The 55043-nt window shown below is 69.1% G+C and carries 58 protein-coding genes and 1 riboswitch (2 of these 59 only partly in view); of the genes, 32 read left to right on the top strand and 26 right to left on the bottom strand.

Annotated features, from left to right (window positions below; genetic code table 11):
• On the top strand, positions 1 to 66 hold the 3' portion of the coding sequence (locus tag IWX63_RS10005; RefSeq protein WP_199278015.1) for a hypothetical protein. It extends 342 nt beyond the left edge of the window; only the last 66 of its 408 coding nucleotides appear in the window; its start codon lies beyond the left edge, outside the window; the stop codon is at positions 64 to 66.
• Positions 63 to 581 (top strand): mycothiol transferase, encoded by a 519-nt coding sequence (locus tag IWX63_RS10010; protein WP_199278016.1) that lies wholly within the window; start codon positions 63 to 65, stop codon positions 579 to 581. The genes IWX63_RS10005 and IWX63_RS10010 overlap by 4 nt, the downstream gene beginning before the upstream one ends.
• Here IWX63_RS10010 and IWX63_RS10015 read toward each other — a convergent pair.
• Positions 578 to 1240, bottom strand: coding sequence for an alpha-ketoglutarate-dependent dioxygenase AlkB family protein (locus IWX63_RS10015; RefSeq protein WP_199278017.1), 663 nt, complete (start codon positions 1238 to 1240; stop codon positions 578 to 580). The two genes, IWX63_RS10010 and IWX63_RS10015, sit on opposite strands and share 4 nt — an antisense overlap.
• A gap of 189 nt (positions 1241 to 1429) precedes the next feature.
• On the opposite strand from IWX63_RS10015, the gene IWX63_RS10020 reads away from it, so the two are divergent.
• Both IWX63_RS10020 and IWX63_RS10025 read left to right on the top strand, forming a co-directional pair.
• The gene (locus IWX63_RS10020) at positions 1430 to 2995 is read left to right on the top strand and encodes a glycosyltransferase (protein WP_334685779.1); all 1566 of its coding nucleotides are present in this window, start codon (positions 1430 to 1432) and stop codon (positions 2993 to 2995) included.
• Entirely contained in the window at positions 2996 to 3226 is a 231-nt protein-coding gene (locus IWX63_RS10025) for a hypothetical protein (RefSeq protein WP_334685780.1), read from the top strand.
• Here the strand turns inward: IWX63_RS10025 and IWX63_RS10030 are convergent.
• On the bottom strand, positions 3205 to 4071 hold the full coding sequence (locus tag IWX63_RS10030) for a DUF1684 domain-containing protein (RefSeq protein WP_334685781.1): 867 nt from the start codon (positions 4069 to 4071) through the stop codon (positions 3205 to 3207). The two genes, IWX63_RS10025 and IWX63_RS10030, sit on opposite strands and share 22 nt — an antisense overlap.
• Before the next feature lie 139 nt (positions 4072 to 4210).
• Here IWX63_RS10030 and ppk2 point away from each other — a divergent pair, with 139 nt between their 5' ends.
• Positions 4211 to 5161 carry a polyphosphate kinase 2 gene (ppk2, locus tag IWX63_RS10035; protein WP_199278019.1) on the top strand — a complete coding sequence of 317 codons (951 nt, stop codon included), beginning with the start codon at positions 4211 to 4213 and terminating at the stop codon, positions 5159 to 5161.
• A 30-nt stretch (positions 5162 to 5191) separates the two neighbouring features.
• On the opposite strand, the gene IWX63_RS10040 is transcribed toward ppk2, so the two are convergent.
• From IWX63_RS10040 to IWX63_RS10060, 5 genes are all read right to left on the bottom strand, one after another.
• Positions 5192 to 5614, bottom strand: a complete 423-nt coding sequence (locus IWX63_RS10040; RefSeq protein ID WP_199278020.1) for a DUF4190 domain-containing protein — start codon at positions 5612 to 5614, stop codon at positions 5192 to 5194.
• Between the two features lie 85 nt (positions 5615 to 5699).
• Positions 5700 to 7199 (bottom strand): APC family permease, encoded by a 1500-nt coding sequence (locus IWX63_RS10045; RefSeq protein ID WP_199278021.1) that lies wholly within the window; start codon positions 7197 to 7199, stop codon positions 5700 to 5702.
• 138 nt (positions 7200 to 7337) lie between these two features.
• A complete protein-coding gene (locus IWX63_RS10050) occupies positions 7338 to 8798 on the bottom strand; it encodes an amino acid permease (RefSeq protein WP_199278022.1) in 1461 nt (486 codons plus the stop codon).
• 103 nt (positions 8799 to 8901) lie between these two features.
• Entirely contained in the window at positions 8902 to 9528 is a 627-nt protein-coding gene (locus tag IWX63_RS10055) for a TetR/AcrR family transcriptional regulator (RefSeq protein WP_199278023.1), read from the bottom strand.
• Positions 9512 to 10306, bottom strand: a complete 795-nt coding sequence (locus tag IWX63_RS10060; RefSeq protein WP_199278024.1) for a phosphatase PAP2 family protein — start codon at positions 10304 to 10306, stop codon at positions 9512 to 9514. The genes IWX63_RS10055 and IWX63_RS10060 overlap by 17 nt, the downstream gene beginning before the upstream one ends.
• Positions 10307 to 10420: 114 nt before the next feature.
• Between IWX63_RS10060 and IWX63_RS10065 the strand changes: the two genes are divergently transcribed.
• Positions 10421 to 11083, top strand: a complete 663-nt coding sequence (locus IWX63_RS10065; RefSeq protein WP_334685782.1) for a pyridoxine/pyridoxamine 5'-phosphate oxidase — start codon at positions 10421 to 10423, stop codon at positions 11081 to 11083.
• Positions 11084 to 11104: 21 nt separating this feature from the next.
• On the opposite strand, the gene IWX63_RS10070 is transcribed toward IWX63_RS10065, so the two are convergent.
• Together IWX63_RS10070 and IWX63_RS10075 are read right to left on the bottom strand one after the other, a co-directional pair.
• Positions 11105 to 11881: a sulfite exporter TauE/SafE family protein gene (locus IWX63_RS10070; protein WP_334685783.1), complete on the bottom strand. Its 777-nt coding sequence runs from the start codon at positions 11879 to 11881 to the stop codon at positions 11105 to 11107.
• 57 nt (positions 11882 to 11938) lie between these two features.
• The gene (locus IWX63_RS10075) at positions 11939 to 12694 is read right to left on the bottom strand and encodes an aldo/keto reductase (protein WP_199278025.1); all 756 of its coding nucleotides are present in this window, start codon (positions 12692 to 12694) and stop codon (positions 11939 to 11941) included.
• A gap of 218 nt (positions 12695 to 12912) precedes the next feature.
• Between IWX63_RS10075 and IWX63_RS10080 the strand changes: the two genes are divergently transcribed.
• A complete protein-coding gene (locus IWX63_RS10080) occupies positions 12913 to 13830 on the top strand; it encodes an alpha/beta hydrolase (protein ID WP_199278026.1) in 918 nt (305 codons plus the stop codon).
• A 49-nt stretch (positions 13831 to 13879) separates the two neighbouring features.
• On the opposite strand, the gene IWX63_RS10085 is transcribed toward IWX63_RS10080, so the two are convergent.
• Positions 13880 to 14209, bottom strand: coding sequence for a hypothetical protein (locus IWX63_RS10085; RefSeq protein ID WP_199278027.1), 330 nt, complete (start codon positions 14207 to 14209; stop codon positions 13880 to 13882).
• Positions 14210 to 14606: 397 nt separating this feature from the next.
• Between IWX63_RS10085 and IWX63_RS10090 the strand changes: the two genes are divergently transcribed.
• Positions 14607 to 15077: a GNAT family N-acetyltransferase gene (locus IWX63_RS10090; protein ID WP_199278028.1), complete on the top strand. Its 471-nt coding sequence runs from the start codon at positions 14607 to 14609 to the stop codon at positions 15075 to 15077.
• 165 nt (positions 15078 to 15242) lie between these two features.
• Here the strand turns inward: IWX63_RS10090 and IWX63_RS10095 are convergent, their stop codons facing one another.
• On the bottom strand, positions 15243 to 16244 hold the full coding sequence (locus tag IWX63_RS10095; RefSeq protein ID WP_199278029.1) for an NADP-dependent oxidoreductase: 1002 nt from the start codon (positions 16242 to 16244) through the stop codon (positions 15243 to 15245).
• 65 nt (positions 16245 to 16309) lie between these two features.
• Complete coding sequence (locus IWX63_RS10100; RefSeq protein ID WP_199278030.1) at positions 16310 to 17050, bottom strand: maleylpyruvate isomerase family mycothiol-dependent enzyme; 741 nt, start codon at positions 17048 to 17050, stop codon at positions 16310 to 16312.
• 61 nt (positions 17051 to 17111) lie between these two features.
• Here IWX63_RS10100 and IWX63_RS10105 point away from each other — a divergent pair, with 61 nt between their 5' ends.
• The gene (locus tag IWX63_RS10105) at positions 17112 to 17654 is read left to right on the top strand and encodes an acyl-CoA thioesterase (protein WP_199278031.1); all 543 of its coding nucleotides are present in this window, start codon (positions 17112 to 17114) and stop codon (positions 17652 to 17654) included.
• A 78-nt stretch (positions 17655 to 17732) separates the two neighbouring features.
• Here IWX63_RS10105 and IWX63_RS10110 read toward each other — a convergent pair whose 3' ends face one another.
• A complete protein-coding gene (locus tag IWX63_RS10110) occupies positions 17733 to 19061 on the bottom strand; it encodes an APC family permease (protein WP_199278032.1) in 1329 nt (442 codons plus the stop codon).
• 178 nt (positions 19062 to 19239) lie between these two features.
• Here IWX63_RS10110 and IWX63_RS10115 point away from each other — a divergent pair, with 178 nt between their 5' ends.
• The 4 genes from IWX63_RS10115 to IWX63_RS10125 all read left to right on the top strand — a co-directional run bounded on the left by IWX63_RS10115 (position 19240) and on the right by IWX63_RS10125 (position 23830).
• The gene (locus tag IWX63_RS10115; protein WP_199278033.1) at positions 19240 to 20628 is read left to right on the top strand and encodes an OFA family MFS transporter; all 1389 of its coding nucleotides are present in this window, start codon (positions 19240 to 19242) and stop codon (positions 20626 to 20628) included.
• 1 nt (position 20629) lies between these two features.
• Positions 20630 to 20734: an MFS transporter small subunit gene (locus IWX63_RS16935; RefSeq protein WP_442859118.1), complete on the top strand. Its 105-nt coding sequence runs from the start codon at positions 20630 to 20632 to the stop codon at positions 20732 to 20734.
• A 312-nt stretch (positions 20735 to 21046) separates the two neighbouring features.
• The gene (locus IWX63_RS10120) at positions 21047 to 22393 is read left to right on the top strand and encodes a BTAD domain-containing putative transcriptional regulator (protein WP_334685784.1); all 1347 of its coding nucleotides are present in this window, start codon (positions 21047 to 21049) and stop codon (positions 22391 to 22393) included.
• A 111-nt stretch (positions 22394 to 22504) separates the two neighbouring features.
• The gene (locus tag IWX63_RS10125; protein WP_199278034.1) at positions 22505 to 23830 is read left to right on the top strand and encodes a sensor histidine kinase; all 1326 of its coding nucleotides are present in this window, start codon (positions 22505 to 22507) and stop codon (positions 23828 to 23830) included.
• A gap of 375 nt (positions 23831 to 24205) precedes the next feature.
• Here the strand turns inward: IWX63_RS10125 and IWX63_RS10130 are convergent, their stop codons facing one another.
• A complete protein-coding gene (locus tag IWX63_RS10130; protein WP_199278035.1) occupies positions 24206 to 26494 on the bottom strand; it encodes a fibronectin type III domain-containing protein in 2289 nt (762 codons plus the stop codon).
• 229 nt (positions 26495 to 26723) lie between these two features.
• Between IWX63_RS10130 and IWX63_RS10135 the strand changes: the two genes are divergently transcribed.
• The 7 genes from IWX63_RS10135 (at position 26724) to IWX63_RS10165 (ending at position 34260) form a co-directional block, all read left to right on the top strand.
• Positions 26724 to 27236, top strand: coding sequence for a hypothetical protein (locus IWX63_RS10135; protein ID WP_199278036.1), 513 nt, complete (start codon positions 26724 to 26726; stop codon positions 27234 to 27236).
• 361 nt (positions 27237 to 27597) lie between these two features.
• Positions 27598 to 28968: a multicopper oxidase family protein gene (locus tag IWX63_RS10140; RefSeq protein WP_334685785.1), complete on the top strand. Its 1371-nt coding sequence runs from the start codon at positions 27598 to 27600 to the stop codon at positions 28966 to 28968.
• 89 nt (positions 28969 to 29057) lie between these two features.
• Positions 29058 to 29510, top strand: coding sequence for a signal peptidase I (gene lepB / locus IWX63_RS10145; RefSeq protein WP_199278106.1), 453 nt, complete (start codon positions 29058 to 29060; stop codon positions 29508 to 29510).
• Between the two features lie 83 nt (positions 29511 to 29593).
• Entirely contained in the window at positions 29594 to 30628 is a 1035-nt protein-coding gene (locus tag IWX63_RS10150; protein WP_199278038.1) for an MBL fold metallo-hydrolase, read from the top strand.
• A gap of 39 nt (positions 30629 to 30667) precedes the next feature.
• A complete protein-coding gene (locus IWX63_RS10155; protein WP_199278039.1) occupies positions 30668 to 31141 on the top strand; it encodes a MarR family winged helix-turn-helix transcriptional regulator in 474 nt (157 codons plus the stop codon).
• 124 nt (positions 31142 to 31265) lie between these two features.
• On the top strand, positions 31266 to 33455 hold the full coding sequence (gene malQ, locus IWX63_RS10160; protein ID WP_199278040.1) for a 4-alpha-glucanotransferase: 2190 nt from the start codon (positions 31266 to 31268) through the stop codon (positions 33453 to 33455).
• Between the two features lie 55 nt (positions 33456 to 33510).
• Entirely contained in the window at positions 33511 to 34260 is a 750-nt protein-coding gene (locus IWX63_RS10165) for an FAD-dependent oxidoreductase (RefSeq protein WP_199278041.1), read from the top strand.
• Between the two features lie 72 nt (positions 34261 to 34332).
• Here IWX63_RS10165 and IWX63_RS10170 read toward each other — a convergent pair whose 3' ends face one another.
• A complete protein-coding gene (locus IWX63_RS10170) occupies positions 34333 to 34731 on the bottom strand; it encodes a YtxH domain-containing protein (RefSeq protein ID WP_199278042.1) in 399 nt (132 codons plus the stop codon).
• A gap of 180 nt (positions 34732 to 34911) precedes the next feature.
• Here IWX63_RS10170 and IWX63_RS10175 point away from each other — a divergent pair, with 180 nt between their 5' ends.
• Positions 34912 to 35721 carry an Fpg/Nei family DNA glycosylase gene (locus IWX63_RS10175; protein ID WP_199278043.1) on the top strand — a complete coding sequence of 270 codons (810 nt, stop codon included), beginning with the start codon at positions 34912 to 34914 and terminating at the stop codon, positions 35719 to 35721.
• 5 nt (positions 35722 to 35726) lie between these two features.
• Here IWX63_RS10175 and IWX63_RS10180 read toward each other — a convergent pair whose 3' ends face one another.
• Positions 35727 to 36968: a glycoside hydrolase family 26 protein gene (locus IWX63_RS10180; protein WP_199278044.1), complete on the bottom strand. Its 1242-nt coding sequence runs from the start codon at positions 36966 to 36968 to the stop codon at positions 35727 to 35729.
• Between the two features lie 17 nt (positions 36969 to 36985).
• A riboswitch (cyclic di-GMP riboswitch) is annotated at positions 36986 to 37060 on the bottom strand.
• A gap of 296 nt (positions 37061 to 37356) precedes the next feature.
• Between IWX63_RS10180 and IWX63_RS10185 the strand changes: the two genes are divergently transcribed.
• Positions 37357 to 38028 carry a peroxiredoxin-like family protein gene (locus IWX63_RS10185; RefSeq protein ID WP_199278045.1) on the top strand — a complete coding sequence of 224 codons (672 nt, stop codon included), beginning with the start codon at positions 37357 to 37359 and terminating at the stop codon, positions 38026 to 38028.
• Between the two features lie 58 nt (positions 38029 to 38086).
• Here the strand turns inward: IWX63_RS10185 and IWX63_RS10190 are convergent, their stop codons facing one another.
• From IWX63_RS10190 to IWX63_RS10210, 5 genes are all read right to left on the bottom strand, one after another.
• Positions 38087 to 38350: a hypothetical protein gene (locus IWX63_RS10190; RefSeq protein WP_199278046.1), complete on the bottom strand. Its 264-nt coding sequence runs from the start codon at positions 38348 to 38350 to the stop codon at positions 38087 to 38089.
• Between the two features lie 132 nt (positions 38351 to 38482).
• Positions 38483 to 40123 (bottom strand): GAF domain-containing sensor histidine kinase, encoded by a 1641-nt coding sequence (locus tag IWX63_RS10195; protein ID WP_199278047.1) that lies wholly within the window; start codon positions 40121 to 40123, stop codon positions 38483 to 38485.
• A gap of 540 nt (positions 40124 to 40663) precedes the next feature.
• The gene (locus IWX63_RS10200; protein ID WP_199278048.1) at positions 40664 to 41419 is read right to left on the bottom strand and encodes an ANTAR domain-containing protein; all 756 of its coding nucleotides are present in this window, start codon (positions 41417 to 41419) and stop codon (positions 40664 to 40666) included.
• A gap of 178 nt (positions 41420 to 41597) precedes the next feature.
• Positions 41598 to 42146, bottom strand: coding sequence for a sigma-70 family RNA polymerase sigma factor (locus IWX63_RS10205; RefSeq protein WP_334685786.1), 549 nt, complete (start codon positions 42144 to 42146; stop codon positions 41598 to 41600).
• A gap of 282 nt (positions 42147 to 42428) precedes the next feature.
• On the bottom strand, positions 42429 to 43445 hold the full coding sequence (locus tag IWX63_RS10210; RefSeq protein WP_199278050.1) for a LacI family DNA-binding transcriptional regulator: 1017 nt from the start codon (positions 43443 to 43445) through the stop codon (positions 42429 to 42431).
• A 110-nt stretch (positions 43446 to 43555) separates the two neighbouring features.
• Here IWX63_RS10210 and IWX63_RS10215 point away from each other — a divergent pair, with 110 nt between their 5' ends.
• The 4 genes from IWX63_RS10215 (at position 43556) to IWX63_RS10230 (ending at position 46591) form a co-directional block, all read left to right on the top strand.
• The gene (locus tag IWX63_RS10215) at positions 43556 to 44290 is read left to right on the top strand and encodes a sugar phosphate isomerase/epimerase family protein (RefSeq protein WP_199278051.1); all 735 of its coding nucleotides are present in this window, start codon (positions 43556 to 43558) and stop codon (positions 44288 to 44290) included.
• Positions 44287 to 45408, top strand: a complete 1122-nt coding sequence (locus tag IWX63_RS10220; protein ID WP_199278052.1) for a Gfo/Idh/MocA family protein — start codon at positions 44287 to 44289, stop codon at positions 45406 to 45408. The genes IWX63_RS10215 and IWX63_RS10220 overlap by 4 nt, the downstream gene beginning before the upstream one ends.
• A 323-nt stretch (positions 45409 to 45731) precedes the next feature.
• Entirely contained in the window at positions 45732 to 46364 is a 633-nt protein-coding gene (locus IWX63_RS10225; RefSeq protein WP_104167874.1) for a uracil-DNA glycosylase, read from the top strand.
• Between the two features lie 50 nt (positions 46365 to 46414).
• Complete coding sequence (locus IWX63_RS10230; protein WP_199278053.1) at positions 46415 to 46591, top strand: hypothetical protein; 177 nt, start codon at positions 46415 to 46417, stop codon at positions 46589 to 46591.
• On the opposite strand, the gene IWX63_RS10235 is transcribed toward IWX63_RS10230, so the two are convergent.
• The 3 genes from IWX63_RS10235 to IWX63_RS10245 all read right to left on the bottom strand — a co-directional run bounded on the left by IWX63_RS10235 (position 46588) and on the right by IWX63_RS10245 (position 47849).
• Complete coding sequence (locus IWX63_RS10235) at positions 46588 to 46896, bottom strand: hypothetical protein (protein ID WP_199278054.1); 309 nt, start codon at positions 46894 to 46896, stop codon at positions 46588 to 46590. The two genes, IWX63_RS10230 and IWX63_RS10235, sit on opposite strands and share 4 nt — an antisense overlap.
• A 168-nt stretch (positions 46897 to 47064) precedes the next feature.
• Positions 47065 to 47277 carry a hypothetical protein gene (locus IWX63_RS10240; protein WP_199278055.1) on the bottom strand — a complete coding sequence of 71 codons (213 nt, stop codon included), beginning with the start codon at positions 47275 to 47277 and terminating at the stop codon, positions 47065 to 47067.
• A 152-nt stretch (positions 47278 to 47429) separates the two neighbouring features.
• Positions 47430 to 47849, bottom strand: coding sequence for a DUF1801 domain-containing protein (locus IWX63_RS10245; protein ID WP_199278056.1), 420 nt, complete (start codon positions 47847 to 47849; stop codon positions 47430 to 47432).
• A gap of 132 nt (positions 47850 to 47981) precedes the next feature.
• Here IWX63_RS10245 and IWX63_RS10250 point away from each other — a divergent pair, with 132 nt between their 5' ends.
• The 3 genes from IWX63_RS10250 (at position 47982) to IWX63_RS10260 (ending at position 51022) form a co-directional block, all read left to right on the top strand.
• Entirely contained in the window at positions 47982 to 49049 is a 1068-nt protein-coding gene (locus tag IWX63_RS10250) for a spore photoproduct lyase family protein (protein ID WP_199278057.1), read from the top strand.
• Positions 49050 to 49112: 63 nt separating this feature from the next.
• Positions 49113 to 50276, top strand: a complete 1164-nt coding sequence (locus IWX63_RS10255; protein ID WP_334685787.1) for a glycoside hydrolase family 26 protein — start codon at positions 49113 to 49115, stop codon at positions 50274 to 50276.
• Positions 50273 to 51022, top strand: coding sequence for a YqjF family protein (locus tag IWX63_RS10260; protein WP_334685788.1), 750 nt, complete (start codon positions 50273 to 50275; stop codon positions 51020 to 51022). Before IWX63_RS10255 ends, IWX63_RS10260 begins: the two co-directional genes overlap by 4 nt.
• A 66-nt stretch (positions 51023 to 51088) precedes the next feature.
• Here the strand turns inward: IWX63_RS10260 and IWX63_RS10265 are convergent, their stop codons facing one another.
• Entirely contained in the window at positions 51089 to 51787 is a 699-nt protein-coding gene (locus IWX63_RS10265) for an SDR family oxidoreductase (RefSeq protein WP_199278058.1), read from the bottom strand.
• 144 nt (positions 51788 to 51931) lie between these two features.
• Here IWX63_RS10265 and IWX63_RS10270 point away from each other — a divergent pair, with 144 nt between their 5' ends.
• From IWX63_RS10270 to IWX63_RS10280, 3 genes are read left to right on the top strand one after another with little or no spacing between them, the layout of a single operon-like run.
• Positions 51932 to 52369, top strand: a complete 438-nt coding sequence (locus IWX63_RS10270; protein ID WP_199278059.1) for a YybH family protein — start codon at positions 51932 to 51934, stop codon at positions 52367 to 52369.
• Complete coding sequence (locus tag IWX63_RS10275; RefSeq protein ID WP_199278060.1) at positions 52366 to 53781, top strand: purine-cytosine permease family protein; 1416 nt, start codon at positions 52366 to 52368, stop codon at positions 53779 to 53781. The genes IWX63_RS10270 and IWX63_RS10275 overlap by 4 nt, the downstream gene beginning before the upstream one ends.
• On the top strand, positions 53768 to 54418 hold the full coding sequence (locus IWX63_RS10280; RefSeq protein WP_199278061.1) for a cyclase family protein: 651 nt from the start codon (positions 53768 to 53770) through the stop codon (positions 54416 to 54418). The genes IWX63_RS10275 and IWX63_RS10280 overlap by 14 nt, the downstream gene beginning before the upstream one ends.
• 101 nt (positions 54419 to 54519) lie before the next feature.
• On the opposite strand, the gene IWX63_RS10285 is transcribed toward IWX63_RS10280, so the two are convergent.
• A protein-coding gene (locus tag IWX63_RS10285; RefSeq protein ID WP_199278062.1) for an aldo/keto reductase crosses the window boundary here: on the bottom strand, positions 54520 to 55043 show its 3' portion. It continues 340 nt past the right edge of the window; only the last 524 of its 864 coding nucleotides appear in the window; its start codon lies beyond the right edge, outside the window; it ends in the stop codon at positions 54520 to 54522.

Below are 55043 nucleotides of genomic sequence, written 5' to 3' on the forward strand. Positions count from 1 at the left end.
GCCCGGCTGCGCCGACGGCTCCGCCTGCCCGGGACCGCCCACGCGGCAGGGCAGGATCGCCGGTGACGTCCGTCGAGGTCCTCACCGAAGCCTTCGGCCGGCTGCCGGATCTCGTGCGTGGCGCCGTGCGCGGCCTCGATGCCGGCCAGCTGGGCCTCCGCCCGGGCGGGTCCGCGAACTCGATCGCCTGGCTGGTCTGGCACCTCACACGCGTCGAGGACAGCCACTTCGCCGAGGCGTTCGGCCACGACCAGGTGTGGCTGGCGGACGGTTTCGCCGACCGCTGGGACCTGGCGCTGGACCGTGGAGACACCGGCTACGGGCATTCAGGAGAGCAGGTCGACGCTGTGCGCGTGGCGTCGGCGCAGCACCTGCTGGACTACTTCGACGCGGTCCACCAGCTCTCCCGGAGCCTCGTGGCGGACCTCGCCGAGGAGGACCTGCACCGGGTGGTCGACGAGCGGTGGGATCCGCCGGTCACTCTGCTCGTCCGGCTCGTCAGCGTGCTGGACGACGCCGTGCAGCATGCCGGGCAGGCCGCGTACGCGCGGGGGATGATCCTCGCCGACCGGCGGCCCTAGCCCAGGCCCGTCTGCCGCAGGGTGATGTTGAGCCGCCCCTCGAAGCCGATACCGGCCGGTGCGGTCCCGGGAAGGGTCCGCAGGACGCCGTGATAGGCGAAGCGCGAGGGTCCGCCGAAGACGAAGAGATCGCCGGAGTCGAGCTGCACGTCCTGCCATGGGCGGTTCCGGCTCTCCGTGTTGCCGAACCGGAACACACACGCCGCTCCGAGGCTGAGGGAGACGACCGGCGCGCTGATCCGCTCCTCGCGGTCCTGGTGCATGCCCATCCGGGCCGTGTCGTCGTAGTAATTCACCAGGGCGGCGTCGGGCTCGTAGGAGGACCCCGCCTCCTCGCCGTAGGCGGCCGCCACGGCGTCGCGCCCCAGCGTGCGTAGCACCTCCGGAAAGGGAGCGACGGCGGCGCCCCCGACGTCGTCCGCCGTGCGGCTGTAACGGTACGGCAGCCAGTGCCAGCCGAGGCTCACGCTCTTCACGGACATCACGCCGCCGTTCGGCATGGTCACCGCGCGCATCGGGACGGGCCCGCTCGCCCAGGTGCGGCAGAGCTCCACCAGGCGGCGCTGCCGGTCGGGGTCCAGCCAGTCGGGGACGTGCACGGCGCCGGGCGCGAGCTGCCGCCGCGGGCGCGGAATCAGGGCGTCGAACGGATCGGTCACCCCACCATTGTGCTCCGGCCCGCGTCGGGTGCCCCGCGGCCGTCCTCGGGGTGCCCGGGGAAGCCACGCCGTTTGTTGAACCAATCTTCGGTCCCCGCTCAGGCCTGCAACGAGGACGGGGCGACAGACTCGGACCCGGAAGCCGGCACCGTGCGGCGCCGCGCCGAGTCCTCGAGGAGAACGACACAGATGACGACTGCATCATGCCCGCCCGCGGGTGACGCGACGGGGGACGCCGGCCACGCGACGGCGGCGACGGGGGCGACGGGGGGTCCGGGAGACGCCGGGACCACGGGGCCCGGGGCCGAGTACGCGCGGCGTGGCCGGTTCGACCGCGTGGTGGGCCTGGTCATCGCGGGCATCGTGAGCGTCGCGGCGGCGCTCCTGTGGCTCGCCGTCGCGGCGAACGGCCAGGATTCGACGATCGCCGACTCCCAGGACGTCGTGATCGGCATCTGGCGCGTCCTCTACAACGCCGATGCGCCGGACACCAGCATCATCCTCGCGGCCATCGCCCTCGCTCTGCTGGCGGCCGCCGGGCTGGCCCTGCTGGAGCAGCGCATCGTCACCACGTCGCGCCGCTCGATGAACCCGCACCACCAGCCGTTGGCGCCCAAGGTCATCATGGAGGCCACCCGCGGTGAGTTCGCCGGCCCCGTCACCGTGACGGTGCTGATCCCCGCGCACAACGAGGAAGCCTCCCTCCCGCACACCATCGCCTCGCTGCAGGGCCAGTCGCACCGGCCCGAGCGGATCATCGTCGTCGCCGACAATTGCACCGACGCCACCGTCCGCCTGGCACGTGAGGCGGGGGTGGAGGTTATCGAATCCGTGGACAACACGGACAAGAAGGCCGGCGCGCTGAACCAGGCCCTCACGGTCGTCCTGCCGGGGCAGCGCGACAACGACGTCGTCATGGTCATGGATGCCGATACGCAGCTCGACGACGGTTTCCTCGCCAACGCGGTGCAGCGGTTCGTCGCGGACCGCGCGCTCATGGCCGTGGGCGGGCTGTTCTACGGCGAACAGGGCCACGGACTGATCGGCCAGTTCCAGCGCAACGAGTACATCCGGTACGCCCGCCAGATGCGGCGTCGCCGGGGCCGCGTGTTCGTGCTCACCGGCACCGCGTCACTCTTCCGGCCCGTCGCTCTCCGCACCGTCGCCGCCAGCCGCAACCGCACGATCCCCGGCGCCTCCGGCGACGTCTACGACACGGCGGCCCTGACCGAGGACAACGAGCTGACGATCGCGCTGAAGTCACTGGGCGGACTCATGATCTCCCCGCAGGAGTGCACGGTGGTCACGGAACTCATGCCGTCCTGGCGGACGCTCTGGAACCAGCGCCTCCGCTGGCAGCGCGGCGCCCTCGAGAACATCGGGGCCTACGGCATCACCCCCACCACCATGCGTTACTGGGCGCAGCAACTCGGCATCGGCTACGGCGTGATCGCGCTCAGCGCCTACCTGGCCCTGATCCTCCTCACCATCGTGTCCCTCGAGACCTGGATCTGGTTCCCGTTCTGGCTGGGGCTCGGGTTGCTCTTCACCGCGGAGCGGGTCCTCGGCGCGTGGAGGGGCGGCTGGAAGGCGCGCCTGCTCGCCGCCACGGTCCTCCCGGAGCTGCTCTTCGACATGGTCCTCAACCTCGTGTACGTCAAGGGCATCATCGACATCTCCTTCGGCCGCCAGGCCAACTGGAAACACCTCTCCCACACCGCCCCCTCGGGCGAGCTCGAACCCCAGGAGGCCTGAGTGATCCCCACCGCAGCAGGACCTGTCGTGCGGGGTGGACTGCTCCTGCCCGAGTCAGTCCTCCACAGCAGCATGTTCGCCGTCCTGGCCGCGTTCGTCGCGATCAACACCGTCATCTACGCCTCCCTGGCGCTGGCGAACATCCTGCCGAAGATCTACCCCACGGACTGGGTGACCGATCGGAACCGCCGGATCGAGACCAGGAGCATCTACCCCGACACCGAGGCCTGAGACGCGACCGGAACGCCTGCCGGTCTCTTCTCCCCCGCCTCGATGGGAGCGTCGACGACGTTCGCGACGACCGGTGCCGGGCAGGTCCCGTAGAGCGTGAAGGCGCTCGGATAGTTGATCGCCCGGTTGAAGTCCAGGACGACCACGCCATCCGGCCGGGGCCGGCGCGTGGTCACCTTCCGCCAGGGCGCGGTGGTGATGCCGTTGGTCCTGTCGTGGAAGGTGATCGAGAGCGACCCGGACGCGTCCTGGGCGGCGCGGAGCCGGAACCGGCGGTGGTCGCCGGGAAGGGGGAAGACCACCTCGCCGACCGTCGGGTGCGTTCCCGGCACGTCCGGGTGCGCGGTGGCGATCGGCTCGTGCAGGGTCTCCCCGTACGGCTCGAACCGTCCCTCCACCACGAGGTCGGGCCGGTAGTCGAAGGTCGGCACGCCGGTGAAGCCGGTGAGCGTGGGTGAGGAGGCATCCCGGGTCCGGACGGCGTAGCGGCCCGCGCGCCGCGCGAGTTCGACGACGACGCGGCGCCCGTCCTCTCCGCCGTACGCCACCCACAGGAGCGATTCCTCGTCGTCGAGGGTCGCCGTGATGGTCCCCTCCGGAATCCTGCCGCCCGCGGGATCGGTCAGGTCGGTCAGGTCGATCAGGCCGTCCGACGCCCGCACGGTCAGGTGTGCTGCGTCGCCCGTGGAGGACCAGAGTCCGGGCACGATGTCGACCTGCGCCGGCTGCCCGCCGAGCCACTGGAAGGACGTCAGGGTCAGCCATCCGTGCTCCTCGGCCAGGGCCGCCTCGCGGGCGTCCCGGAAGCGGAGCCAGCGTTCCTCGGGGGTCGGGACGTGGGTCACGGGTGCTCCTCGCTCGGCGGGTGGGTCGTGGGCTGTAACCCCTCCGGGGCGCAGGGGATTCCCCGGCACCATATCTCCCCGGGCCTTTCTCTGAGAGGATGGGCATCCGCGCGGCACGGTCGAACCCGGAGGACCAAGGATGAGTTCAGGAAAAGCAACCGCCGGCGATGCTGTGCTCGACGGAGCCCCCGCCCTCGACGCACCGGCCATCCCGGTCCCGAATCCCCATGCGGAGGATGACGCCCCCATGTTCCTGCCGCACCCGGACCAGCCGACGTGGCGCGAGGACTACCCGTACAAGAAGCGCATGACGGAGCGTGAGTACCAGCAGGCGAAGAGGGACCTCCAGATCGAACTGCTCAAGATGCAGGGGTGGGTCAGGGCGAACCAGGCCAAGGTCGCGCTGGTGTTCGAGGGGCGCGACGCCGCCGGCAAGGGCGGGACCATCAAGCGCTTCATGGAGAACCTGAACCCCCGCGGAGCGAGGATCGTCGCCCTGGACAAGCCGAGCGACAAGGAGAAGACGCAGTGGTACTTCCAGCGCTACGTCTCCACGCTCCCGTCGGGCGGCGAGATCGTGCTGTTCGACCGCTCCTGGTACAACCGGGCGGGGGTCGAGCGTGTCATGGGGTTCTGCTCGCCCACGGAGTATCTCGAATTCATGCGGCAGGCGCCGGAATTCGAGCGCATGCTCGTCCGCAGCGACACGCATCTCACCAAGTTCTGGTTCTCGGTGTCGCAGGCGGAACAGCGGCGCCGCTTCGCCAAGCGCCACACGGACCCTGTGCGCCGCTGGAAGCTCAGCCCGATGGACCTGCAGTCCCTCGACAAGTGGGACGAGTACACGGCGGCCAAGGAGGCGATGTTCTTCTACACGAACACGGCCGATGCCCCGTGGACGGTCATCAAGAGCAATGACAAGAAGCGGGCCCGGATCGAGGCGATGCGCTACATCCTGTCCGTCCTCGACTACGACGAGAAGGACCACGACGTGGTCGGTACACCCGATCCGCTGATCGTCGGGACCGGACCGCACTCGCGCGTGTTCGAAGCGGGAGAGCAGTCCACCCACCTGTTCCCCACGCTCTGACGGGGCCGACCGCCCCGGCGTCGGCGGGGGTCAGCTGCCGAAGCCGGCCGTGGCGCCGAATCCCACGATGATGAGGACGAAGAACAGGATGCCGGACAGGATCGCGAGCGCGTAGAGGGCCGTGACGATCCAGCCGAGGACCTTCCCCGCGGTCGCGGGAACACCGAGGCGTTCCGCCTTGCGGGCCTGCCAGATGGCGAGCGGCCCGAGGATGATGCCCGCCACGAAGAACCCCACGAGACCGAGGATCAGGGAGAGCTGGGCCGCCTTCTCACCCTCCATCGTCTGGTACGAGGACTGGTAGAGGCCCGACGGATAGCTGCCGGTCGGCTGGTAGGGGCTGCTGCCCGGCTGGTTCGGCGGGTAGCCGCCGGCATTGCCGTAGGCGCCGCCGTCGTACGGATTCTTGTGGCCGGGGGAGGGGAGTTCACTGGGATAGGGATCCTGGGACATCGTGGTTCTCCTGATCGGCTCGGCGGGTCCCCGACGACGCTACCCCGGGGACACCATCATCCCGCGTCAGGGGCGACGGCGCACCTCACACGGACGCGGGATCCTTTGCGTCCGCGCGCTGCCGCGCCCCGAGGCGTGAATGCCGGTGTCCGTAGGCGAAATAGATGGCGAAGCCGATGACGAGCCACCCCGCGAAGAACACCCAGGTGATGGTGGCGAGGTTGAACATCAGGTAGAGGCAGAGCAGGGCCGACGCGATCGGGATGACCTTGCCGAACGGGACGCGGAAGGCCGGCCTCAGGTCCGGGCGCTTGCGGCGCAGGACGATGATCCCGAGGCTCACGGTGATGAAGGCGGCGAGAGTGCCGATGTTGATCATCTCGGCAAGGACCTCCACCTGGGTGAACCCGGCGAGCAGGGCGACGACGACACCGCAGAGCACCTGGGTCCGTGCCGGGGTCCCGTGCTTGTCCGAGGTGCGACTGAGGGCGCGCGGCAGCAGTCCGTCCCGGCTGAGCGCGAAGATCACGCGTGCCAGGCCCATCAGCAGCACTATGATGACGGTGGTCAGTCCGATGAGGCTGCCCACCGAGATGACGCCCGCGGCCCAGTCCGCGCCGACCAGCTGGAACGCGGTGGCGAGCGACGGCGCGCCGGAGGCCCCGAGGTCGGTGTAGGGGACCATCCCGGTCACGACCAGCGTCACCAGGATGTACAGGACGCTGACGACGGCGAGCCCGGCGAAGATGCCGCGGGGAAGGGTGCGGCTCGGGTTCTTGACCTCCTCGGCGGAGGTGGCGACGACGTCGAACCCGATGAACGCGAAGAAGACCAGCGCTGCGCCCGAGATGATGCCGGTGAAGCCGAAGGCGGCGGGCGTGGCCCCGCTGAGGAAGGAGAGGAAGGGCTGTTCGGCCCAGCCGGCGCCGCCGTCCGTCACGGGCTCGGAGGCCGGGACGAACGGTGTGTAGTTCTCGGGGTCGACGTAGAAGAAGCCGACGACGATCACGAACAGCACGATGCCGATCTTGATGATCGTGAGGACGCTGTTGACCCGGGCGGAGAGCTTGGTGCCCCAGACCAGGACGGCGGTGAAGACCGCGACGATCAGCAGCGGCCCCCAGGCGAGGTCGAGCCCCAGCAGGCCGACCTGCGCGGGGACGTCGAGGTCGAGGGCGCTGAAGAGGTCCGAGAGGTACACGCCCCAGAACTTCGCGATGACGGCGGCGGCCATGAGTAGTTCGAGGATCAGGTTCCAGCCGATGATCCAGGCGATCAGCTCACCCATCGTGGCGTAGGTGAAGACGTAGGCGCTGCCCGCGACGGGCAGTGCCGTGGCGAACTCGGCGTAGCACATGATTGCGAGGGCGCACGTGATCGCGGCGAGGACGAAGGAGATGGTCACTGCGGGTCCGGCGTTGAAGGCGGCAGCCTGCGCGCCCACCGAGAAGATGCCGGCGCCGACCGCGACGGCGACCCCCATGATCATGAGGTCCCACGTGGTGAGGGACCGCTTGAGGCCGTGCCCCTTCTCGTCGGAGTCCTTGATCGACTGCTCGATGGACTTGGTCCGGAAGAGGTCCATGAGGGCTGGTCCTTCAGTGGTGGGGATGGTGGGTTCCTGGTCGCGGGGGAGGCCGCGGCCCCTGTCGAGGATAGGAGCCGGAGGGGCCCGCCGCACGTTCGTGACGCGGACGGCGGGCCCCTGCCGGCCCTGCGGAGCCTAGGCCTGCCGCTTCAGGAGGGCGTGGCGCGGGCTGTCCGGGTTCATGAGCGAGTGCTTCCTGCCGTAGAAGAAGTAGATGACGAGGCCGATCACGAGCCACACGCCGAAGCGCACCCACGTCTCCCAGTGCAGTTGCAGCATCAGGAACAGCGATGCGATGACGCCGAACGCCGGGACGATCGGCATCAGCGGCAGCTTGAACGTGCGGGGCACCTCGGGACGCGTGCGCCGCAGCACGATCACCGCGATGCAGACGACGACGAACGCCGCGAGGATGCCGATATTGGTGAGGTCGGCGACGGCGCGGATCGGGAACACCCCGGCGAGGAGGGCCGAGGCGATCCCGGCGATCCAGGTGACGCGCTGCGGCGTGCCGTTGCTGTCCGTCGTCGAGAACCAGGCCGGCAGGAGTCCGTCGCGGCTCATCGAGAACCAGACGCGGGTGACGCCGAGGAGGAAGGTCAGCATGACGGTCAGGATGGAGATCACGGCGAACGCCGAGATGATCGTCGCGACGACGGGGAGCCCGACGGACTGGAAGGCGGAGGCGAAGCCCGCGGTCGGGCTGATGTCCTTGTAGTTCTGCATGCCGGTGAGGACGAGGGTCGCCAGGACGTACAGGATCATCGCGATCAGGAGGGACAGGAGGATGGCCTTCGGCATGTGCTTCTTGCCGTCCTTGGCTTCCTCGGCGGCAGTGCTCATGGCGTCGTAGCCGAACACGGCGAAGAAGACGGTGGCGGCCCCGGCGAACACGGCACCGAAACCCGACGGGACGAACGGCGAGTAGTTCTCGGCGTCCACGTAGAAGAAGCCCAGGCCCACGATGCCGAGGATGAGCAGGATCTTCAGGCCCACCGCGACGAGCTCGAACCGGCCGAAGGTCTTGGTGCCGCGGCTGAGGATGAAGGTGACGAGCAGGCAGACCGCGATGGCGGGGAGGTTGACCAGTCCGCCCTCGATCGTGTCCGGCGTCCCCTGCATCCAGGTGGGTACGTCGATGCCGATGCCGGACATGAACTCGGTGAAGTATCCCGAGATGCCGATGGCCACGACGGCCACGATGGCGATGTACTCGAGGAGCAGGTCCCAGCCGATGAACCAGCCTATGATCTCGCCGAGCGCCACATAGCCGTAGGTATAGGCGGAGCCCGCGCGGGGGATCATCCCGGCGAATTCGGCGTAGGACAGGGCGGCGGCCGCGCTGGCCAGGCCCGCGACGAGGAACGAGATCAGGACGGCCGGGCCCACGGGCTCGCCGTCCGGGCCACCGTTCGCGACGAGTCCGGCGAGCGTGAAGATCCCGACGCCGATGATGCCGCCGACGCCGATCGCGGTCAGCTGCCAGAGGCCGAGGCTCTTGAACAGGCTCGAGCGCCCCGTCTCGTCCTCGAGGTTGTCGATCGGTTTGCGCCGCAAGACCGATTGCGAGCCGTGCGGGGCTGATGTGTCCGACATGGTCGTCCGTTCCTAAAGGGGGTGCTCGTGTGCACCCCCCAGTATGAAGCGGGCCGTTGGTGAGCGGAAATCATTATTCTTGACCGGAATTGGTCAGTTCTGCTTATCCTTTGCCGGCCGACCTGCGGCGGAGGCCGTCCATGACGAGGCCGAGGTACCGCTCGAAGCCCGCGCCCCGACCCGACGAGGCGGCCGTCCCGGTCTCAGGGGGCAGCGAGCCCAGCATGCGGATGAGCACCAGCACGTCGTTCCCGGTGAGGTCCGCCCGCCCGCCGTCGCGCGTGAGGCGTGCGGCGAGATCCTCCGCGGCCGGAGCGATCCGCTGCCGCAGCATCGCGAGCCCTGCGGACACGAAGCCGTGGTCGTGCAGGAGTTCCCGCAGCCCGCGGTCCTCGAGCTGCATACGTGCGGCCGAGCCGATGAAGAGGCGCGCGGCCGCCCACGCATCCTCGAGTGCGAGGGCCTCGGACACCGTCGCGTCGACGTCCGTCACGCGCTGTTCCAGGATGGCCTCGATGAGGGTGCGGCGGTCGGGGAACCTGCGGTACACGGTCCCCACACCCACGCCGGCCTCGCGGGCGATGTCCTCGAAACTGCACTCGGCGCCGTGGACGGCGAACATGCGCCGGGCGGCGGCGAGGACCACCTCGCGATTGTGCCGGGCGTCCCGCCGGAGCGGCCGCACGGCGGGCAGCGGGCCGGCGTCGGGCTGCTCAGGTGGGGGCGCCACGGGTGGCCGTCCGGTGCACGCGGAAGGTCAGGAAGAGCCGATGGGCCGTGATGACGACGGCGAGCCAGGCGACTCCGAGCGTCCAGGCGACCAGGACGTCCGTGAGCCAGTGGTGGCCGAGGTAGACCCGGCTGAGGCCCATGGTGACGGCGAAGACGACGGCGAGCGCGACGGTCAGCGCGCGGGTGCGCTTGCGCTGTTGCCGCAGGAGGAGCAGGTACGCGACGATGCCTGCGATGACGACGGCGTTGAGGGAGTGTCCGCTGGGGAACGACGGCGAGGACTCGTAGGGAGGGACCGCGAGGTCGATGGGCGGACGCAGGCGCCCGATCGCGTCCTTGCCGGCGACCGTCATGAGCAGGGAGCCGAACGCCGCGGCCGGCAGCAGGATCACCGGTGTCCACGAGCGGCGGCGGACGGCGAGCAGCACCATGACCGAGACGGCCAGGATGGGCATGCCGATCGGCCCGCCGATGTTGGTGTAGCCGGTGACGAAGGCGTCGAACCAGCCCTCGCGCAGCGACACGGCGAGGTCCAGGGCCGGCTGGTCCAGGGCCGCGACGCCGTCGGCCTCCACCACCGATTCGTACACCTCGGCCGACGCCGCGGTGAGGGCTGCGGCCACCCCGCCGCCGATCGCGATGAGGAGCAGCAGGGCAGCGTGCGGGCCGGCCCAGCGGGCGAGAGGGCGGACGCACCGGACGAGGAATCGGCCCACCGGCGATGTCCACCGGGTGAGGTCTCGTGGTCCGACGTATTGGTCCTGGTGCGCTGGCATCCACCGACTCTATGCTGCGACCCCGAGGAACGGCAGCCCGGGCCCGGGCCCGCGACGCCGGGTTGCGCGGGCGCCCGGCGGGGACTCTCCGGGCACGAGGGCTAGGCTGGCCGCATGAGCGATCCAGGCATGATCCGCGACATCATTCGCGGCGTTCAGGTGTTCCCCGACGAGATGCCGCCCTTCGATCCGGCGGCAGCCCCCGATTCCCCGATCCCCCTGTTCGTCGAATGGCTGCAGCGGGCGGTCCAGGACGGCGTCGCGGCCCCCCACGCACTCAACCTCGCGACGGTGGGGGAGGACGGCCTGCCGGATGCGCGCGTCGTGATCCTCAAGGACCTGACGCCCTCCGGGTGGCAGGTGGCCTCCAGCAGCGACAGTCCGAAGGGCCGGCAGCTGGCCGGGAATCCCTCCGCCGCTCTGACCTTCTTCTGGCCCGAGGCCGGCCGCCAGGTGCGGATCCGCGGTCCGGTCTCCACCGGGACCACGCAGGAGAACGACGCCGATTTCCAGCGCCGCCACCCGGTGGCCCGCGCCCTGGTGCTGGCCGGGAGCCAGAGCACGGTGGTGCGCAGCAGGGACGACGTCGACACCGCGGTGGCGGAGCAGGTGCGCCGCATCGAGGCGGTGGACGGCCTCGCGTCGGCCACCTGGACGATCTTCACGGTGACGCCCGACACCGTCGAGTTCTGGCAGGCCGACCAGGAACGGCGCCACACCCGCCTGTTGTACAGCCGGTCCGGTGAGGACTGGCGCCGGGAGATGCTCTGGCCCTAGGGCTGCCCGGCCGATAGCGCGTCAGCCGAAGAAGACGATCCGGATCAGCGCGACGCTGCCGATCAGGAGGATCGTGGCGCGGAGCGCGAGCGGGGAGAGCCTGCGCCCCACACGCGCGCCGACCAGGCCGCCGAGGGTAGCGCCCACAGCGATGACGAGGACGACCGTCCAGTCGATGGACTCCCAGGCGAAGGCCATGAAGGTGGCGGCGGCGACGGCGTTGACGGCCGTGGTCAGGACGTTCTTGATGGCGTTGATCCGCTGGAGGCTCTCGATCATCACCATGCTCATCAGCCCGACGATCAGGATGCCTTGCGCGGCACCGAAGTAGCCGCCGTAGATCCCGAGGACCCCGATGCCCGCGAGCAGCAGCAGGGAGCGACGCCGCGACGACTCGGCGTCGGGGGCGGCCTCGAGGGCCTTCGCGGCCGCGGCGCGCTGGACGCGCGGTGCGAGCGCCACCATGGCCAGGCCGATGATGATCAGGACGGGCACGATCGCCCGGAAGGCCTCCGGCGGCAGGACCAGGAGCAGGAGTGCGCCGGCCAGGCCGCCGAGGGCCGAGAGCGGCAGCAGCCGCAGGAGGAGCCTCCTGTTGGCGGCGACCTCCCGGCGGTAGCCCCACGAGCCGGAGAGACCGCCGCCCACGAGGCCGATGTTGTTGGAGATGTTCGCGACGATCGGCGGGTAGCCGAAGAGCAGCAGGGTGGGGAACGTGACCAGGGTGCCCGACCCCACGACGACGTTGATCATGCCCGCCCAGAACCCGGCGATGAGGATGACGACGATCTCGAGCACGCGCTGGATGTCCTTCCGGGGTTGTCAGGGAATTGCGGTGGGAGGCGGAGCGTCGGGTCAGTGACCGAACTCGTCCGAGTCGACGACGTCGGCCCGGCAGGAGTCGAGCGTGTGGACGGCCGCCAGTTCCGCCCCGGAGAGCTCGACGTCGAAGATGTCGAGGTTCTGCGCCAGCCGTTCGGGGTTGGCGGATTTCGGGATGGCGACCATGCCCTGCTGCACGTGCCATCGGAGCACCACCTGCGCGGGTGTCCGGCCGTGAGCCTCGGCGATCGCGACGACGGCAGGTTCGTCGAGCAGCCCGCTGCCCTGCCCCAGCGGGCTCCAGGACTGGGTCACGATGCCGTGCTCGTCGTGGAACGCGCGTTCCGCGATGCGCGGTCGCTGGGGATCGAGCTGGATCTGGTTCACGTCGGGGATGATGCCGGCGTCGATGACCTGCTGCAGGTGCGCCGGCTTGTAGTTCGAGGTGCCCACCGCGCGCACCAGACCCTGCTCCACCAGCGCGGCGATGCCCTCGACCGCTTCGACGTGGCGGCCCTGGTCCGGATTGGGCCAGTGGACCAGCAACAGGTCGACGTACTCGAGGCCCAGCAGGCCGGCGCTGGTCTCGAAGGCGCGCAGGACGCCGTCGCGGCTGGGGTGTTCACGATTGAACTTCGTGGTGACGAACAGTTCCTCCCGCGGGATGCCGGAGCGGCGGATCCCCTCGCCGACGCCCGACTCGTTCCGGTAGTTCTCCGCCGTATCGATCAACCGGTAGCCGGTCCGGATGGCGAGATCCACGGTGTCGGCCGCCTCGGCGTCGTCCATCGGCCACGTGCCGAGGCCGAGGAGGGGGGGGGGTGGGCGCCGCTACGGAGCTCGACGGTGGGGGCGAGTGCGATGGGAGTACTCCTGCTGGAAGATGACGGGTCGGCACCAGCCTGTCCCGCGCCGGACCCCCCGGTCAAACGGCATCGGTCAGGCAGTCCCGTGATCGGGATATCCTGTCACTCCCCGAGGCGCGGAGCGCCGGAGAGAGGCGTGCCATGCTCCATCGCATTCCGACCGTCTGTGCGGCGGTCGCACTCATCGTCACGCCCCTCTGGCTGTTCGGGACGAATCCGGCCGTCGCGCGTGCCCATCCCCTGCTTCCGGGACTCCTCGTGGCATCCATCGTGCTGGGCCTCGTGCTCTCCTGGCTCACCGCCCGTACCTGGCGGCGTCCGCCGCGTCCGGGCCGTCGCCGTCCCGTCCTCGCGTCCCTCGCAGCGCTGCTCGCCATCGGTTCCATGGCCGCCCTCGCGTGGGTTGCACCGTTCCCCGCCATGGATGGGGAAGGGACCGTGGTCCGGGAATTCGGGCTCGCCGGCGTGGACTACGAGGAGGACGCGACGTCGATCACGCTCACGCCGGTGACAGGTTCCTCCCACGGGCTCGTCTTCTACCCCGGCGCCCGCGTGGAGGCGCTCGCCTATGTCCCGGTGCTGGCGAGGGTGGCGCAGGAGGGCACCACCGTCGTCGTCCTGAAGGAACCGCTCGGCATCTCGCTGCTGCATTCCCGCCAGGCCCGGTCGGCGATGGACGCGAACCCCGGTATCCCCGTGTGGGCGGTCGGCGGGCATTCCCTCGGGGGAGTGTCGGCGTCGATCGTCGCTTCGGAGGCCGACGACGTCGACGGCCTCGTGCTGTGGGCGTCCTACCCGTTGGGAGACCTGTCCGGCAGTGACCTGGAGGTCATCTCGGTCAGCGGCTCGGAGGACGGTCTGACCACGCGCGCCGATATCGAGGCATCCCGTGCCCGGCTACCGTCCGGGACGCTCTTCACCGAGGTCCCGGGGGCGGTCCACGCCTTCTTCGGCGACTACGGCGATCAGCCCGGTGACGGTGTGGCGACGACAGGCCGACCGGAGGCCCAGGAGGCCATCGTCGAGGCCACGGTGCAGTTCATGGCGTCCCTCGAGTAGGTTTCCGAGCCCGGCAGCAGCCTCGACCGGCGCCGTGGTGCGGCCAGGACTACGTCAGGTGCCGGTCGAGCGCGCTGTTCCCGCGGACGGCCGGGGCCGTCGACAGGAAGGGTGCAGCAGGCACGGCGGAGGGGGTGCGGCTGTAGGACGCACGCGGCGGGAAACCCGGCGTGCCGCTCGCGAGAAGGTCGTCGATGAGTTCGTTCACGGCCTGGGCGATGCAGTCGCGTTCCTCGGGGGGCAGAGGCAGGAGGCCATGGAGGTAGGCATCCATCTCGAGCTCGTCGAAGAAACCACCGGAATTGAGATAGTGCAGATACACCTCGTGGAGCGTCAGCGAGGATTCCGTCATGGCCGTACAGGCGGTCTGAGGCTGCAAGGCGGGCTCCTCAAGTCCAGGGTCATCCGGACGGGGGCTGCCGGTCCTCCTGCCACGATAGCCCGCTGCGTCTCGGGGTGGGCGTGGCAGCCCCTCAAGTTTCACTCAAGCCTGTACCCGCAGCTGCCGGCCCGGTCGGGGAGGAATGTGACAACCGTCCGATGTCGCATCGGGTCCGGACACGGTATAGTTGTCGCAGGGCCTAGCAGCGGGCCATTGAACCACCATCGTGGAGCTGACCGTGCATCCTTCTTCGTTTGCCGATTACCGTACCCAGACAGCACAGGCTGTCGATCCCCAGCAGTTCGGTCCGGCCACACCCCCCCAGGGCCCCGGAGCGGCCCGTGCGGATGACGCCGGCTTTCCCGATGACCTCGCCACGGTGTCGAACCGGCAGTTGAGGGTCCTCTGCAACCAGACGTACCGGGTGCTCGACCGCGACTTCCCGCCGATGGAGGCCGTTCATCACTACGAGTTGCTGGTCGAGGAGATCGAACGCCGCGAGGTGCAGGCCGAGACGCGCAGCGAGCCCACGAAAGTGCGCGGCGGTTTCCGGGACAACTCCCTGTTCTCGCGCTTCGAGCTCTTCAGCGACGGCACCATGGTGGGCCACGTCAAGTACGAGATGAAGGGTGCGCACGCGGTGCTGATCCAGGCGGTCGTCGATCCTCAGTTCGACGCGCTCGACGTCGAACCCGCCCTGATCCGCCGGGTACTCCTCAATGCCCACCAGCGGCGCATCGCCGTGGTGCCCTACTGCCCGAGGGTGCGCGAGTTCCTCCGGGAATTCCCCCAGTACCGTGCGCTCCTGCCCGTGGACCAGCGCAAGCGGCTCGAAGCGTCCCTGCGGGTCTCCGCGGACGCCTGACCGCACGGTCTCCTCACTGTCGGCGTGACCGACCGGGTCAGCCGTCAGGAAGCAGGCGCGCTCTCTCACGAGGTGGCGCAGGGACAGCCACGCTTCATCGGACGCCGCGTCGACGCCGGCCTTCCGGACTGGATCTCAGCGGCACCACGGCGCGCGTCGCAGCGATCAGGCGCGGACGAGCATCTTGCCGGTGTTGGCACCGTTCATCATGTCGAGGAAGGCACCGGCGGCATTCCGGATGCCGTCCACCACGGTCTCGTCGAACACGATGCTGCCGTCGGCGAGCCAGCCCGTCATCCGCTCAGCGAATTCGGCCTGCAGGTCCTGGTGCCGGCCCACGATGAAGCCCTCCAGCTTGAGGGAACGCGTGACGAGGTTCGCCATGTTGTCGGGGCCAGGGGTGCGTTCGGTGTCGTTGTACTGCGAGATCGCACCGCACAGGGCCGCACGGCCTCCGGTGTTGAGGCGGTCGAGGGCGGCCTCGAGATGGTCCCCGCCCACATTGTCGAAGTAGACGTCGATCCCGCCCGGGGTGAGCTCGCGGAGCTGCCCGCGCACGGGGGCGTCCTTGTAGTTGAACGCCTCGTCGTAGCCGTACTTCTCCTTGAGGAGGGTCACCTTCTCGGCCGATCCGGCCGAGCCGATCACGCGCGAGGCGCCCAGCTTGCGGGCGATCTGGCCGGCGATCGAGCCGACGGCGCCTGCCGCGCCGGAGATGAACACGACGTCGCCCTCCTTCAGCCCGGCAACCCGCGTGAGTCCCGCGTAGGCGGTGAGGCCGGTCATGCCGGCGGCGCCGAGGAAGACGGACAGGGGCAGTCCCGTGTCCGGCAAGGGCGAGAAGTGGGAGGCCGGGCCCTGGGCCACGTCACGCCATCCGAACCCGTGCAGAACCGCCGTGCCCACGGGCATCGCCGAGGACGTCGATTCCACCACCCGGCCCACTGCTCCGCCGGTCATGGTCTCGTTCAGTCCGAAGGGTGCGACGTAGGACTTGGAATCGTTCATCCGACCGCGCATGTAGGGGTCCACGGACACGTATTCGTTCCGGACACGCACTTCATCGAGGCCGAGCCCGGGCAGGTCCACCGTCACGGTGGCGAAGTCCTCCTGGGTCGGCGCGCCGACCGGACGCCGGACGAGCTGGATCTGGGTACTGGTGGTCATTACTGCTCCTAGGGCTCGGTTGCTTCCTGCAGATGCCAACCCGCGATCCGGAGGATCTATTCCGTTTAGAGCGCCCTGGCGAGGCGTGCACGGAGCTCCCGAACGGCATCCGACGGCGGGAAGGGCTGCGGTGCGCGGCCCCAGAGCCACAGGAGCAAGGCCTCCGGGTCTGCCTGGACGGTCGTCGGTTGCCCGTCCGCCGCGGCGTCGCGGGTGACCTCGACCCGCTCCGGATTCAGGCGCACGTCCCAGGAGTGCCCGCCCGCCTCGAGTCGGACCACCGCTCCGGACGCCGTGCGGTCGGGCCGGCTGCGGACGAGCATCACGGTCAGCACCTCGTCGATGCCATCCACGGTGAGGTCCGGGTCCATCGTGGTGGGCCTGCCTCCCGCTGCGTCCTCGAGGTCCACGCGGTGGATCGCGGTCTCGTGCGTGAGTCTCCGGATCCAGAACCCCACGGTCTGGTCCCACGGGACGAACGTCTCCGCCGGATCTTCGGGGCGGTGCCGGTCGAACTGGTCGGTGAGGCTGACGAAGGAATGGGCGAGCAGCGCCTGCGGAGGGAGGCTGCCGATGCTCACGGGAGGCCAGCCGTGGCTCGGCCTCTCGCCCGTCCGGATGGTCTCCGCCTTGTGGAGGAAGACGATCGCGGTGTGGCGCGCGAGGTCCTCGCCCGTCCAGCCGGGACACGCGGGCACGGGAAGGTCCAGGGTGGCGGGGACGAGCCCGGCGAGGGTCCGGTACTCCCGGTCCAGCAACTCCCGGTAGCGGTTGAACGGAAGGGCGTGCGGGGAGGCCTGGTCCATCCACCGAGTCTAGGCGGGTGCGCTCGACCCGGCGATGTTACCGACGGGTAATGTGTGGTTCATGCACCTGATCTTCCGCACGATGCTGCAGCTCTTCCTGTCCGGCAGGCGTTCGGGCCTCAGTATCTGGGGATCCAGCAGCGTCACCCTCCGGGTCCTCCTCACGGACATCGACATCGCGATGCACATGAACAACGGGATGTACTTCTCGGTCTTCGACCTCGGCCGCTTCGACCTGATGGTCCGCAGCGGGGTGTGGCGGCTGATGCGCCGTCGCGGGTGGAGCCCGGTTGCCGCCGGCGAGACCATCAGTTTCCGCCGGTCGCTCCAGTTCGGCCAGCGCTACGCCGTCGAGACGCGCATCATCGGCCTCGACGAGCGCGCCATCTACTTCGAGCAGCGCGCCGTGGCCGACGGCGAGATCTACGCCCGGGCCTTCATCGCGACGAGACTCGTCTCGTCGTCGGGCCCGGTCAGCAACGAGGAGATCATCGCGGCCTTCGGGGCACCTCCGGCGGACCTGGTGCTGCCCGAGTGGATCCACGAGTGGCGCCTCAACAACGCACTGCCCAGCACCCGGAAACCCGCACCCCACACCTGGTAGGTGCCGACCGCCTCGGCGGGAGGCACCCGGGACGGCCATGCTGCCGACGGCGACCCGGCCAGGGCCTCGCAGACGGAGTTACCGGCCGGCAGCCTCGCATGCCCGGCCGCGGACCAGTCGCTGCACGCCGTACAGGGCGAGGCCGACAGCAAGCAGGATGCCGGTGCGAACCCAGATCCCGGCCGTCTGCTGGGTGAGCAGCAGGACGCATGAGGCGATGGCGAGATAGGGGAAGACCACCGGGATACGGAAGTGCTTGTGCTCCACCGCGTCCTTCCGCAGCACGAGCACGGCGATGTCGGTGCTGAGGAAGACGAAGAGCAGCAGCAGGACCACGGTCTGGGAGAGGGACTCGAGCCCACCGGTCAGTGTCAGTGCCATGGCGACGAGGGTCGTCGCGACGATGGCCACCCAGGGGGTGCGACGGCGGTGCAGCACGCGGTCGAAGACCGACGGGAAGAGGCCCTGCTCGGCCATCCCGAAGGTCAGCCTGCTCGACATGATCATGGTGAGCAGGGCGCCGGTGGCGACCGCGATGAGCGCCACGAGGCTGAAGAGCCAGCCGGGGATGCCCGCGCCGGTGGCTGCGACGACGTCGAGCAGCGGTGAGCTGGAGCCCGCGAGCTGACCCGGGGCGAGGGCGGCGGAGGAGGCCAGCCCGATCAGCAGGTAGACGACGCCCGCCGTGAGGAGTGCGCCGAAGAGGGCCCGCGGGTAGACGCGGCCGACATCGTGGACTTCCTCGGCGACGTTCGCGGAGACCTCGAAGCCGACGAAGGAGTAGTAGGCGATGAGCGACGCCGCCAGGATGGCCGACGCCGGGCCCACGCCGGGCGGGAACTCGTTGACGCGTGAGAGGTCACCGTTGCCGCCGGCCACGAAGATCGCGACGACCACGATCACGAGGGCGAGGCCCGAGACCTCGATGACGGTCATGACCACGTTGCTGCGCACCGACTCCTTGATGCCGCGCATGTTCAGCAGGCCCAGGAGCGCGAGGAAGACGAGCGCGGCCGGCGTCGCGGGCACGTCGATGAAGGTGGTCAGATAGCCGCCGGCGAAGGCCTGGGCGAGACCGGCGGCACTGGTCACCCCAGCAGCGAGCATGCAGAAGCCGACGAGGAACGAGATGAACGGCCTCTTGAAGGCACGCTCGGCGAAGACCGCGGCCCCGCCGGCCTTGGGGTACTTGGTGACGAGTTCGGCGTAGGAGCCGGCCGTCAGGAGGGCGAGCGCCGGTGCGACCATGAGCGGCATCCAGATGGCGCCGCCCACCTCCTCCGAGATGACGCCGACCAGGGCGTAGACGCCCGCTCCGAGGACGTCACCGAGGATGAAGAGGTACAGGAGGGGCCCGGTGATCCCGCGTCTCAGTCTGGTGTCGGTGCTCTGCTCGGTGGTGGCCATGCGGCCAGCGCAAACGAAACTACTAAGCAGGCTGGGTACTTTCCGGATCACAGAACCGTTCGACGCGCCACAACTACCGCCGGGCGTGTGATGTGCGCCAATCGCTGTGACGCCCAGCATAATTGCTTTCGACAACAACGGCCGGGGGAGGCCACTACAGCTTACAGAGAGGCCTTCGATGAGTTGGCTCGACCGCGACCACACCATCGCCCGACCGGGATTCAACCGCTGGCTGATCCCGCCCGCCGCGCTGGCCGTGCACCTGTGCATCGGCCAGGCATACGCGACCAGTGTCTACAAGACCGCGCTGACCGCACACTTCGACGCGACGCTGACGCAGATCGGCATCATCTTCTCGATCGCGATCGTGATGCTCGGCCTGTCCGCCGCCCTGCTGGGCACCTGGGTGGACCGCAACGGTCCGCGCAAGGCGATGTTCACCTCGGCCCTGTTCTGGACCTCCGGCTTCCTGGTGGGAGCGCTCGGCATCTTCACGAACCAGTTGTGGCTCGTCTACCTCGGCTACGGGTTCATCGGCGGCATCGGGCTGGGCATCGGCTACATCTCGCCCGTGTCCACCCTGATCAAGTGGTTCCCCGACCGCCCGGGACTCGCAACGGGCATGGCGATCATGGGCTTCGGCGGCGGCGCGCTCATCGCGAGCCCCCTGTCCACGCAGCTGCTCCGGATGTACGACCCGAATTCCGGTGCCGAGGGCTGGGTGGCCAGTGGCGACGCCGTCGGGAAGCTGTTCCTGACCCTCGCCGTCATCTACTTCGTCTACATGATGTTCGGTGCCTTCACCATCAAGGTCCCGGCCGAGGGCTGGAAGCCGGACGGGTTCGATCCCTCCCAGCTGAAGTCCAAGCCCCTCGTGACCAGCGACAACGTCTCCGCCGCCAACGCGATCAAGACACCCCAGTTCTGGCTCGTGTGGGTTGTCCTGTTCTGCAATGTGACGGCGGGAATCGGCATCCTGGAGCAGGCCTCCCCGATGATCCAGGACTTCTTCCGCGGTGCGGACAGCACGACGGCGGTCTCCGTCGCCGTCGCCGGCGGCTTCGTGGGCCTGCTGTCCATCGGCAACATGGGCGGGCGGTTCGGCTGGTCGACGCTCTCGGACCTCATCGGCCGCAAGCGCATCTACATGGTCTACCTGGGCGTGGGCGCCGTCCTGTACCTGATCCTCGCCCTGGCCGGATCCTCCACGACCCTGCTGTTCGTCGCGCTCGCCTTCGTGATCATCTCCTTCTACGGTGGCGGCTTCGCCACTGCTCCGGCCTACCTGCGCGACCTGTTCGGCACCTTCCAGGTCGGCGCCATCCACGGCCGCCTGCTCACCGCGTGGTCCGCCGCAGGCATCGCCGGACCGCTGATCGTGAACGCCTTCCTCGATGCGCAGGGCACCCCGGGCGAGCTCACCGCGGGCGCCTACCAGCCCGCCCTGCTCACCATGGTGGTGCTGCTGGTCATCGGCTTCATCGCCAACCTGCTCATCAAGCCCGTGAACGCCCGCTTCCACGAACCCGTCCGGAATGCGCCGAGAGAATTTGCAAAGGAGGCCTGACATGGCCGAAGCACGAATCGCCGTCGTCTGGGCACTCGTCGGAGTGCCCCTCGCCTACGGCATCTTCCAGACCCTCACCCGCGCCGCAGCCCTCTTCGGAGGCTGACAGGGGACCGCTTCAGCGGTCCGCCGCAGCGGGCGTGCAGACCCGGGGTAACGCCCTCGAGTCTGCATGCCCGCCGCAGCGAGTTCGCCGTCGAGGCCAAACTCATCGGTCCGTCCGCACCCCGGGCCCGACAGCTTCAAGGTCGATCTCAGAAGAAGGCCGTCGGAGTGACCAGCCCGGATGGGCAAGTAGTCCAACGCCCCGACACAGTAGTTCCTCCAGGCAGTTGCGTACAGCTCGCTCTGGCGGTTGACATCGACCCGCCCCTAGATTACTGGCAAGCACAGTAGCCGATGAGCGGGGCAGGACATCGTGATCACTCTGAACGTGGCCGAGGAAGCGGCCGTCTCGACAGTGCGCGCGAGGGCGGACGCGGATATGTCGAAGTTGGACATCTCCATTCTGGGTCCTCTGACTGTTCGACGCGGTGGGATTGAACTCAACGCCGGTGATATCGGGGGCCCCAAGCCCCGACAAGTACTCGAGATTCTTCTCCTCAACTTCGGTTCGGCAGTGCCCAAGACCCGGATTATGGATCTGTTGTGGGGCGACAAGCAGCCTGCGGCCGCCCTGCCTACGCTGGAGAGCTACGTCAGCGTTCTACGGCGCGGCCTCCAGCCTGGTGCCGGTCGAACAGGTCCTCTTCGCACGGTCGCTGGCGGCTACGTCATCGAGCGATCGCTGGTCGACCTCGACCTTGACCGGTTCGAGGCCCTGACAAGCCATGCCGAGGCCGCTCCGCCGCATGCCGCTCTGGAGCTCTTCGTCGGAGCACTCGATCTTGCTTCTGCCCCTTTGTTCGGTGACGAGGTGCTGCCGGCCTGGGCCGAGGACGAGCGGATACTTCATGCAGAGCGGGTTCGCCTCGCGCGTATAATCGCTGCAGAAAAGGCGCTTCTGGTGGGCGAGGAGGGCAGGGCCATTACGTGGAGTGAAATGGCAGTCAAGGAGGATCCCCTGGATGAGCGGGCGTGGAAGGCCCTGATCCTGGGACTCGAAGGGAACGGCGAGGCCACCGCAGCACTGCGCGCTTTCGAGCGTTGCCGCAGGGTGCTGCTCGACGAGTTGGGATGCGGTCCGAGTGCGCCACTCAAGGAGGCTCATGCCCGGCTGCTCGCGAGGACTGCTCCGCGTGTCGAGGCGAGTTCCGGGGGGTCACTGAACACGGCGATGGAAGGCCGGTCCCTCGAGTCGCCCACACCGTCGCAGGGTGGGGAGCGGCTGAGTATTCTGATCGTCGACGACCACACCACGTTCTCGGATCTGCTGGCCGGAGCCCTGGACAGGGAACCGGACTTCAGAAGCATTGGTGCGGCGACGACCGTGGATGAAGCTGCCACCATGTTCCGGGAGCTACGGCCCGACGTCGTCGTCATGGATCTGTATCTCGCCGACGGGTCAGGACTGAATGCCGCGGAGCGGATACTTGCGGAAGCCCCCCAGGCGCGGATCGTCATGTTGACGGGCAACCCGTCCCAGGAAGCGCTGCGCGAAGCAGCCCGCATGGGTATCTGTGGGTTCCTTCCCAAGGATGGCTCGCTGGGAGTCATGCTGGACACTTTGAGGCATGCCCGCCCGGGGAACATGATCGTGCACCCTTCGCTGGTAGTGAGGCTCGGCAACGCCGTCGGACCCTCACGGGATCATGCGGAAACGTGATCAGGCGCCGCTGCCGTGCACAAGCCTCAACCAGGTGAAGCGACGAGGGTCTCAGTGGATGTCTCACCTGTCCACGGGGTTGCAGAACGACGCGAGGTCCGGTCGGCCGTCATGCAGTTTCTTGCCGTTGGGTTCCTTGCCCTCGTGCTGGTTGCGACCCCGGTCGCTTTCTGGGTGCGGGCGGAAGCAGAGCGGCATGCCCTGGTGAACGCGCGGGACATAACCCAGCGGCTCGCCGACAACGTGGTCGGGCCACTGATTACGGAGGATTTGCTCGCCCGCGACCCCGCCGCACTGCAACTGCTCGACCAGAGACTTGCTCCTTGGTTGAACAGCGGCAGCGTGTCGAGGATCAAGGTGTGGGACGAGAACGGCCGAGTGGTCTACTCGGACGCGGAGTCGCTCATCGGCCACGAATTCGAGCACGAGGAATGGGCGCCGATGCTCCTTGAGGGCGAATCAGGAACAGCGACCCTGGAATACCAGACGTCGGATGAGAACGAGTTCGAAGCGGGTTCGGGCGAACTGGTCGAGGTCTACGTTCGTTCGGTCTCCGAGAGCGGCGCCCCGATGATTTTCGAGACGTATTCTCCGGGTGACGTTGTGCGACGTGAGCAACACGCCGTCCTAATGGGCATGATCCCTCCGATAGTGCTATCGCTGGCAGTCCTGCAAATGGCTCAACTCGTGCCGGCAGTTCGTCTGGCACGCAGGATCCAGGGGTATCAGGCCAACCGGAACGCCCTGTTGCGCTGTGCGATCGAGGCATCGGACCACGAGCGGCGGCAGATCGCCAGCGAACTCCATGACGAAGTCATCCAGGATCTGTCCGGACTGGCGTACGCCCTGGAGTCCGAGGAACGCCGCGGTACGTCCGAGCTCCGTCCGGTGTATTCCACTGCCCGGACGATGCTGCAGCACGATGTCCGGAAACTGCGAGCCATGACCAGTGAGCTCTACCCGCCCGATCTCGAGGAGCTCGGGCTGAAGACCTCTCTTCTACGACTGGAATCACTCCTGGTAGAGCGCGGGATCTCCTTCATCGTCGATATCCCTGACGATCTCGTCCTCGACCGCGACCAGGGCGCTCTGGTCTACCGTGTAGCGCGTGAGGCCTTGGTCAATGCAGCCAAACACTCCTCGGCGCACTCAGTGCAGATGCAGATTCGACAGTCGGGCCCGCAGACTCGGATCAAGGTGTCGGATGACGGTGTCGGCTTCGACACAAAGGAGTGTCGGTCTGAAAACCACTTCGGTCTGAGAATTTTGGCTGACACCATCTGGTCAGCCGGAGGCTCGTTCCAGGTCAGGTCTGCGCCGGGGTGTGGGACGCGGGTCGTGGCGACGCTCGGAGAGTCCGCTCCGGATGTGCGCTGGTCCTCCAATAAGACCTCGGAATCACTGGGGTGGGACGTCGGCGAGCTCGAACCCACGTGAGTTCCTCCCTGCCTGATGCGTGTCGAGGCGGGATCCGCGGGTAGCCCCAAGCCACCACAGAGCAGAACACCAGGGTCAGGCTGCGTCCCGCAGAAGCAGCCTGACCTCGGCGGCGCTCGGGTCCACCGTGTAGCGCGTGAGGTCTTGGTCAGTACAGCCAGACACTCCTCGGCGCACTCAGTGCAGGTGCGGATTCGACAGTCGGGCCCGCAGACTCGGATTAGGGTGTCGGATGAAACCCGCGTGAGTTCTTCCCTGCCTCATGCGTGTCCAGGCGGGAATCCGCGGGTAACCGCAAGCCACCACAGAGCAGAACGACGGGGTCTGGCTGCGTCCCTGCGGACGCAGCCAGACCCCGTCGTATTTGCAGTCGGTCTACCTGCCGGCGACTGTGGTCGGTCCGGCCGTACCTCCCACCGTGGACTCGATCCAGACGCTGCGTGGGTTGGTGGTGCCGGCGGCGCCGTTGCGCAACCGGAGGGTGTAAACGCCACCGGTTTCCGGTGCGGCCGCAGCGGTGACGGGCGCTGTTCCCAGGACTCGGCCTGTAGGCCCACCGACGCGCACCGTGATCGTTCCGCCGACGACGTTGCTGGTGCCACCGATCCGTAGGTCGCCGGTCTTCCATTCGGCCTGGCTGATGGTGACCCTGTCCGGTACCGGTAACACCTTGACCTCGTCCGTCATCGTACTTCCGCCCGCGGTGACGGTCAGCCGGAACGTGAGGGGATTATTGGTCATCGGTGTCTTGTAGACCGGGAGGTTGAAGGTCGGCTTCAGGGTGGTGCTCCCGGTCAGGGTGACCTTATCGGGGTCTAGGGGGCCGGTGAGGACCTGCTCCCATTGATAGGTGGCGTCCGTGGTGGTGGAGCCGGCGCCATCCAGGGTGACCACGGTGGGCGTTGGTTTGCGTGCGATGGTCTGATCCTGGCCCGCGTTGGCGACGAGGGCGCCCTGGACGGTGACGGGATCGCTCTTGGCCGATTCGGGACCGGCACCGTTCGTGTTGGTCGCCCGAACGGTGAACTGGTAGGCGGTATCGCCGGTCAGTCCGTCATAGAGCAATGCGGTGACGTTTCCAGGCACTGTTTTGGGAGCGCCCGAGGCTACGCCATCGGTCGTGTACGCCTGCACGGTGTAGCTGTCGATGGTGAGTCCCGGCGCTCCTGGGTCAGGCGCCGTCCATGCCACTTCCGCCGTTCCCTGCCCGGCCGTGGGCGTACCGGTGAAGGCGGGGGCCGCGGGTACAGGGTCGTTGGTGATGGTGAAGGTCACCTTCCCGTTGGCTGAGGCGTTGCCCGAGGGGTCGATGGCGGCGAAGGTGATGGTGCTGGTTTGCGCCACCGCGATCGGCCCTGTGTAGAGCACTGAATTCGCGGTGCTCGTGTCGGCAGCGACGGGGTCGGTCCCGTCGAGAGTGTAGTAGATGTCGCTGCCCAGTTCGTTGGCCGTCAGGGTCAATTGCTGCGCGGTGGGGAACGTTCCTCCGTTGGGTGAGGCCGTGACGGTAGGGATCGTGGTGTCGGTCTCAGGGATCGCACGGACGGCAGGGAACGTCTCGCCGACATCGCTGACGGACACCACGTAGACGTCGTACTCCTGTCCCGCTGCGAGACCCCGGATGGTGGTACTGGAGGCCCTCGGGTCGCTGATGCGGACACCGGTCTCGAGTTGCTCACTCTCGGTGACTGTCCGTGAAACGGCCGTTACCCGGTAGCCCGTGATGGCTGGCGTGCCGGGGATGGCCTGGGCAGGCGTCCAATTCACCTTGATCTCCCCGTTCACCTTCGCGGCAGCCACACCGGTGGGACCGGCCGGACCCGACTGCAAGGGCCCGTTCGGGCAGCCGCCCATGCCCGGGCCGCCGAGCTCCCCGAATTCTGCGATCGTCAGGCCCTGCCGATTGGCGTCGGCGTCCTGCTCCTGCCAGGCCATGGCCCGGGCGCCGCCGGCGTTGGCGACCAGTTCGGCGGCGGCGGCTTCGTCGAAGATGTAGGTCGCGGTGAAGGTGTTGGGGCCGTCGATGCCGAACTGGAGTTGCGACCGGTAGCCCTCCTCCTGGGTCAGCTCGGGGGTAGTCGCGCGGACGTCCCGGCGCCCCACACTGGTGTCCTTGAGTGCGGGTTCGACGACGCGTTGTTCCATCTGATCCCTGTTGACGCCTGTTCCGATATGACCCTTGACAGTCACGGTGTTGCCGGACAGGACCGAGGCGGCAGTGACATAGGTGTCCTGGACCACGGTGGCCCCTGCCTCGCTGCCGTTGAAGTTGATGGATACGGTGTCGCCGGGCAGGATATCGGGAGTCACCTTCAGGTTGGTGCCGGCGCCCCAGCACACTCCGCCCGGATGGTTGATCTCGAAGGCGACATCACCCGCGGCGACGACGCTCTGGGCGGAACCGACAACTCCCACTCCGGGGCGGCGCACCTCCACCGTTGCAGTCTGGCCGATGCGGTTCTGGTAGCCCTCGATTGTCACGAAGTCCCGATCGGGGAAGACCACCAGGTTGTCGGGAAATACCGGAACGGCTGCGTTGGCGGCCGGAATGGCAAGAAGGGACGTGGCGGCAAGGACGGTCGAGACGACGGCGACCATCGCCGTCCGTCCCCGAGCCTGGCTGCGGGGCTTCGGCTGCCCCGGCTCGTACAGTACAGATTTCATGGCAACATCACTGATCCTCACTGATTCTCGGATGGGTGCGTACGGGGTTCACTCACGCCCACAAGCTAGAAGGGCCACCTTGGGGAAATGCTGTCACTCATCCGCAGATCACTGCGCGTGCGTCGTGGTGCGGCAGCGCTGACGGTGGGATGCAGGCGGCAGTCGCTGCCCGGGGCGTCCTTGCCCTGGCTCCTAGGGATTCCCTAGGAGCCGCAAGGAAACTGGCCGCATGGCATCACCCGCAGCGCTCAAGCGCACACGACTCCTTGTTCCGGTCCTTCTGCTCGCCCTCGTCCTCGGCATCGCCGTGAGCGCACTGACCGCTACTACCCGGACCCCTCCCGTGATCCTCGGCGCCTCGGCCGACGTCGAGGGGGGGCTCGCGCGAATCCAGGGCGTCATCCCCCTCGAGGTGGATGGTTGGATGCCCTCCACCCCGACTCCTGTGCTCTCCGACCCGCCGGGAAAGGACCTGCATCGGGTCCGGATCCTGCTGGAGCTGACGGCGATGGAAGAAGAGGGACTGTTCTTCGACCCCTCCCACTACACCGTCTCGGCTCTGGGCTCCGGTTCTTGGGGAGCGGTCTGGTCCTCGCCTGCTCCTGCGGAGGCGCGTCAGGGAGAGACCGTCGATGCCGTCCTCGTGTTCGAACTTCCGGACCGGGCCATCGATCTGACCCTTGAACTACCAGGAGGGCCTGGGCTGGCTCTCGGGCCTGGCCACCACCGGGGTGGAAGCTAGCGCAAGTCCCACTTCTAGGGACTCTCCAAGCCGCTTACAGGATTTCTCCAAGGGCGGCAGCGCCCGGTGCAGGGAATCCACAACCTGGGTGCGGCACGGTCGGGGCATCAAGGTTAGGAGAAAGCACATGTCAGTCTCACGACGTCGCGTATTGCTGTTGGGAGGACTTGGAGCCCTCGGGGCGGGTGTCGCCACGGTGCCGACAAGATCGCTGGAAGCCAGCTCCGCGAGTCGCCTGGATGCTACGGAAATGCCGCGGCCTTTCCGGGTTCCTTTCGTCCAGGCTCCGATCCTGAAGGAAGATTTCACCGGTATCGATCCGGCGGACGGGCTGCCCTTCAACCGCTATACAGTCACCGAGATGGCAGCCGTGGCCCAGATCCTGCCTCGGCTGACCACGCCGATCCTCTGCTACAACGGTTCGTTCCCAGGTCCCACGATCAGCCTGGACCGAGGCACCAAAGCGGTCCTGCGCGTGCGGAACCAGCTTCCGGCCCAGCACCCGTTGGACGGGCATACGTTGTACACGTCCACCCACCTGCACGGATCAGCGTCGCTGCCCCAGTACGACGGTTACGCCGATGACATCACGAACCCGGGCTTCTACAAGGACTACCGCTACCCCAACTTCCAGCACGCCCGGACGCTCTGGTACCACGACCACGGGGTTCACTTCACTGCTCTGAACGCCTACTCCGGCCTTGCTGCGCAGTACCATCTGCACGACCCACTCGAACGGCAGCTGCTGCCGCAGGGCCGCTACGATGTGGCGCTGACCATCAGTGATGCGATGTTCGCCGAGAACGGATCGCTGGGTTACGACGACAACAGCCACTCGGGCCTCTGGGGAGACGTCATCCTGGTCAACGGGAGGCCCTGGCCCGTGATGAAGGTGCAGAAGCGCGTATACCGGTTCCGGATCCTGAACTGCTGCATCTCACGGTCCCTGCGGCCGACCCTCAGCACCGGTGCCCCTCTCGTCATCGTGGGAACCGACGGCGGCATGGTCCCAGTGGCGCAGAGCGTCGCGAACTACCGCCATGCGGGGGCGGAGCGGTACGAGGTCCTCATCGACTTCCGGAAGTACGCGACCGGGCAGCGGATCGAACTCCGGAATCTCTCGAACAACAACAACGTCGACTACGACTTCACGAACAAGATCATGGCGTTCGACGTCACCGGCGACCCGGTGGACACCACCGACCCCACCTGGAACCGGATCCCCACCACGCTGGTCGGCAGCGAACCCATGGCGCTCACGGCCGCGCAGTCCGTGAAGACCCGACGCTTCAGGTTGCAGCGAAGCAATGGCCTGTGGAAGATCAACGACGCCAGCTGGCAGGATGTGATCGCCAGCGGGTACAAACGGGCGATCGCCGATCCGGCCCTCAACTCCGTGGAGATCTGGGAGATAGAGAACGGCTCCGGCGGCTGGTTCCACCCGCTCCACATCCACTTGGTCGACTTCCAGATTCTCAGCCGCAATGGACGAGCGGCCTTCCCCCACGAACGTGGACCGAAGGACGTGGTGTACGTCGGTGAGGGCGAGACCGTCCGCCTCCTCATGAAGTTCGGCCCGCATCAGGGGCGCTACATGATGCACTGCCACAACCTTCCGCACGAGGACCACGACATGATGGCCCAGTTCCGGGTCGGCCTTAAGGAAACCGATCCGGACCCGAACGATCCGATGGTAGCGGCGCGGCCCGTCTGGGATGACGGGACGAGTTGAGCATCGCGCGGCCATCGGGGCGCGATCGCCTGCCGTTCCGCGGCGGGCGATCATCGCGGCCGGACCACCGCGGACGCAGACCAGGCCTTCTGGTTGCCGCAGCACTCGTGGTGCTCGCCGCTGTGGCCCTGAGGCTGTGGGTGGTTGAACCATTCACAGTGTCGTCGGACAGCATGGAGCCGACCATTGCAGCCGGCTCCATCGTGCTCATCTACAAACCTGCTACCGGCGCGATTGGGAACGGCGCCGTCGTCGCCTTCACGAACCCCCTCGATGGCCATACGGCCATCAAGCGGGTTGTCGCGGGTGAAGGGCAGAGCGTCGCCATCCGCGACGCGGAACTGTACGTCGACGACGTCCTCGTGGCAGAGCCCTTCGTCGATCACAGCCGGATCGACGCGACGTACTTCGGCCCCGTGACAGTCGCGGCCGGGAGCGTCTTCCTGCTGGGAGACAATCGCGCCGTGTCCATCGATTCCAGGGATTTCGGGGACATACCCGTGACGTCGATCGAGGGGATAGTCCTGACTGCAGGGAAGTGAGCAACCGGGCGAAGGGACGCAACCTCCACCGGACCGGATGTCATCGCTCCGGGTCTACGGTGGGAGGAGACCCTGGAGGACGGATGCACAACACCAGTACGCAGCAGATCGAGGCCCTCGCGCGCGGAGAGCTCCCGCCACTGGAGCAGGTGTGCGACGACGTCTGGTCCCTCGCGCAGCCCATGCCGGGAGGGCACCTCGCCTACTCCCTCACCTACCTGCTGCTGGGCGCGGACGGCGGCGTCCACGTCGTCGATCCCGGGTGGGACTCCGACGCGAACTGGGACCGGCTGACGGGGGCGCTCGCCGCGATCGCCCCGGACGGGTCCGGGGCGGGCGTCGTCACCGGGATCACCGGGACCCACCTGCACCCCGACCACGTGGGCATGGCCGCCCGCCTGCGACGGGCCTCCGGCGCACCCCTGGCCATGCACGGCGCGGAGCGTACCGCCCTCGAGCGGCACACCGCCCGGCGAGGCGTCGACCAGGACGAACTGACAGAACGCCTCGACGAGTGGGACGTCCCCGCGCCGCGCCGCGCCGAGCTGGCCGGATTCGTGGATCGGTCGCCCGACGGGCTCGTACTGGCCGTGGACCGCTCCCTGTCCGACGGTGACGTCCTGCCCGTCCCCGGCTTCCGGACGGTCGTGATGAGCACCCCCGGCCACACGGCCGGTCACGTCTGCCTGCGCGACGACGACCGCGGGCTCCTCTACACGGGCGATCACGTGCTGCCCACGGTGTTCCCCGGGCTCGGACTCGGGGGTGCGACGCCGTCGAACCCGCTGGCCGACTACGTGGCGTCGATCGACCGCGTGCGCCGCTACGGACACTACGAGGCACTCCCCGGGCACGGTCATCGATTCGCGGGGCTGGGAGACCGGGCGGAGGAGTGCGCCGACCATCAGCTGAAGCGTGCGCGGGAGGTGGCGGTGATCCTGGGGGCGAGGGAGGAATCCAGTGTCTGGGACGTCGCCTCGCGGCTGACCTGGACGGCGGGCTGGGAGGGGCTGCAGGGTTTCCAGCTGCTGTCCGCGCTCTCCCAGACGGAGATGCACCGTGACTTCGTCCGCGCGCAGGGACTGTCCGCCCTGAAATCTTCGGATTATTCGCCGTAGGCCCTCCCCGCCCGGGCCGCTCGTCTATACGCTTCGGGGATGGAGACAGCAACGGGAGCCGGTGACGTGGAGTTCGATCACGCCATCGAGGTACTCGAGGAGCAGACGAGCGTCCTGTGGCGCCGGGAACGGACCACCTCCCACGCCCTCGCGAAGCACGTGCATCCCGACATGGAGCCGGCCGCCTACGGCATCCTGACGCTCCTGCAGCGGGAGGGATCCCTCCGTGCGACGGACATCGCCCAGAGCATCGGGGTGGGTAAGCCGTCCGTGAGCCGGCAGCTGGCGGGGCTCGAACGGCTGGGGCTCGTCAACCGCCAGCTCGACCCGCACGACGCCCGTTCCCAGCGCGTGGTCCTGACCCCGCTGGGGCAGCAGCAGCTCACAGCCGCGCAGAGCGGCCGACGCACGGCCTTCACGGCACTGATGCGCAGCTGGAAGCCTGAGGATGTGGAGGCGCTCGGCACGCTGATCGCCCGCCTCAACGGCACCTACACGAAGGACACCTGGTAGCGCGTCACCCCTTCCTCCGCCAGGGACCCTCCTGTCCGCCGCGAGGAGTCCCGGACCCCGTCACATCCGGGGCGGGCCGCGGCCGTGGATGCACAGCCTGCTGATGGCCGCCTAGATTGGAGCCATGGCCGATACGACGCAGCACGCAGACGCACCCCCACGGAATCCCTCCCCGCTCGAACGGCTCGCCGGGGCGCACCGGGTCGGCACCACCTTCAAGGGGTGGGACGGCGAACCAGCCCAGGTGACCCCGCAGACGCTCGTCGCGGTCCTCGCAGCACTCGGCATCGACGCCTCGTCCCACACCGCCATCGCGCGGGCCCTCGAGGACACTGTGACGGCTCCCTGGCGCTCGGTCCTGCCCGCCGTCGTCGTCGTGCGCCAGGGCGACGACGACCCCGTGCCCCTCCGCGTGCCCGCCGGCGCCCGGGTGGAATTCTGGGCCGTGGACGAGGACGGTGTCCGCTCCACGGGGACCGTCGGCGAGGCCGGGGAGACCCGGACCGTCGACGGCAGGGACCTCGAGCGGCGCGACGGGACGCTGCCCCACGCCCTCCCGCTCGGCTGGCACACGCTCCACGCCAGTGTGGACGGGCAGGAGAGCGTGTGCGTCTTCGTCGTCACGCCGGACCGGCTGAGCACGACGGCGGCGCTCGCCGACCACCGCAGCTGGGGCCTGATGGCCCAGCTGTACTCGGTCCGCTCCGCCGACTCCTGGGGCATCGGCGACCTCGCGGACCTCGGACGGATCGCGCAGGCGGCCGCCCAACACCACGGCGAGTTCGTGCTGGTGAACCCCCTGCACGCCGCCGAGCCGATCCCGCCGGTGGAGCCTTCGCCCTACCTGCCGACCACGCGCCGGTACTTCCACCCCCTGTACCTGCGCATCGAGGACATCCCCGAATACGCGAGCCTCGGCGCCCCGGCGCGGCAACGCATCGAGGGACTGGCCGCTGGCTTCGCCGCCGTGAACACGTCCACGGACCTGCTCGACCGCGACTCCTCGTACGCCGCCAAGCTGGAAGCCCTCGAGCTGGTCTTCGCCGTCGGACGCTCCGCGCAGCGCCGGCAGGACTTCGACGCCTATCGTTCCCACCAGGGCCAGGGGCTGGCCGACTTCGCGCTGTGGTCGGCGCTCGCCGAGACGTATCCTCCGGACGCCCCGGAATGGCACGACGTCGGACGCCCCGGCTCGCCCGGAGCCCGCGAGTTCACCGAGCGCCATGGCGCGCGGATCGAGTTCCACGCATGGCTGCAGTGGCTGCTGGACGAACAGCTGCGGGAGGCCCAGCTGGCGGCGACCGATGCCGGGATGTCCATCGGCGTGGTGCATGACCTCGCCGTCGGGGTCCACCCCGGCGGGGCCGATGCGTGGGCCCTTCAGGACGTCCTCGCCGCGGGAGTCAGCGTCGGCGCGCCACCGGACATGTTCAACCAGCTCGGCCAGGACTGGAGCCAGCCGCCATGGCACCCGGACCGCCTGGCCGCCTCCGGCTACACGGCGTTCCGCGACATGCTCCGCAACATCCTGCGGCACGCCGGCGGTATCCGGGTGGACCACATCCTCGGCCTGTTCCGGCTGTGGTGGATCCCGCAGGGCGAGGCGCCCGGCGCGGGAGCCTACGTCTACTACGACCATCGCGCGCTGATCGGCATCCTCGCCCTCGAGGCGGAACGCGCCGGGGCGATCGTGGTCGGGGAGGACCTCGGGGTCTTCGAGCCCGGCGTCCAGGAGTACCTGGCCGAGCGAGGGATCCTCGGCACCTCGATCCTGTGGTTCGAGCAGGACGCCGACGGCCCCCTCCCTCCCGAGGCCTACCGCAAGGGCTGCCTGACGACGGTGACCGTCCACGACCTCCCGCCCAGCGCGGGATACCTGGCGGGCGAGCACGTGGCACTGCGTGAGCGGCTCGGCCTGCTCGGCCGGCCCGTCGAGGAGGAGCAGGCGGAGGATCGCGCCGTCCAGGAGAAGTTCCTGGCGCTCCTCCGGGAGCGCCATCTCCTCGGGGACGCCCCCGCCGGCGTCCCCGAGACGGTCGAGGCCCTGCACGCGTTCATCGCGCAGACGCCGTCCGTCCTGCTGGGGGTCGCGCTCGCCGACGCCGTCGGGGAACGACGCACGCAGAACCAGCCGGGCACCAACGACGAGTACCCCAACTGGCGGATCCCCCTCGCCGATGCCGACGGCAGGGCCGTCCTCGTCGAGGACCTCGCCACGAGCGAGCGCTTCTCGTCGCTCGTGGCGTCGCTGGGCCTGTCCGCCGACGCCGGGACGCCACCCGATGCCACCGGGTCCACCGGGTCCACGGGCTGAGCGCAAGCGGAATGTACGGCCACGGCGTGGCCCGGCGGCGTGGTCCGATGGAGGAATGGATGAACCGGGAACATACGACGCGGTCGTCGTCGGCGGCGGGATCGCCGGCCTGAGCGCAGCCCTCGTGCTCGGGCGGGCGCGGCACCTGATCCTCGCCCCGGGTCTCCGTGACATCCTCCCGGAGGTCCCCGGCGCCCGGGCGGCGTGGGGCAGGGGCCTGCTGCAGTGTCCGCACTGCCACGGCTGGGAAGTCGCGGACCAGGCGCTCGGCGTGATCGGTTCCAGCGGTGCGTCGCTCGCGCAGGCGCTCCTGCTGCGGCAGTGGTCGGCGGACGTGACCTACTTCCCGCACCTCCTCGGCCCCGTGCCGGAGGAGGATGCGCGCCGCCTGCGGGACAGGGGCGTGCGGGTCGTGGAAGGCCCGGTCCGCGAACTCGTCCTGGACGGGACGCAGGACCGCGGTGGCCCCCGGGCGCTCGTCGCCGTCCACGTCGACGACGGGTCCGCCGGCGGGGAACGGGTGCCGTGCGTGGCGGTGTTCTGCGAGCCGGTGGCCGACGCAGGCTCACCGCTGGTGGCCTCGACGGGATGTGAGCTGCGCGACGACGGCTGCATCGTCACCGATCATCTCGGCCGTGCGTCGCAGGACCGGGTCTGGGCGGTCCGCAACGCCGCGGACGCTGCCGCCCACCTCATCACCGCCGCCGGGGACGCCTACCGGACGGCGGTCGCCGTCAACGCCGTCCTGGTCGAGGAGGACTGCGCGGCGCTGCAGGACGCTGCCGCGGTCGGCAGGGGCGTCTGACCGCTCCTGCGGGGTGACACAGGAAAGGCGGGCCCCCGACGTCATGCCGGGGGCCCGCCTCCTGGAGAGTTGCTACTTCCCGGAATTCTTCCCGAGCTCAGGACGGGTGTCGCTGTCCTGCGCCTGGAACGGGGTGTCCTCGATGTCGCGGGGGTTCCCCCCGCTCGGTCCGGTGGTCCGTGTGGTGCCGGGGGCCGGCGCGCTGGACGGGGCCTTGCCGCCCTTACCGCCCTTGCCGCTCTTGCCGGAGCCGGACTCGCTCTTCTTCAGTGCGCCCTTCAGGGAGTCCTGCACCTCGGGGGCCTTGCTCTTGAGAGTGTCGGTGGTCGACGCGACCGTGTCCTGCACCTTCGGGTTCTCCCACAACTCCTGTGCCTTGGTCTTGAGCTGCTCGTAGCTCTCCCGACCGGCCCGCGTCCCGAGGACGTAACCGACCGCCATGCCTGCTGCGAAAACAAGCTTGTTCTTCATGGTGCTCTCCCTTCGATGGACTGCGTTCCTTCCGAATCTAGACCACCCCGTCGGCGGGGGCGAGAGCAGTTTCCATCGGCACCATGCTGTAGGGGCGCCGCGGTGCGGCCCGTGTTGCGCGAGGAAGCGTCGGTGCCGGGAGCTAGGTTGTCCGCGGAAGCAACACGACAGGGAGGCTCCATGCCCGAGGGGGACAGCGTCTTCCGGCTCGCCGCCCGCCTGCGGAGATCCCTCGACGGGCGCACGCTCGGCCGCGGCGACCTCCGGGTCCCCGCGCACGCCACGACGCCGCTCGACGGCCTCCGGATCGCGGAGCACGTGACGCACGGCAAGCACCTGTTGACCCGGTTCGACGGCGGCCTGACCCTCCATACACACCTGCTCATGCAGGGGTCGTGGACGGTCACCGCACCCGGTCGTGCACTGCCGCGAAGGCTCCTTCCGGACGCCCGCGTGATCCTCGCGGTGCGGGACGGCCCGACCGCGTACGGCCTGGACCTGCCCGTCGTCGACCTGCTGGCCACGCGGGCGGAAGGCGAAGTCGTGGGCCACCTCGGTCCGGACCCGTTGCGGGACGACTGGTCGGCGCAGGAGGCGGTGCGTAGACTGCGCCGCGACCCGGGGGAGCGGGTGGCGGCCGCGCTGCTCGACCAGCGGAACGTCGCCGGATTCGGGAACCTGTGGGCGAATGAGCTCTGCTTCCTCCGGGGCATCCACCCCGACGCGGCGGTTGCCGACGTGGACGTCCCGGCGCTGGTGGCCCTGGGCGCCCGGTGCCTGCGGTTCTCGGCGACGCAGCCCGGCGCGCATCAGGTCACCACGGGGAACACCCGCCGGGGGGAGAAGCACTGGGTGGCCGGCCGCGCGGGCAGGCCGTGCCTCCGGTGCGGCACCGCCGTGCGCGTCAGGGCGGAGGTGCCGGACGACCCGGGCCGACGTCGCACCTGGTGGTGTCCGCGCTGCCAGCCGCCGGCGTCGTCCCTCGGCTGAGGTGGTCAGCGCCGGACGGCGAGGCCGGTCGCGAAGGCGTCGGCCGAGGCAGTGGTGCTGTCGATGCGCCAGTCGGTCTCCTTGGCGATGTGGAACCAGACGAGCGCGACGACGTCCTGCTGCGCGGAGACGTACCTGAACAGGGTGGAGATCCACTGGGGTTTGGAGCCGCCGATCTCGGACGAGGCCGTCTCGGCGATCATGATCGGCGTGCCCGGGGCGAGCTTCCGGAGTTGCGCGATGCCGTCGCCGAACAACGCCTCGGGTTCCTGCCAGGAGGTCCACGACTGCGACGTGCCCCAGTTGTACCCGTCGAGCGCGACGATGTCGACGTATTCGGCGCCCGGGTACAACTGGTCCAGGGGCGTGGATCCCCAGTAGGGGACGTTGGGGTTCCAGACCCAGCTGATGTTGGTCGCGCCCGTGGAGGCGACGACGTCGTGCACGTGCCGGTAGGCGGCGATGTAGTCGCCCGCGGTGTTGCCGTTGACTCCCGCGGCCCAGGGGTACCAGTTGCCGTTCATCTCGTGCGCGAAGCGCAGGTACACCGGCTGCCCCCAGCGTCCGAGATCCGTGCCCCACGCGCGGAGGTGGGCGTCGAACTCGCCGGCCGCGATCCGGTCGAGGGAGTAGGCGGGCTGCTCGGTGCCGCCACCCCAGGTCCACGGCTCCCACGTCAGCAGCGTCTCGGCGCCGCGCGCGCGCACGGCGTCCAGTTCGGCGATGGGAGCCGGCTGGTTGAAGTCCTTGTAGGACAGCACGAGCGAGGGGGCCTCGCCCGCGAGTGCTGCGACGGCGTCGAGCTCGCCACCTGCCGCCGGCCCGCCATCGGTGCCGATGCCGAAGCGGATGGCCTTCGGTGCGCCCGGTGCGGGCGCCGGGGCGAGGACGGTGTAGCGGGCGCTCCCGGTGGTGGTACCGGCCGTCGCCGTGATGGTCACCGGGCCGGTCCCCGCCGGGACGATCGATACCGAGAAGGCGCCCGTCGGCGTCGTGGTCAGGGAGGCACGCGCGGTCCCTGCCACGACGGTCCCCCTGGTTTTCCTGGGGAAGCCCGCCCCCGTCACCGTCACGGCGGTACCGGGTGTTCCCGAGACGCTGCTCAGCGTGATCGTGGCGGCGGGTGCGGCCTGGGCGGACGCCGGCGTCAGCCCGACCATCAGGACGGACAGCGCCGCGACGACCACGACGAGCCGTGCCGCGGTCGTCCGGACCGCGGATGCTGCGAGACGGGGAACGGGAAGCATGATCGGCACCTCGCTGGTTCGGTGGCCCGGCTGACCGCGAGGGTCCCGTGGCTTTGCGTCCCCGGCTCGCGCCGGGTTTGCCTTTGTCGCCGAGCGGTCACCCGGGCGTCGTCGGTCCGCGCGCTGCAGCGGGCCAACCCCAGTGTGCCGTCGCACCTGCAGGGCAGACGCCGGAATTCGCCGAACGACGGCAAAGGATTCCGGCAGGTCTTCCGCAGGACGCCCCCGGACGGGCGCCGGCCGCAGGGAAACGGCCCGGACGCCCCGCCGGACGGGGCGGGCGGCGGCGGGACGCGCGCACCGGCCTTGGGAAATCCTGTGTCCTGGCCCACACTTAGAACAGCGATGGGCTCGAGGCTCCCGTCGTGGATGTGCGGACGGGGAAGAGATGAAGCAAAGACAGAAATTCACGGACACGATCGCTGCGCAGGTGGACGAGTTCAAGCCGACGTTCGAGGCGCAGGTGGGTCCGGCGCTGGCGGAGGTCTTCGAGATGGAGCAGGAGGAACTCCGACGCGCGGGACTCCCGGAAGGAATGGCCCAGGTGGGCGCCAAGCTTCCCGATGTCCTCCTGTACGACGACGCGGGACGGCCGATGCCGCTGAGCGAGGTCCTTGGCGCCGCAGCCGCGATCATCATCTTCTATCGTGGGGCGTGGTGCCCCTACTGCAGCATCGCCCTGCAGACCTATCAGCGGGAACTGAGCCCCCTCGCGGAGACCTTCGGCACGCGGTTCATCGCCATCAGCCCACAGGACCCGAAGATCGTGCGGAAGATGGCGCAGGACAGGGGGCTGTACCTGCCGCTCTACTCGGACGCGGGGAACGCCCTCGCCGCGCGGCTCGGGATCGTCACGTCCCCGAGCCCGGAGTCGACGCTGGCGCGGATCGCGCTCGGAATCGACGTCGCCGGATCCAACATGGACCGGATCCTGACGATCCCCTTCCCCACGGTGATCGTCGCCGACGCGACGGGCACCATCCGCTTCATCGATGTGCACACCGACTACACCAACCGGACGGAGACCAGCGATATCATCGACGCCCTCGTGTCGCTCTGAGGTATGCCGGCGCACTGAGGTCCGCCGTCGGCGGGAGGGCGCCCCACCGCCCGCCGGGTCAGGCTTCCTGGGCCTCGCCGTCGGGGTCGACCTCGATGTCGGCGGCGGCCGGGGTGTCACGGATCAACTGGCGGCGGTCGAGCTCCTCGCGCAGTTCGTGGTGCTGGCCCTCGGTCTCCGCGTCCACTCCACCGTCACGGATGTACTGAGCATCCCTCGAGCGGTGGTTCCTGCTGTTCAGGATGTCCAGGTCATCCCGATCGATCGATGTCAGATCCTCCGGAAAGACCTTCTCCGGATCCAGTCTGCTGCTATCACTCACGTCGTGCCTCATTCAGGTACCAAGAACTCAAGAGCCCCGCTTCTAGAGGCGAGACCGACACTACCGCAACGGCTTCTCAACTTTCGAGTGGCCCCGGGCAGGGATCCTGCATCGTCGTGCCTCAGGCGAGGCTCAGCTCCCCCGGGCGGTCAGGGGGACGGTGAGCAGGACGCGGGTTCCACGGCCGGGGGTGCTCGAGATCGAGAGGGTGCCCCCGCAGAGTTCGGCGTGGCGCCGCATGCCGGTCAGGCCGGGGCCCGAGGACGGCTCGGCGAACCCGATGCCGTCGTCGATGATCTGCATCTCGAGGTGGTCCTCGAGGGCCTGGACCGTGATCGTGACGGAGTGCGCTGCGGCGTGACGGAGTGCGTTGGACAGGCCTTCCTGGAGGACTCCCCGCACATGTTCGGCCGATCCCGGGTCCATGGCGGCGTCGAGCGGCCCGGAGAGGTTCAGGTCGGGTTGAAGCGCGTGCTCCCGGGCGGTGGCCTCGACGAGGGCGAAGATGCCGGCACTGAAGTTCGGTGTGACCTGGGGGACCGACCGCAGGGAGTAGATGGTGTCGCGCAGCTCCCGGATGGTGGCATCCAGTTGTGCGGTCACCGCACCGATGCGTTCGAGGGCTTTCCGGTCCGAGAGGTGTTTGCGCAGGTTCTGGATGCTCAGGCCGGCCGCGAACAGGCGTTGGACCACGAGGTCGTGGAGGTCGCGTGCAATCCGGTCCCGATCACCGAACACCGCCTCCTGTTCCCGTCGCCGGTGGGCCCGCAGCAGTTCCAGGGCCAGCGACACGTTGGACGTGAACGTCCGCACCATCTCGTGGTCGACGTCGGTGAACGGGAAGGCCGATCGGCGACCGAAGAGGATGTACCGCCGTTCCCCTGACCCGGCGAGCCGCACACACAGGGCCGTCGACGGTGCGGGAGGCGAGAAACCGGGCAGCAGGCCGTCGATCTCCGCCGGTGTCAGCAGCAGCGGAGTTGACGTCGCCGTCAGGTCGTCCAGCAGTGCCGGATAGTCCCAGGAGTCACTGGCGAAGGAGCCGGCGTCCGGGCCGGCGGCCGCCTCGCAGAGGAGCCCGCGCCGGTCACCGGTCTCGCGGAGAACGAGGGTGAGGTCGCTGTGCGATGCTCGCAGCGCGTGGTGCGCGGTCGATTCGGCAGGGCTCCGGGAAGGGTCGGTCTGTTCGAGGATCTCGCGGACCGCGTCGAGGCCACCCTCCAGCCACCGTGTCCGGCGGGCCGAGTCGTCGAACAGGTGCGAGTTCGCGATGGCGATGGCGGCTGCGGCGGCGAGAGCGACGAGGAGTTTCTCGTCGGTGCCGGTGAATCCGCCTCCCCCGTTCTTCTCGGTCAGGTAGAGGTTCCCGAAGACCCTGTCGTGGATCCGGATGGGAACATCGACGAAGGACCTCGTCCGCGGATGCTGTTCTGGGGTCCCGCCTGCACGCTCATGCTGCGGCAGGTCGTGCGGGGGTGAGGAATGCGCGTGAGCGAGCGAAAGGCCCGGAGCATCGTGCCCCCGGGGCTGCGGGAAGGTCTTCCCGGCCGCGTCGTTCTCGAGTCCGACGGTGATGAAGGCGCTGAGCAGCCGGTCCGGGCCGATCACTCCCAGGGCCCCGTACCGTGCGTCGACCAGTGCGCAGGCCGCGGACGCGACACGTTCCAGGACGGTGTTCAGATCGATGTCCTCGGCCATCGCGCCGAATGCCCCGACGAGCGCGCTGATGCCGGCCGGCGTCGCGGGATGCAGGTCTCCTTCATGGGTGGCCATTGCCGAGAGATGCCTGGCTACCGGTGCCACAGGACGCCCCCGGGACGGTCGGGGTCTGGCTCGACCCGGGAGCCCGGGGTCCGCGATGGGATCCCCGAGCCGACGATGGCGCGATCCGCGTCGCGGTCGATGTCAGGAGGCGATGCGAGCCCTGGCGTGTCCTTCATCATGTCAGGATGCATGATTGGGCGGGTGTGTCGCGTCACTTCTTGCCGGAGAACAACGGGTTGCACCATGAGCCGGGCATGAACAGGAGCGCAGGGCGCGTGGCCCTGCACTCCTGTCGCCCCCGGTGCCGTTTGCTCGACCCGGGGACTCCTCCCAGTCAAGGGCGGATCCGGCGTGGAATCAACCGTGCCTCACGCGGCCCGGAATTCAGCGAAGTGTGAGTCGGGCCGGTTGATGCGGGCAACGGAGAGCAAGTGTTCCCCGGGGGCAACCGCGTGACGGCTGTCCACCCGGGTCTCGATGACAAGCACCGGAGCGGGACGACCTCTCACTGCGGAGGCTGGACTACCGGTGCTGGGCGTGCAGTCGACATCAGTGGTCGAAGTGCGTGGTGAGCGGTTCCGCCTGCCCTACCGACGTGAGGATGCTTGCAGCGAGGTCCGACACCTTCACGTTCCGTGTGGACGACGCCTGCCGGAGGATCGCGAACGCTTCCTTCTGGGTGCACCTGTTCTGGGCCATGATCGCACCGATGGCGGTGTCGATCGTGGTGCGGGTGGTCATGGCGGCTTTGAGGTGCTGAGTGTCTTCGCTGAGTTTGGCGATCCGCACGGCCAGTCGCAGGGACCGTGAGGCGTCGCGCGCGAGGCCCTCGGCAACAGTGATGCCCTTGGCGTCGAAGGCGTCCGGGGTGGTGGAGTAGAAATCCAGGCCGGCACTGGCTCCGTCTTCGAGCCGGATGGGAATGCCGAGGGCAGAGCGCAGGCCGTAGGACGCGATGGCCTGGCGGTACTCGGGGAAGCGTTCCTCGGTGAGGAAATCCCGGATGTGCACGGTGTCGCCTGTCCGGGCGGCCCGGAGGCAGGGGCCGTCGTCGAACCCGTACTGCACCTCATCGACCTCGCGAGCCCTGTCGCTGCTGCTGGCGACGGTGATCATCGATCGCGGACGCAGGAGCGTGACCCCGCAGAACACCTCGCCGTATGCGCTGCTGAACGCTTCGGAGGCTATGGTCGCCAGTCCGGTGAGGAAATCCTGGACGTCGTCGCTTTCGAGGACCATGTCCTGCAGGAGCGCGGTGACCGGATGACGTTCGATCTCGCGAGCAAGTTCTTTCTCGTCGGGCATGCGGGCTGATTCCTTTGACGAAGCGGCTGGTGGGCCGACGATCCGAGTTACAGCGATCCGATCCGAACGGGCCCCGGGTCGTCGCGGCAGCGGGCCCGTCGGGAAACGTGTTCGGGGGAGCCGGGCGGGACGCTTTCTTCCAGAGAACTATACGACCTGGCAGCAGGGTGTCGTTGGTTCAGTGGGTGTCCTGGAGCGAGGTCCTGAGGCGTTTGATACCGTCCCGGATCCGGGTCTTGGCGGTCGGACCGGGGATGCCGAGGTGATCGGCGACCTCGATGTAGGTCAGACCGGCGTAGTAGGCGAGGTGGATCGCCTCACGCTGCGCCGCGGACAGGATGCTCAGGCGGGCCCGGACCGCGTCGGCCTCGGACTGCTGGACCACGGTGTCTGCGACCTGGTCGTAATCGATGTCCTGATTCCTGATCCCCCACTTCAGGTCCCTGGTCCGGTGGGATTCCTCGGACCGGACCTTGTCGACGGCGCGACGGTGCGCGACGGTCATGATCCAGGACATCCCGGTCCCCAGGGCGGGATCGAATCGCTTCGCTGCGCCCTGCCAGAGGGCGAGGAAGACGTCCTGCGTCGTCTCGGAGCTCATCTCGGCATCGATGAGCACCTTGCGGGCAAGCCCGTGGACGCGGGCGGAGGTCTGCCTGTACAGGTCCTCGAAGGCCTGCGCGTCACCCTGCCCCACCCGGACGAGGAGGGAATCGATGTCGCTCACAGGTCGGTCCGAGTCGACGGCGGCAGACGCAGCAGAAGGTGCTGGAGGAGTGGAGAGAGACTCCGGAGAGAGCCGGCCGGGGGCCGGGAGCTTGGCGTTCTGCATATGCGTGAGACCTTCTGCCGACCGTCGGCTTGATTCAGGCGATCGTGCGGCACTGGGTGCCGCACGTCACCTGATTGCTAAAGAACCTAGGGACAGCAAACCATAGGTCTTCCGGCGCTCGACAGCACGATGGGTGGAGGTGCGCAGATCTTGCGCATAGTCAGGGTCCAAGCCCGCTCAGCCCGCGGTACTGGACCTGACCACGAGTTCGCTGTGCGGCATGGACTCCGCCTGGACCAGGCCGGTGTCGAGCAGGGCGAGCAGGAGGCCGGCAGCCACCCGGCCCTGCGTGCCCGGGTTCCTGGACAGGGCCGTGACCGAGGGGGATGCGAGCCGGCAGTGCAGCGAGTCGTCCCAGCTCACGATCGCGACGTCGTCCGGGCAGCGCACGCCGAGCCCGCGCAGGGCGAGCAGCCCTCCCATCGCCATGAGGTCGTTGCCGAACACCACCGCCGTCACCGGCTCCTCCCGTGCGCGGAGGAGGGTCATGACGGCGTCGTGCCCGGCGAGGAGCGCGTAATCCGCCTCGTACTGGACGACCACCATGCCGTGGGCCGCCGCGCGCTCCCGCACCCCGCGGACGCGCTCCTCCTCGTGGACGAACCGGTGCGGGCCGGACACGTGTGCGATACGGCGGTGCCCGGCGTCGTGGAGGTGCTCGACGATGGTCGCGGCGTCGGCCGCGTGGTCCGTCGTCGTTCCGGAGAAGGCGGGAGGGACGCCGGTCTCGGGGGCCCCGTGCAGCACGAACGGCATGCCCAGCCGGTCCAGCAGGGCGGGCCGCGGGTCGTCGAGCAGATGATCGAACACGAGGACGCCGTCGACCTTCCGCTCGCCGGCCCAGCGCTCGTAGGTGGCCCGCTCCTGGGCGGGATCCCTGCCCACCATGCGCAGCATCAGGGCCATGTCGCCCTCGGCGAGGACTGTCTCGATGCCGGCGAGAAGCGCCATGGAGTAGGGCTCCGTGCCGATCAGCAGGGGATCGGCGGACAGCACCACACCGACGGCACCCGCGCGCGAGCGGGAGAGTGCGCGCGCGGACGCGCTGGGATACCAGTCGAGCTCCTCGGCAAGGTCCAGGACCCGGCGGCGGGTCACTTCGCTGACCCCCGGCTGGCCATTGAGCGCGTAGGAGACGGACGCCTTCGAGATGCCCAGTCTCTTCGCCAGGCCGGCAATGGTTTCCTTGGCCATGCCCTCACGATAGCCCTACGCATTGCTTGACCGGCCCCGGGATATCACCTAGGTTCGGGGAAAACCTGAACCGGTTCAGTGTCCCCTTTTCCCAGCGAGGAGAACCCCCTGTGACGTATTCGCTCCAGCTCTACACCCTGCGGACGGCCCTGGGGGAGGATCTGCCGGGCACCATCAGGCGTGTCGCCGACCTGGGCTACACCGCCGTCGAGCCCTACAACTTCGTCGCCACCGCCGACGAGCTGGCCGAGGCGCTGACCGCCAACGGGCTGAGCGCCCCGTCCGGCCACGCGCCCCTCCTCCGCGCCGACCAGGACGAGATCTTCGAGGCCGCGCGGAAGCTCGGGATCGGCACGGTGATCGACCCCCACGTGGAGCGCTCGCACTGGACCACGGACGAGGACATCAGGGCCACCGCGGAAGCCCTCAACGCGGCAGCGAGGAAGGGTGCCGGTTACGGCATCACCGTCGGGTACCACAACCACGAGTTCGAGCTGGAGGAGCGCATCGGCGACACCTCCGCCCTCGAAGTCCTCGCCGGCTACCTCGACCCGGAGGTGGTCCTCGAGGTGGACACCTACTGGGCGGCCGTCGGCGGCGAGGACCCCGCCGAGCTGCTCCGCCGCCTCGGCGACCGCGTGCGCTTCATCCACATCAAGGACGGTCCACTCACCAGGAACGACAAGGAACAGGTCGCCGTCGGCTCCGGCAGCATGCGCGTCCGGGAGGTGCTCGACGCCGCCCCCGGGCTCGAGGCCGCCGTCGTCGAACTCGACGACTTCGACGGCGACATCTTCACCGCCATCGCCGACAGCCTCGCGTACCTGAACGGGGGGACGAAGTGAGCACCCCGGGCGGCCGCACAGGCCCCGTGGGGATCGCCGTGATCGGCGCCGGGGCCATCAGCAAGGAGTACCTCACGAATCTGACGGCTTTCCCGGATGTGACGGTGCACATCGTCGCCGACCTGGTCGAGGAGGTCGCCGCTGCGCGGGCCGCGGAGTTCGGGGTGCCGTCCTCCGGTGGCGTCCAGGACGCGTTGGACCATCCCGACGTGGAGATCGTGGTGAACCTGACCATCCCGGCCGCGCACGTCGAGGTGGCAACCGCGGCGGTGGACGCAGGCAGGCACGTGTGGAGCGAGAAGCCCTTCTCGCTGGACCGTGAGAGCGGCATCGGCCTGCTGAAGACCGCCGATGCCGCCGGTGCGCGCCTCGGCTGCGCACCCGACACGTTCCTCGGTGCCGGGCTGCAGACCGCGCTGCGCCTCGTGGCGCGCGGTGACATCGGCGTCCCCCTGACGGCGCTGACCCTCATGCAGTCCCCGGGCCCCGAATCCTGGCACCCGAATCCCGCCTTCCTCTTCCAGGAGGGCGCCGGGCCGCTGTTCGACATGGGTCCCTACTATCTGACCGCCCTCGTCCAGACCTTCGGCGCGATCACGAAGGTAGGGGGCTTCGGGTCGACCTCCCGGCAGACCCGGACCATCGGATCCGGCCCGAAGGCCGGTGAGGCCTTCGACGTCACCGTCCCCTCGCATGTCAGCGCGATCGCCCGGTTCGCGAACGGGGAGTCCTCGCAGAGCATCTTCAGCTTCGACTCGCCGCTCCAGCGCGCGGGTTTCATCGAGGTGACCGGCACCGAGGCGACCCTCGCGTTCCCCGATCCGAACTACTTCACGGGCGACCTCCTGCTCACGCGCCGGGGGAGCAGCGAACCGGAGGTCATCCCGGCGGTCGGTGCGACGTCCACCCGGGGCAGCGGAGTGCTGGAGATGGCCCGCGCCCTCCGGGGAGGACGCCCCCACCGCGCCCAGGGCGAGATGGCGTACCACGTCCTCGACGCGATGGTCTCGATCTCGGAGAGCATCGCCACGGGTGAATTCGTCTCGCTCTCGAGCACCGCCACTGCCGCCGAGCCGCTGCCCGACGACTGGGACCCGTACGCCGCGACCCTGTCCTGAGCCGTCCGGCCGGACCCCGGGGCCCGCACCGTGCGGACCGGACGCTCAACGACCGGTCGCCGTCCCTCGTGTCCGGGCGCGGGTCCCCGCCGCCCTGCGCCCGTGCGGCCGCGTCCTGGCTGCGCGGGGGCCGCAGGATGCCCGCGGGCAGACCGCGCCGGACGTCGACCGTGGGGCTCCGACGACAGGTGGTCCGTCCATATCGGGTACCCGGTGCGATCGGTCGCCGCGACGCCCGTCGGGTACTGGCGTAGGCTGGGAGGTGCGGACACGTTCGCGCCACCTCTGGCGCCGTCCGCGAGGAGGCGGAATTGGTACAGCGTATGTCAGACCCCACGTACAGGGCACAGCAGTGGGAACAGCGATACGATCCGCAGATCGAGGACGTGAACCGGCTGTGTGACACCCTGGCCGAGTCGAAGCCGGGTTCGGCGGTGCCCTACATCGACCCGATCCACGACGTCGACGGCTGCAAGATCGTCAGCCTCTTCTCGAACCCCGGAGCGTCGTTGCCCTCCGGTTTCGTCTCGTTCGAGAACGACGACCCGAGTTCCATCCGCATGGCGGGGATCTACGAGGCCGTCGGCCTGCGGCCCGACGCCTTCATGCCCTGGAATGCCCACCCCTGGTACCTGCCCGAGGGCAAGGAGCGGGCGCTGACCATGGACCAGATCGCCGACGGCGTGAAGCCCCTGCTCACCTTCCTGCAGCAGGTCCCGCGGGCGTCGGCCCTCGTGGCGCACGGCGCCGACGCGCACAAGGCCGCACGACGGCTGATGAAGCTCGAGAACCGGGCCATCGCCAAGCGTGGTTTCAAGATCTACGAGGTCCGTTCCCCCGGGGAGCGCGCCTTCAAGGGCACGCCCGTCAACCAGGAACTGTGGCTGAAGGAGATCCAGGCGGCCTACACCGATGCGATGGGCCGCGCCGGCATCCGTGCCCGGCAGTCCATCTAGCGCACGTCCTGGTCCCTGCCGTCGTTGCGGATCGGGAACCCCGCGCGCGGATGAGGGTGCGCAGGTCCTTCGGGCCTGATCCCCACCGCGGGAGCATCTCCATGCGCCGGACGACGTCGAGCTCCCTTGCCCTCCGTGAGGTGACGGGGGAGAACGAGGACCTGGGCGTGCCGATCGTCGGCGGCACCCTCGAACAGTACGAGCCGTACGTCCTCGACGCCGGCTAGGACCGCCTCAGCACCAGTCCCCGCAGCGTCGCCGCGATGTCCTCGATGGACTGCTGGACCCACGCGAAGGCGTCGTCGTCCGTCATCTGCGTCTCGGCGTCAGGGGCACCCGAGCGATGCGCGAGGGCGAGGCGGGCGACCGTCCCCTCGAGATGCCCGAGCAGGGCGTCCGTCTCGGCGGTGAGCTGCTGGACGAGGGCGTCCCTGCCCCGCGGATCGAGCCCTCCGGGGACCACGAGGAGCGTGGTCCGCTGCGGCGTGGCGTCGTCCATGGGCATGCGGGCAGGCGGGCACTGTGTGCTCATGTATCTGAGACCTCGGTGTGTGTGATGACGGCACCCTGACATCGCTCAGGGGCGAGAAGACGTTGACAGAGACAGTGTGCCATTAGTCAGCAGCCTTCCCTGCAATTCCATGCCGCAGGAATGACGAAAGTTACCGATGAGTAGGGGCTGTGTGTCCCTGGCCCTCCGTCAGGGATCCTGCTTCGAGGTGAGGTAGGTCGACCCGTCCGGGTTGCGCACCACCGTCCACTGCTGCAACTCCTCCTGGCGTGCACGCTGTGCGTCGTCGTCGAGATAGACGATCGGACCTGCGGTGCTGCCGCGCTGCGCGGGCCCGAAGAACATCCGGAGCTTCCCGGTGGCCTGCATGAAGCGGGTCGACAGCGGATCCTTCGTGCCCATTGATTCCTTTCGGCGTCCCGGCCGGGACGTCGTCCTCCGACGTGCTTTTCGGTCGGAGTGAAGCAGGGAACCCATGGTCAGAATACTCGTGATCCCGTGCGGGGAGGGGGCGGGCCGCTCCCGCGACCTGCACCCGGGGCGGTGGACTCCGCCTACGTGACGTTCTCCGCCGCCATGAAGTCGTATCCCCGCCGCACCAGGTCCTCGAGGACGGCGAGGTCGACGGCGGCGAGTGAGGTGACGTACAGGCACCCGGCTCCGCGCCGATGCCTGCCGAGCTGCGGCAGCAGCTCCTCCGCTCCCGGCGCGGCGAGCAGGCCGTAAAGTGCCTGCGCCGTGGCCCGCGGCGAGAACCCGACGCACAGGGCATCGCCCTCATGGCCCGAGGCGTACCGGTAGTGGTACCGGCCGAAACCGATCATCGACGGACCCCACATGGCGGCGGATTCGCCCGTGACCCGCCCCATCAGGTCGAGCAGGACCAGGGCGTCGGCGCGGCGCGTCGGATGCGCGAGCGCCTCGATGAACGAGCGCGGGTCCTGACCCGTCGGCTGTGTCAGCAGTTCGGCCACGATCGGGCCGCCTTTCCCCGGGGGCGCGCCGTCGGCGCCCGTGCAGCCACAGTAGACGGGTGGTCGGCGAGCCGGAAGTGTCGGTACCGACCGATACCGTCGGGGGAAACGACCGACACCCCGAAGGGTTGTATGCTCCAGGCCGGCAAGCTGCTCCAGATCAGCCGCATCTACGTCGAGCCGGCGGCGGCCGCGCTGCCCCGCGGCCAGGAGATCCTGGCGCGATGGCCGGACGCCGACGTCGTCGAGGTGGCCAGCCATTGGCGCATCCCGGAGCTCAGCGGGGATGAGGCGAACGTCCGCCGGTGGGTCCGGATCAAGACCGAGGCCCTGATCGTCGGTGTCAAGAAGTCGCTCACCGCGAAGCCCAACGGGAGGTCGGCGGACTTCATCGCGCCGTCGACGGCGAACGGCTGCGCCATGGCCTGCGCGTACTGCTACGTCCCCCGCCACAAGGGCTACAGCAACCCGATCACCGTGTTCGCCAACATCGACCAGATCAGCGGCTACCTCGAACGGCACGTGGCACGCCAGGGGATGAAGCTCGAGCCCAACCAGTGCGACCAGCACGCCTGGGTGTACGACATCGGGGAGAACAGCGACTGCTCGGTGGATGCGATCGTCAGCGACAACGTGCGGGACCTCGTCGACCTGTACCGGGACCTGCCGACCGCCAAGCTCTCCTTCGCCACCAAGTACGTGAACCGGGACCTGCTCGCCTGGGACCCGCAGGAGCGCACCCGGATCCGCTTCTCCCTCATGCCCGAGAAGCTCGCCCGCACCGTGGACGTGCGCACCACGCCGGTCGCGGAGCGGATCGCCGCGATCAACGACTTCGTGGAGGCGGGCTACGAGGTGCACGTCAACTTCTCCCCGGTGATCATCACGCCCGGCTGGCAGGACGACTGGCGCGAGCTCTTCGGCCAGCTGGACGCCGCCCTGTCGCCCGCGGCCAGGAGGCAGCTCGCCGCGGAGGTCATCTTCCTCACGCACAACCAGCAACTGCACGAGGTCAAGCTCGGGTGGCACCCGCAGGCCGAGGAGATCCTGTGGCGGCCGGACCTCCAGGAGACCAAACGATCCCAGAACGGGTTCACGAACGTGCGCTATGTCGCGTACGACAAGCGGGGCTACCTCGACGAGTTCCTCCGCCTCGCCGACGCGCACCTGCCCTACTGCCGGATCCGCTACGCCTTCTAGCGTCCCCCGCCGCACCCCGGCCGGCCGCGCCGCGAACGCTCCCGCCGACGGTAGATTGTCACCGTGGTCTCAAACCTTGCGCGCCTCGTCACGGCGCTGGTGCTCCTGTGCCTGTGCGCCTGCAACATCAACCCCGCGGCCGTAGCCTGCGATCCCATCGACGGCCGGAACCTCGCGCCGGCCGACGGCACGCTCATGGGCGTGAACCTGGAGTGGGGGAGGGAGACCCTCGCCGAGTACTCGGACAAGCTCGGCGAGCGCCCCGCCGTCGCCGTGACCTTCGCGGACTTCCCCTTCGCCCCGGAGGACCCGGAGCTCATCAGCGCTGCCGCCGAGCAGGTGCGGCAGACGGGTGCGACGCTCCTGCTGACGTTGGAGCCGGTGCAGGGACTGGCCGCGGTCACCGACGAGCGTTCGCGGGAGCTCGCGGCCCTGCTCGCAGGCTTCAACGCCGCCGGGGTGCCGGTCGTCGTGAGGTTCGCGCACGAGATGAACGGCTCCTGGTACGCCTGGGGGCAGCAGCCCGGTGAGTACATCGCGGCCTTCCGCCGCGTGGCCGACGCCGTCCACCGGGACGCGCCCGGGTCCGCGATGATGTGGGCCCCGAACTACGGGGGCGGCTATCCCTTCGCCGGGGGTGTCCACGAGTCCCTCCCCGGAGACGTCGGATTCCCGGCGCTCGACACCACCGGGGACGGCGCATTGAGCGCCCTCGACGATCCCTACGCGCCCTACTACCCCGGCGACGACGCCGTCGACTGGGTGGGTATGTCCCTCTACCACTGGGGGAACACCTACCCGTGGGGGGAGAGCGAGATGCCGGAGGAGGGCAAGTTCGCCGCCCAGCTCACCGGCACCTACGACGGCGACAACGGCGACGAGACGATGCTCCCGGACTTCTACGCCGATTACGGCGTGGGCCATGGCAAGCCCGTCGCCATCCCGGAGACCGCGGCGCTCGTCGGTGATGACATCGGCGGCCTGCGGACCCTGAACATCAAGCGTGCCTGGTGGCAGCAGGTCTTCGACCCGGCCGTCCGCGAGCGCTTCCCGCGGCTCGCGATGGTCAACTGGTTCGAGTGGAGCAAGGTCGAACCCGAGGTAGGCTCGGCCGTGGACTGGTCCGTCGTCGAGGACCCGGCGATCCGCACCGCCTTCACGGCCGCGTTGCCCGACTGGTACCGATTCGCCGAGAACCCCGAGGACTGTGGAGAGCCGCTGTCATGACCACCGACCATCATCAGGGCCCGGGCCGGTACCTCGCCCCGGACCTGCCACGCCCCGTCATCATGGACCAGTACTGGGCCGACGCCGTCTTCCTGCACTGGCGGATCGATGCCGCGGCCGTGGCAGGGTTCATGCCGCCCGGCGTCGTGCCGGACGTGGTGGACGGCTCGTCCTGGGTGGGACTGATCGGCTTCCGGATGGTCGGCGCGGGACTGGGCCGCGGCCTGCCCGTCCCGTACTTCGGTTCCTTCACCGAGATCAACGTCCGGCTCTACTCGCGCGGGCCTGACGGCACCCGCGGCGTCGTCTTCGTGACGCTGGACGCCTCCCGCCTCGCGGTCGTCCTCGCCGCCCGCGCCGGCGGCATCCCGTACGTGTGGTCGAAGTGCTCGCCGCTCGCGCGCGGGCAGGGTGCGCGCCGCGAGTACGGGTACGACGTCGTCCGGTACCGGCGGCAGGCCGGCAGCCGCTTCGCCGTCCGGCCGGACATGGGCTCGACGGCGGAGGACCCGCTGTCCCTGGAGCTCACCGCGCGCTTCGGGCTGCACAGTGTCCTCGCCGGACGGACCCTCTACATCCCCAACACCCACACGCCGTGGCCGCTCCATCCGGCCACCCTGACGGAGTTCGACGACGGACTGCTCGCTGCGGCGGGACTGATGGTCGACGGTCCGCCGGAATCCGTCCTGTTCTCGCAGGGCGTGCAGACACAGTTCGGGAAGCCCCGCGTGGTCCACACGGGGTGACCCCGGGCACGGGCGCCGGCAGTGGCACAGCCCCCGCCCGCCGCGCCGCAGCAGGCGCACCCTCCGCTAGTCGAGGGTGATGCCCGAGGGGCGGATGCTCACCGTCTCGATCGCCGATTCGCGGGTCGCGTCCACGGCGAGGCGCACGGCCCGGGCCACCTGGTCCGGCTGGATCCACGCCTGGGGCCGGTAATCCCTGCCCTCCCAGGTGTGCAGTTCCTCCTGCATGTCCGTGGCGACCCTGCCGGGGTGGATGGAGCTGACCCGGACGCCGTGCCGGCGTTCCTCCTCGCGCAGCGCATCCGTGAGGGCGCGGAGCGCGAACTTGCTTCCGCTGTAGGCGGCGAAGCCGGCCCCGGAACTGTAGCCGGCGCCGCTGTTGATGGCGATCACCTGGCCGCGGGCGGCGCGCAGGGCCGGCAGCAGCGCCCTGGTGAGGCCGGCGACGGCGAACACATTGACCTCGAAGCTCTCGCGCCAGGCGTCGTCGGACAGCTCCGCCACCGGGCCCATCCGCAGGACACCCGCGGAGTGGACGAGGACATCGAGTCGCGGGATGCCGGCAACCGCAGCAGCCACCTGGCCGGAATCGCGCAGTTCCGCGGCGAACGGTTCCGCCGAGGGGAACGACGACGACAGCTTTGCGAGGGCGGTCAGGTCGCGTCCGCCGAGCAGCAGGTGGTGCGTGGTACCGAGTTCGTCGGCGATGGCACGGCCGATGCCGCGGGAGGCGCCCGTGATGAGCGCGACGGGGGAGGAGGACATGCCCTCACCCTAGCAACGCGTCCGTTTCGCGGGGCGCCGCTCCGTCTACCCCGTGGGCGTGCTTTGACAATGAAGTCCACGTCACACAAGATCACGTGACAACAAAAGTTCACTGGGGGACAACTTAATGAGATGAGAGGGCACATGCCTGACTTGAACCCGCCCGACGACGTCCTCACGGAGGTCGAGGTCCTCGCGGCAGCCGCCGCACTGGTAGCCGCCTTCCGCGCGACCGACACAGGGGCTTATTTCCGGTGCTTCGCCCCGGACGCCACCTTCGTCTTCCACACGGAACCCCACCCGCTCGAGGACAGGGCCGCCTATGAGGAACTGTGGGCGGGATGGATCGCCGATGGCTGGCGCGTGACGGACTGCACCAGCAGCGGTCCGCGCGTCCAGGTGTTCGGAGCGACGGCGGTCTTCACCCACCACGTCCGCACGACCACCTCGGTCGGAGGCGCGAGCGAGACCACCAGCGAGCGGGAGACGATCGTGTTCCGCCGCGCGGGGTCCTCGATCGAGGCCGTCCACGAACACCTGAGCCCCGCCCCCGACGACGCCACGGAAGAGAGCGCCGCATGACGCAGACCACCCGGACCTCGGCGTATCGGCGCCTGTCCGACCACCTCGACAAGAACTCCGACGGGTACGGTCCCCTGCGGGGCACGCTCGGGACTGCGCGCATGGGCATGATCTGGCTCGCCGCCAACCTGGTCGTGACCACCCTGCTCACCGGGACGCTCTTCGTGCCCGGGATCAGCTGGGGTCTCGCGGTCGGCATGATCGTCCTCGGGACCCTGATCGGCGGCTCGGTGCTGGTGCTGGTCGGGAACATGGGCACGCGGACCGGCCTGGCCACGATGTCGCTCACGAAGGGCTCCTTCGGGCTCCGCGGGTCCTTCCTCCCGGTCGCCGCGAACGTGATCATCCTGATGGGCTGGAGCTGGGTCCAGGCGATGCTCGCGGGGGTCACGGTCAACTTCCTCGTCGAGCAGGCCACCGGGTTCTCCAGCCCGGTGCTGTTCTCGGTCCTCTGCCAGCTGCTCGTGGTCTGCCTCGCGATCTTCGGGCACACGGGCATCGCCCGCGTGGAGCCGTGGCTCGCCCTCGTGATCCTTGCCTTCATGGCCTACATCTTCATCACGGCGTTCCTCGCCCACGGTCCCGCGGACTTCGCGGCGATCCCGCAGGACGCCGCCGCCGGGTGGACGCCCGTCGCCACCCTCGACGTCGTCATCGCCACCGCCATCTCCTGGACCGTCCTCTCCGCCGAGTTCAACCGCCTCGCCCGGACACAGTCGGCCGGCATGATCGGCTCCGGCGTGGGCTACGCCCTGTCCACGGTGCTCGCCATGACCCTCGGCGCGACGGCCATCGGCTACGTGGTGCTCGACGGCGGCGAGGCCGTGCCCTTCGACCCCACCGTGATCGTCGCGGCGTTCGGCGCACCGCTGGCCGTCGTGATCTTCCTGTCCGTCATGGCCACGAACACCATGGTGGTCTACGGGATGGTCGCCTCCGTGGTGAACATGGCACCGTCGCGCCGGATCACCTTCCTGCCGACTGCGATCGTCCTCGGCGTGATCTCGATCCTGGGCTCCACGTGGCTGGCGCTCCTCGACCAGTTCACCGCCTTCCTGACGGTGATCGGTGCGCTGTTCATCCCGGTCTTCGCCGTGATGCTCGTCGACTACTACGTGGTGAAGTCGCGCCACTACGGGCGCGACATCCTGCGCGCCCGCGGCGGGGAGTACTGGTACCGCGGCGGGGTCAACATCGCCGCCGTGCTGGTGTGGCTGGTCGGGGCGGGAGCCTCCCTGCTGCTGACCTACCGCATCCCGAGTCCGATCGGCGCCACGATCCCCACCTTCGTGCTCTCAGCCCTGCTGTATCTGGCCTGGGCCGCGGCCACCGGGCGGATCGACCGCACGCGGCGCCCCCGCACCCACCTCCTCGACCTGCCGGAAGAAAGCCCCGCCCATGCGGATCGTTGACCTGTCGCAACCGGTCCACACCGGGATGCAGGTCTATCCCGGTGACCCGGAGGTGACGCTGACGACGGTGGCCACCGTCGTCGAGGACGGCTACCAGGTGGCGGCCCTGCACGCCGGCTCCCACACCGGGACCCACCTGGACGCGCCCCTCCACTCGATCCCCGGCGGCCGGGCGGTGGACGACATCGACCTCGCCCGGCTCGTGGGGCCGGCGAGGATCGTGCAGTGCACGGGCCTCGCCGCCCGCGAGACCATCGAGTGGTCCTCCGTGGCGGATCAGCTCGAGGACCTCGCCGGTGTGTGCATGGTGCTGTTCCGGACGGACTGGTCCGAGCATTTCGGATCGGAGCGCTATCTCGAGCATCCGGTCCTCGCGGCCGAGGTGGCCCGGCGGCTGCTCGCCGCCGGGATCACCGTGGTGGGCGTCGACACCCTCAACCCGGACGCGACCCTCGACAACGGGGACGAGCTGCCGTTCCACACCGTCTTCCTCGGGGCGGACGGCGTGATCGTCGAGAACCTGGCGAACCTGGCGCAGGTCACGTGGGCCCGCCCGCTGGTGTCGGTGCTCCCGCTCGCCCTGGCCGGGACGGACGGCGCCCCGATCCGCGCCGTCGCGATGCAGCCGGACGCCTGACCCCTGACGGACGACGAACGCCCGCACCCCCGGACGGGGTGCGGGCGTTCGTGTGTCGACGGTCGGGGAGGTGGTCTCCCGATGTCGGACGGGCAGTACAACTAGTCGGTGCGGGAGAGCATCGCGATCTCGTCGGAGGACAGGTCGAGCTCCGCGGCGCGGGCCGAATCCTGGATGCTCTCGGGGCGGGACGCACCCGGGATGGGGATGACCGTCGGTGCGAGGGCGAGCTCCCACGCCAGGCAGACCTGCTGGGGGCTGATGCCGTGCGCGTCGGCGATCTCCTGGAAGGGTGTGAACTGCTCGCCGAGCCCGCCGGCCTTCTTGATGCCGCCGAGGGGGCTCCAGGGCAGGAACGCGATGCCGTTCTCGCCGCAGTACCGGAGTTCGTCCTCACTGGACCGGAAGGCAGGGGAGAACTGGTTCTGCACCGAGGCCAGGGCGCCGCCGAGGATCTCGTTCGCCTTCCTGATCTGGTGCACGGAGGCGTTCGAGATGCCCGCCATGCGGATGACGCCCTCATCCAGCAGGTCCTTGAGGGCGCCCACGGAGTCCTCGTAGGGGACCTCGGGGTCCGGCCGGTGGAACTGGTAGAGGCCGATCGCGTCCCCGCCGAGCCGCTTGA

Origin of the sequence: Arthrobacter sp. CAN_A2, from assembly GCF_015752045.1 — a bacterium.
Taxonomy (GTDB): Bacteria; Actinomycetota; Actinomycetes; order Actinomycetales; family Micrococcaceae; genus Arthrobacter_D.

Bases quoted from the DNA above. Each gene is read 5' to 3' on its own strand.
- IWX63_RS10175 (WP_199278043.1), top strand. From the start codon at position 34,912: ATGCCCGAGGGGGACAGCGTCTTCCGGCTCGCCGCCCGCCTGCGGAGA.
- IWX63_RS10060 (WP_199278024.1), bottom strand. From the start codon at position 10,306: ATGCCAGCGCACCAGGACCAATACGTCGGACCACGAGACCTCACCCGG.
- IWX63_RS10020 (WP_334685779.1), top strand. From the start codon at position 1,430: ATGACGACTGCATCATGCCCGCCCGCGGGTGACGCGACGGGGGACGCC.
- IWX63_RS10170 (WP_199278042.1), bottom strand. From the start codon at position 34,731: ATGAAGAACAAGCTTGTTTTCGCAGCAGGCATGGCGGTCGGTTACGTC.
- IWX63_RS10260 (WP_334685788.1), top strand. From the start codon at position 50,273: ATGACCACCGACCATCATCAGGGCCCGGGCCGGTACCTCGCCCCGGAC.
- IWX63_RS10135 (WP_199278036.1), top strand. From the start codon at position 26,724: ATGGCATCACCCGCAGCGCTCAAGCGCACACGACTCCTTGTTCCGGTC.
- IWX63_RS10150 (WP_199278038.1), top strand. From the start codon at position 29,594: ATGCACAACACCAGTACGCAGCAGATCGAGGCCCTCGCGCGCGGAGAG.
- IWX63_RS10185 (WP_199278045.1), top strand. From the start codon at position 37,357: ATGAAGCAAAGACAGAAATTCACGGACACGATCGCTGCGCAGGTGGAC.
- IWX63_RS10265 (WP_199278058.1), bottom strand. From the start codon at position 51,787: ATGTCCTCCTCCCCCGTCGCGCTCATCACGGGCGCCTCCCGCGGCATC.
- IWX63_RS10110 (WP_199278032.1), bottom strand. From the start codon at position 19,061: ATGGCCACCACCGAGCAGAGCACCGACACCAGACTGAGACGCGGGATC.
- IWX63_RS10195 (WP_199278047.1), bottom strand. From the start codon at position 40,123: ATGGCCACCCATGAAGGAGACCTGCATCCCGCGACGCCGGCCGGCATC.
- IWX63_RS10080 (WP_199278026.1), top strand. From the start codon at position 12,913: ATGCTCCATCGCATTCCGACCGTCTGTGCGGCGGTCGCACTCATCGTC.
- IWX63_RS10045 (WP_199278021.1), bottom strand. From the start codon at position 7,199: ATGGACCTCTTCCGGACCAAGTCCATCGAGCAGTCGATCAAGGACTCC.
- IWX63_RS10275 (WP_199278060.1), top strand. From the start codon at position 52,366: ATGACGCAGACCACCCGGACCTCGGCGTATCGGCGCCTGTCCGACCAC.
- IWX63_RS10240 (WP_199278055.1), bottom strand. From the start codon at position 47,277: ATGGGCACGAAGGATCCGCTGTCGACCCGCTTCATGCAGGCCACCGGG.
- IWX63_RS10225 (WP_104167874.1), top strand. From the start codon at position 45,732: ATGTCAGACCCCACGTACAGGGCACAGCAGTGGGAACAGCGATACGAT.
- IWX63_RS16935 (WP_442859118.1), top strand. From the start codon at position 20,630: ATGGCCGAAGCACGAATCGCCGTCGTCTGGGCACTCGTCGGAGTGCCC.
- IWX63_RS10100 (WP_199278030.1), bottom strand. From the start codon at position 17,050: ATGGACCAGGCCTCCCCGCACGCCCTTCCGTTCAACCGCTACCGGGAG.
- IWX63_RS10065 (WP_334685782.1), top strand. From the start codon at position 10,421: ATGAGCGATCCAGGCATGATCCGCGACATCATTCGCGGCGTTCAGGTG.
- IWX63_RS10040 (WP_199278020.1), bottom strand. From the start codon at position 5,614: ATGTCCCAGGATCCCTATCCCAGTGAACTCCCCTCCCCCGGCCACAAG.
- IWX63_RS10210 (WP_199278050.1), bottom strand. From the start codon at position 43,445: ATGGCCAAGGAAACCATTGCCGGCCTGGCGAAGAGACTGGGCATCTCG.
- IWX63_RS10095 (WP_199278029.1), bottom strand. From the start codon at position 16,244: ATGACCACCAGTACCCAGATCCAGCTCGTCCGGCGTCCGGTCGGCGCG.
- IWX63_RS10270 (WP_199278059.1), top strand. From the start codon at position 51,932: ATGCCTGACTTGAACCCGCCCGACGACGTCCTCACGGAGGTCGAGGTC.
- IWX63_RS10165 (WP_199278041.1), top strand. From the start codon at position 33,511: ATGGATGAACCGGGAACATACGACGCGGTCGTCGTCGGCGGCGGGATC.
- IWX63_RS10235 (WP_199278054.1), bottom strand. From the start codon at position 46,896: ATGAGCACACAGTGCCCGCCTGCCCGCATGCCCATGGACGACGCCACG.
- malQ (WP_199278040.1), top strand. From the start codon at position 31,266: ATGGCCGATACGACGCAGCACGCAGACGCACCCCCACGGAATCCCTCC.
- IWX63_RS10050 (WP_199278022.1), bottom strand. From the start codon at position 8,798: ATGTCGGACACATCAGCCCCGCACGGCTCGCAATCGGTCTTGCGGCGC.
- IWX63_RS10125 (WP_199278034.1), top strand. From the start codon at position 22,505: ATGCAGTTTCTTGCCGTTGGGTTCCTTGCCCTCGTGCTGGTTGCGACC.
- IWX63_RS10230 (WP_199278053.1), top strand. From the start codon at position 46,415: ATGAGGGTGCGCAGGTCCTTCGGGCCTGATCCCCACCGCGGGAGCATC.
- IWX63_RS10200 (WP_199278048.1), bottom strand. From the start codon at position 41,419: ATGCCCGACGAGAAAGAACTTGCTCGCGAGATCGAACGTCATCCGGTC.
- IWX63_RS10075 (WP_199278025.1), bottom strand. From the start codon at position 12,694: ATGGACGACGCCGAGGCGGCCGACACCGTGGATCTCGCCATCCGGACC.
- ppk2 (WP_199278019.1), top strand. From the start codon at position 4,211: ATGAGTTCAGGAAAAGCAACCGCCGGCGATGCTGTGCTCGACGGAGCC.
- IWX63_RS10250 (WP_199278057.1), top strand. From the start codon at position 47,982: ATGCTCCAGGCCGGCAAGCTGCTCCAGATCAGCCGCATCTACGTCGAG.
- IWX63_RS10105 (WP_199278031.1), top strand. From the start codon at position 17,112: ATGCACCTGATCTTCCGCACGATGCTGCAGCTCTTCCTGTCCGGCAGG.
- IWX63_RS10140 (WP_334685785.1), top strand. From the start codon at position 27,598: ATGGCAGCCGTGGCCCAGATCCTGCCTCGGCTGACCACGCCGATCCTC.
- IWX63_RS10180 (WP_199278044.1), bottom strand. From the start codon at position 36,968: ATGCTTCCCGTTCCCCGTCTCGCAGCATCCGCGGTCCGGACGACCGCG.
- IWX63_RS10280 (WP_199278061.1), top strand. From the start codon at position 53,768: ATGCGGATCGTTGACCTGTCGCAACCGGTCCACACCGGGATGCAGGTC.
- IWX63_RS10115 (WP_199278033.1), top strand. From the start codon at position 19,240: ATGAGTTGGCTCGACCGCGACCACACCATCGCCCGACCGGGATTCAAC.
- IWX63_RS10155 (WP_199278039.1), top strand. From the start codon at position 30,668: ATGGAGACAGCAACGGGAGCCGGTGACGTGGAGTTCGATCACGCCATC.
- IWX63_RS10130 (WP_199278035.1), bottom strand. From the start codon at position 26,494: ATGAAATCTGTACTGTACGAGCCGGGGCAGCCGAAGCCCCGCAGCCAG.